48 protein-coding genes and 1 tRNA gene (2 of these 49 cut by a window edge) are annotated in these 57,671 nt (G+C 51.3%); 36 read left to right on the forward strand and 13 right to left on the reverse strand.

The genetic code is table 11. From position 1 onward, the window contains the following. Positions 1 to 255: the 3' end of a YqgE/AlgH family protein gene (locus tag KHQ09_RS05915; RefSeq protein ID WP_075654488.1), read on the forward strand. The gene continues 327 nt to the left of window position 1, outside the view; the window shows 255 of its 582 coding nt (coding positions 328-582); the start codon falls outside the window, past its left edge; it ends in the stop codon at positions 253 to 255. A gap of 72 nt (positions 256 to 327) precedes the next feature. On the opposite strand, the gene KHQ09_RS05920 is transcribed toward KHQ09_RS05915, so the two are convergent. From KHQ09_RS05920 to thrC, 4 genes are all read right to left on the reverse strand, one after another. Then, complete coding sequence (locus KHQ09_RS05920) at positions 328 to 3,192, reverse strand: EAL domain-containing protein (protein WP_170265213.1); 2,865 nt, start codon at positions 3,190 to 3,192, stop codon at positions 328 to 330. 70 nt (positions 3,193 to 3,262) lie between these two features. Next, positions 3,263 to 3,874, reverse strand: coding sequence for a GNAT family N-acetyltransferase (locus KHQ09_RS05925; protein ID WP_213596992.1), 612 nt, complete (start codon positions 3,872 to 3,874; stop codon positions 3,263 to 3,265). A gap of 136 nt (positions 3,875 to 4,010) precedes the next feature. Continuing rightward, complete coding sequence (locus KHQ09_RS05930) at positions 4,011 to 5,309, reverse strand: M16 family metallopeptidase (protein ID WP_022711667.1); 1,299 nt, start codon at positions 5,307 to 5,309, stop codon at positions 4,011 to 4,013. Positions 5,310 to 5,508: 199 nt separating this feature from the next. Further along, the gene (thrC, locus tag KHQ09_RS05935) at positions 5,509 to 6,906 is read right to left on the reverse strand and encodes a threonine synthase (RefSeq protein ID WP_213596994.1); all 1,398 of its coding nucleotides are present in this window, start codon (positions 6,904 to 6,906) and stop codon (positions 5,509 to 5,511) included. 456 nt (positions 6,907 to 7,362) lie between these two features. On the opposite strand from thrC, the gene KHQ09_RS05940 reads away from it, so the two are divergent. Beyond that, positions 7,363 to 7,938, forward strand: coding sequence for a hypothetical protein (locus KHQ09_RS05940; RefSeq protein ID WP_075654801.1), 576 nt, complete (start codon positions 7,363 to 7,365; stop codon positions 7,936 to 7,938). 393 nt (positions 7,939 to 8,331) lie between these two features. Continuing rightward, entirely contained in the window at positions 8,332 to 8,514 is a 183-nt protein-coding gene (locus KHQ09_RS05945; RefSeq protein ID WP_075654492.1) for a hypothetical protein, read from the forward strand. 66 nt (positions 8,515 to 8,580) lie between these two features. On the opposite strand, the gene KHQ09_RS05950 is transcribed toward KHQ09_RS05945, so the two are convergent. After that, a complete protein-coding gene (locus KHQ09_RS05950; RefSeq protein WP_075654493.1) occupies positions 8,581 to 9,270 on the reverse strand; it encodes an HAD family hydrolase in 690 nt (229 codons plus the stop codon). A 496-nt stretch (positions 9,271 to 9,766) separates the two neighbouring features. Here KHQ09_RS05950 and KHQ09_RS05955 point away from each other — a divergent pair, with 496 nt between their 5' ends. After that, complete coding sequence (locus KHQ09_RS05955) at positions 9,767 to 10,900, forward strand: site-specific DNA-methyltransferase (protein ID WP_022711662.1); 1,134 nt, start codon at positions 9,767 to 9,769, stop codon at positions 10,898 to 10,900. Between the two features lie 163 nt (positions 10,901 to 11,063). Here the strand turns inward: KHQ09_RS05955 and KHQ09_RS05960 are convergent, their stop codons facing one another. Together KHQ09_RS05960 and mutY are read right to left on the reverse strand one after the other, a co-directional pair. Then, positions 11,064 to 11,681, reverse strand: a complete 618-nt coding sequence (locus tag KHQ09_RS05960; protein ID WP_213596996.1) for a class I SAM-dependent DNA methyltransferase — start codon at positions 11,679 to 11,681, stop codon at positions 11,064 to 11,066. 17 nt (positions 11,682 to 11,698) lie between these two features. Further along, positions 11,699 to 12,805, reverse strand: coding sequence for an A/G-specific adenine glycosylase (gene mutY / locus KHQ09_RS05965; RefSeq protein WP_213599836.1), 1,107 nt, complete (start codon positions 12,803 to 12,805; stop codon positions 11,699 to 11,701). Positions 12,806 to 13,026: 221 nt separating this feature from the next. On the opposite strand from mutY, the gene KHQ09_RS05970 reads away from it, so the two are divergent. From KHQ09_RS05970 to KHQ09_RS05995, 6 genes are all read left to right on the forward strand, one after another. Continuing rightward, positions 13,027 to 13,794, forward strand: coding sequence for a glycosyltransferase family 25 protein (locus tag KHQ09_RS05970; protein WP_213596998.1), 768 nt, complete (start codon positions 13,027 to 13,029; stop codon positions 13,792 to 13,794). 1 nt (position 13,795) lies between these two features. Continuing rightward, positions 13,796 to 15,085, forward strand: coding sequence for an O-antigen ligase family protein (locus KHQ09_RS05975; RefSeq protein WP_238481571.1), 1,290 nt, complete (start codon positions 13,796 to 13,798; stop codon positions 15,083 to 15,085). 9 nt (positions 15,086 to 15,094) lie between these two features. Then, the gene (locus KHQ09_RS05980; protein WP_213597000.1) at positions 15,095 to 15,604 is read left to right on the forward strand and encodes a DUF721 domain-containing protein; all 510 of its coding nucleotides are present in this window, start codon (positions 15,095 to 15,097) and stop codon (positions 15,602 to 15,604) included. Positions 15,605 to 15,780: 176 nt separating this feature from the next. Further along, on the forward strand, positions 15,781 to 16,443 hold the full coding sequence (locus KHQ09_RS05985) for a DsbA family protein (RefSeq protein ID WP_116087107.1): 663 nt from the start codon (positions 15,781 to 15,783) through the stop codon (positions 16,441 to 16,443). Between the two features lie 135 nt (positions 16,444 to 16,578). Further along, positions 16,579 to 20,043 carry a chromosome segregation protein SMC gene (smc, locus tag KHQ09_RS05990; protein WP_213597002.1) on the forward strand — a complete coding sequence of 1,155 codons (3,465 nt, stop codon included), beginning with the start codon at positions 16,579 to 16,581 and terminating at the stop codon, positions 20,041 to 20,043. 124 nt (positions 20,044 to 20,167) lie between these two features. After that, a complete protein-coding gene (locus KHQ09_RS05995; protein WP_213597004.1) occupies positions 20,168 to 21,061 on the forward strand; it encodes a cation diffusion facilitator family transporter in 894 nt (297 codons plus the stop codon). A 57-nt stretch (positions 21,062 to 21,118) separates the two neighbouring features. Here KHQ09_RS05995 and KHQ09_RS06000 read toward each other — a convergent pair whose 3' ends face one another. Next, entirely contained in the window at positions 21,119 to 21,466 is a 348-nt protein-coding gene (locus KHQ09_RS06000; RefSeq protein WP_213597006.1) for a VOC family protein, read from the reverse strand. Between the two features lie 348 nt (positions 21,467 to 21,814). Here KHQ09_RS06000 and ppdK point away from each other — a divergent pair, with 348 nt between their 5' ends. Together ppdK and KHQ09_RS06010 are read left to right on the forward strand one after the other, a co-directional pair. After that, positions 21,815 to 24,481, forward strand: a complete 2,667-nt coding sequence (gene ppdK, locus KHQ09_RS06005; protein WP_213597008.1) for a pyruvate, phosphate dikinase — start codon at positions 21,815 to 21,817, stop codon at positions 24,479 to 24,481. Between the two features lie 98 nt (positions 24,482 to 24,579). Continuing rightward, complete coding sequence (locus KHQ09_RS06010) at positions 24,580 to 25,458, forward strand: polysaccharide deacetylase family protein (protein WP_338019230.1); 879 nt, start codon at positions 24,580 to 24,582, stop codon at positions 25,456 to 25,458. Positions 25,459 to 25,480: 22 nt separating this feature from the next. Here KHQ09_RS06010 and KHQ09_RS06015 read toward each other — a convergent pair whose 3' ends face one another. After that, entirely contained in the window at positions 25,481 to 25,861 is a 381-nt protein-coding gene (locus KHQ09_RS06015) for a hypothetical protein (RefSeq protein ID WP_213597012.1), read from the reverse strand. A 391-nt stretch (positions 25,862 to 26,252) separates the two neighbouring features. On the opposite strand from KHQ09_RS06015, the gene KHQ09_RS06020 reads away from it, so the two are divergent. After that, positions 26,253 to 27,101, forward strand: a complete 849-nt coding sequence (locus tag KHQ09_RS06020; RefSeq protein WP_213597014.1) for a DUF1499 domain-containing protein — start codon at positions 26,253 to 26,255, stop codon at positions 27,099 to 27,101. A gap of 2 nt (positions 27,102 to 27,103) precedes the next feature. Here the strand turns inward: KHQ09_RS06020 and KHQ09_RS06025 are convergent, their stop codons facing one another. After that, positions 27,104 to 28,009, reverse strand: a complete 906-nt coding sequence (locus tag KHQ09_RS06025; protein ID WP_213597016.1) for an MBL fold metallo-hydrolase — start codon at positions 28,007 to 28,009, stop codon at positions 27,104 to 27,106. A gap of 186 nt (positions 28,010 to 28,195) precedes the next feature. Here KHQ09_RS06025 and puuE point away from each other — a divergent pair, with 186 nt between their 5' ends. The 8 genes from puuE to KHQ09_RS06065 all read left to right on the forward strand — a co-directional run bounded on the left by puuE (position 28,196) and on the right by KHQ09_RS06065 (position 37,714). Next, complete coding sequence (puuE, locus tag KHQ09_RS06030) at positions 28,196 to 29,113, forward strand: allantoinase PuuE (protein WP_213597018.1); 918 nt, start codon at positions 28,196 to 28,198, stop codon at positions 29,111 to 29,113. Between the two features lies 1 nt (position 29,114). Continuing rightward, positions 29,115 to 29,621 (forward strand): ureidoglycolate lyase, encoded by a 507-nt coding sequence (locus KHQ09_RS06035; RefSeq protein WP_213597020.1) that lies wholly within the window; start codon positions 29,115 to 29,117, stop codon positions 29,619 to 29,621. Positions 29,622 to 29,770: 149 nt separating this feature from the next. After that, positions 29,771 to 31,252 carry a xanthine dehydrogenase small subunit gene (xdhA, locus tag KHQ09_RS06040; protein WP_213597022.1) on the forward strand — a complete coding sequence of 494 codons (1,482 nt, stop codon included), beginning with the start codon at positions 29,771 to 29,773 and terminating at the stop codon, positions 31,250 to 31,252. Further along, positions 31,249 to 33,624 carry a xanthine dehydrogenase molybdopterin binding subunit gene (gene xdhB / locus KHQ09_RS06045; RefSeq protein ID WP_213597029.1) on the forward strand — a complete coding sequence of 792 codons (2,376 nt, stop codon included), beginning with the start codon at positions 31,249 to 31,251 and terminating at the stop codon, positions 33,622 to 33,624. Before xdhA ends, xdhB begins: the two co-directional genes overlap by 4 nt. Position 33,625: 1 nt before the next feature. Beyond that, positions 33,626 to 34,147, forward strand: coding sequence for a 2-oxo-4-hydroxy-4-carboxy-5-ureidoimidazoline decarboxylase (gene uraD / locus KHQ09_RS06050; protein WP_213597031.1), 522 nt, complete (start codon positions 33,626 to 33,628; stop codon positions 34,145 to 34,147). Positions 34,148 to 34,174: 27 nt separating this feature from the next. Further along, complete coding sequence (uraH, locus tag KHQ09_RS06055) at positions 34,175 to 34,531, forward strand: hydroxyisourate hydrolase (protein WP_213597033.1); 357 nt, start codon at positions 34,175 to 34,177, stop codon at positions 34,529 to 34,531. An 81-nt stretch (positions 34,532 to 34,612) separates the two neighbouring features. Then, entirely contained in the window at positions 34,613 to 35,434 is an 822-nt protein-coding gene (locus KHQ09_RS06060; protein ID WP_213597035.1) for a DUF2793 domain-containing protein, read from the forward strand. 414 nt (positions 35,435 to 35,848) lie between these two features. Further along, positions 35,849 to 37,714 (forward strand): polysaccharide biosynthesis protein, encoded by a 1,866-nt coding sequence (locus KHQ09_RS06065; protein ID WP_213597038.1) that lies wholly within the window; start codon positions 35,849 to 35,851, stop codon positions 37,712 to 37,714. Here KHQ09_RS06065 and KHQ09_RS06070 read toward each other — a convergent pair whose 3' ends face one another. After that, positions 37,715 to 38,695, reverse strand: a complete 981-nt coding sequence (locus tag KHQ09_RS06070) for an MraY family glycosyltransferase (RefSeq protein WP_420801469.1) — start codon at positions 38,693 to 38,695, stop codon at positions 37,715 to 37,717. It abuts the gene before it with no gap. A 346-nt stretch (positions 38,696 to 39,041) separates the two neighbouring features. Here KHQ09_RS06070 and KHQ09_RS06075 point away from each other — a divergent pair. The 6 genes from KHQ09_RS06075 (at position 39,042) to KHQ09_RS06100 (ending at position 46,272) form a co-directional block, all read left to right on the forward strand. Beyond that, positions 39,042 to 39,116, forward strand: a tRNA-Gln gene (locus KHQ09_RS06075). 398 nt (positions 39,117 to 39,514) lie between these two features. Further along, positions 39,515 to 40,669 (forward strand): GGDEF domain-containing protein, encoded by a 1,155-nt coding sequence (locus tag KHQ09_RS06080; protein ID WP_213597042.1) that lies wholly within the window; start codon positions 39,515 to 39,517, stop codon positions 40,667 to 40,669. Positions 40,670 to 40,761: 92 nt separating this feature from the next. Then, the gene (locus KHQ09_RS06085) at positions 40,762 to 41,691 is read left to right on the forward strand and encodes a DUF2865 domain-containing protein (RefSeq protein WP_213906854.1); all 930 of its coding nucleotides are present in this window, start codon (positions 40,762 to 40,764) and stop codon (positions 41,689 to 41,691) included. Positions 41,692 to 42,275: 584 nt separating this feature from the next. Continuing rightward, positions 42,276 to 43,283: an ABC transporter substrate-binding protein gene (locus KHQ09_RS06090; protein ID WP_022710073.1), complete on the forward strand. Its 1,008-nt coding sequence runs from the start codon at positions 42,276 to 42,278 to the stop codon at positions 43,281 to 43,283. Positions 43,284 to 43,510: 227 nt separating this feature from the next. Beyond that, a complete protein-coding gene (locus KHQ09_RS06095; RefSeq protein WP_213597046.1) occupies positions 43,511 to 44,581 on the forward strand; it encodes an ABC transporter ATP-binding protein in 1,071 nt (356 codons plus the stop codon). Beyond that, positions 44,578 to 46,272, forward strand: a complete 1,695-nt coding sequence (locus tag KHQ09_RS06100) for an ABC transporter permease subunit (RefSeq protein ID WP_213597048.1) — start codon at positions 44,578 to 44,580, stop codon at positions 46,270 to 46,272. Before KHQ09_RS06095 ends, KHQ09_RS06100 begins: the two co-directional genes overlap by 4 nt. Positions 46,273 to 46,341: 69 nt before the next feature. Here KHQ09_RS06100 and KHQ09_RS06105 read toward each other — a convergent pair whose 3' ends face one another. Next, the gene (locus tag KHQ09_RS06105) at positions 46,342 to 47,529 is read right to left on the reverse strand and encodes a pyridoxal phosphate-dependent aminotransferase (protein WP_213597050.1); all 1,188 of its coding nucleotides are present in this window, start codon (positions 47,527 to 47,529) and stop codon (positions 46,342 to 46,344) included. Positions 47,530 to 47,768: 239 nt separating this feature from the next. Here KHQ09_RS06105 and KHQ09_RS06110 point away from each other — a divergent pair, with 239 nt between their 5' ends. The 8 genes from KHQ09_RS06110 (at position 47,769) to ycaC (ending at position 55,116) form a co-directional block, all read left to right on the forward strand. After that, on the forward strand, positions 47,769 to 48,011 hold the full coding sequence (locus tag KHQ09_RS06110; protein ID WP_022710068.1) for a hypothetical protein: 243 nt from the start codon (positions 47,769 to 47,771) through the stop codon (positions 48,009 to 48,011). 72 nt (positions 48,012 to 48,083) lie between these two features. Then, a complete protein-coding gene (locus KHQ09_RS06115) occupies positions 48,084 to 48,671 on the forward strand; it encodes a hypothetical protein (RefSeq protein ID WP_213597052.1) in 588 nt (195 codons plus the stop codon). A gap of 256 nt (positions 48,672 to 48,927) precedes the next feature. Continuing rightward, on the forward strand, positions 48,928 to 50,226 hold the full coding sequence (locus KHQ09_RS06120; RefSeq protein WP_213597054.1) for an extracellular solute-binding protein: 1,299 nt from the start codon (positions 48,928 to 48,930) through the stop codon (positions 50,224 to 50,226). A gap of 154 nt (positions 50,227 to 50,380) precedes the next feature. After that, positions 50,381 to 51,298, forward strand: a complete 918-nt coding sequence (locus KHQ09_RS06125) for a carbohydrate ABC transporter permease (protein ID WP_420801470.1) — start codon at positions 50,381 to 50,383, stop codon at positions 51,296 to 51,298. A gap of 12 nt (positions 51,299 to 51,310) precedes the next feature. Further along, positions 51,311 to 52,153, forward strand: coding sequence for a sn-glycerol-3-phosphate ABC transporter permease UgpE (ugpE, locus tag KHQ09_RS06130; RefSeq protein WP_213597058.1), 843 nt, complete (start codon positions 51,311 to 51,313; stop codon positions 52,151 to 52,153). A gap of 19 nt (positions 52,154 to 52,172) precedes the next feature. Then, positions 52,173 to 53,276 carry a sn-glycerol-3-phosphate import ATP-binding protein UgpC gene (locus KHQ09_RS06135; protein ID WP_213597060.1) on the forward strand — a complete coding sequence of 368 codons (1,104 nt, stop codon included), beginning with the start codon at positions 52,173 to 52,175 and terminating at the stop codon, positions 53,274 to 53,276. A gap of 26 nt (positions 53,277 to 53,302) precedes the next feature. Next, a complete protein-coding gene (locus KHQ09_RS06140; RefSeq protein ID WP_338019231.1) occupies positions 53,303 to 54,328 on the forward strand; it encodes an endonuclease/exonuclease/phosphatase family protein in 1,026 nt (341 codons plus the stop codon). A 161-nt stretch (positions 54,329 to 54,489) separates the two neighbouring features. Further along, entirely contained in the window at positions 54,490 to 55,116 is a 627-nt protein-coding gene (gene ycaC / locus KHQ09_RS06145) for an isochorismate family cysteine hydrolase YcaC (protein ID WP_213597062.1), read from the forward strand. A gap of 51 nt (positions 55,117 to 55,167) precedes the next feature. Here the strand turns inward: ycaC and rpoN are convergent, their stop codons facing one another. Further along, entirely contained in the window at positions 55,168 to 56,478 is a 1,311-nt protein-coding gene (gene rpoN / locus KHQ09_RS06150; RefSeq protein ID WP_213597064.1) for an RNA polymerase factor sigma-54, read from the reverse strand. Between the two features lie 93 nt (positions 56,479 to 56,571). Here rpoN and KHQ09_RS06155 point away from each other — a divergent pair, with 93 nt between their 5' ends. Further along, positions 56,572 to 57,671, forward strand: the 5' portion of a protein-coding gene (locus KHQ09_RS06155; protein ID WP_238481573.1) for an FGGY-family carbohydrate kinase. Its footprint extends 565 nt past the window's final position; 1,100 of the gene's 1,665 nt are visible here — the first part of the coding sequence; the start codon lies at positions 56,572 to 56,574; its stop codon lies off the right edge, out of view.

Here is a 57,671-nt window from a genome sequence, read left to right on the forward strand (position 1 = left end):
TGTATGACCGCGACTATGGATATTCTCCATGCCATATCGGATGGTATCGGGCCGGATAAAACACTGATGGCGCTTGGCTATGCCGGTTGGGATGCAGGGCAGATTGAACGTGAAATTGCGAGTAATGACTGGCTGATCTGCCCGCCGACCACAGATTTGCTGTTTGATACGGATATTCTCGGCAAATATGATCGCGTCATGGCGCAGATGGGCGTCGATCCTGCACGCCTCGTTGTGCAGGCCGGACATGCTTGAAGCAAAGTCTGATACATAAAAAACACCGCCTCTGCAGGAGAGGCGGTGTTTTTTATTTTTGACGAGTGATGCTTATTCTACTGTCTGACCATTGAGCAGGCGGGCTGCATTTTCAGCAGTCATCGGCTGGCCGAACAGGAAACTCTGAACATATTCACAGCCCATTTCGCGCAATTGCATTGCGTCCTGTTCGCTTTCAACACCTTCTGCAACAACCTTGAGTTCCAGATCCTGTGCCATGCGAATGATGGAGCGCAGCAGCGTCGCTTTCTGCGGCTTGTCACCTTTGACGAATGAGCGATCGATCTTGATCATATCAATCGGGAAGCGTGTCAGATAGGCCAGCGATGAATAGCCGGTGCCGAAATCATCCAGTGACAGGCCGACACCCATGGATTTCAGCTCGTTCAGCATATGCGCTGACTGTTCCGGATTTTCCATCAGCACGGATTCTGTCAGTTCCAGTTTGAGTGTGCCTTTGGTCACATGCGTACGGGACAGGATCGCACGGACATCGCTCAGCAAATCCTGACGGATCAGCTGGGTGCTGGACAGATTGACGGAGACAAACAGGTTCGGACGCGACAGGTTTTCCTGCCAGTTGAACAGGTCATTAGCTGATTGCTGCATGGCGAACAGACCAAGCGGCACGATCAGACCGGAATTTTCTGCAATCGGAATAAATTCAGATGGCGAGATCGGACCACGGCGCGGATGTTCCCAGCGCATCAGGGCTTCAAATCCTGCAATGGTGCCGTCCTGCAAATTCACAATCGGCTGATAGGCAATCGTGATTTCCTTACGTTCAATGGCGCGGCGCAGATCGGATTCCAGCTGCAGCTTGTCGCTGCCGATAGCGCGGAAGGATGGGCGGAATGGCTCAATACGGTCGCCGCCAAAACGCTTGGCCTGATACATGGCCAGTTCCGCATCTTTGATCATATCTTCCGCATTGGCAGCATTGGCTGTCCATGTCAGAAGACCAACGGAAGCGGTCAGCACAATCTCACGCTTGGCATAGGAAATCGGCGCGCGGATGGCCTGACGCAGCGCTTCCGCAAAGGCCGCAACCTTTGCCGGATCAGATTCAGACGCGAGGATCAGGCCGAACTGGTCGGATGACAGTCTTGAAAGCGTATCCTGCGGCTTCATCAGACGAAACAGGCGGCGCGAGATCGTCAGCAGGATTGTATCACCGGCTGACATGCCGAGGCTGTCATTGACCTGCTTGAACCGGTCAATATCAATGACGAAAACAGTCGGTTTGAGCCTGCTCTCATTATAGGACATGCTCATGACATTGGCGAGGCGGTCGAGGAACAGCTCACGGTTCGGCAGACCGGTAAGATTGTCATGCACGGCATCATGCAGCAGGCGTTCTTCGGCCTTTTTCTGCTCGGTCACATTATGCAGGGTGCCGACGCAGCGCACAATTTCACCATCCGAGCCGATAACCGGACGCGCGCGCAGATGATACCAGTGATAGTGACCGTCATTGGCACGCAGGCGGAAAGTCTGATGAATACGACCGCGACGGTTTTCCAGAATTGCATCCAGCGTGGTGCGGAAACGGTCGCGGTCATCACCATGCATCACCGGCAGCCAGTTGCGCACAGGGCCGAGAAGACTGGCCGCAGCCGTGCCGAGATAGGTGGAAATATCAGGCGTTGTCACCACGCGGTCGCGCGGCACATCCCAGTCCCAGACAATATCGCCGGAACCGATAACTGCCAGCGCCTGCCGTTCCATATCGGAGAACAGGCCGACACGCAGCACGCCGCCCGCAAAAGCATGTTGCATCACAGTGAAACCGATCAGCAATACGATCAGCACAAGACCACCACCAAGTGCGGGTTGCACGATATCATTGTCCAGACGGCCGGAAACGGCCAGCCATGCACCGGTCATCCATATGGCAATCAGCAGCCATGTGGGGATCAGCATAATCGCGCGATCATAGCTGCGCAAAGCCAGAATGCCGATAATGACGATGCCGCAGATAACAGTCAGCGCAAAAGAGATACGGGCAATACCGGCAGCAATCGGCGGATCAAAAATCGCCACGCCGCTCAGCATCATCAGGCCGAGAACCCATGCCACAGCGCCATAGGAAAAATGGTCGTGCCAGCGGTTGAGATTGAGATAGGTGAACAGGAAAATCAGGAAACTGGCAGCCAGTGCCACTTCCGTGCCCGCCCGCCACATCTGCTCATTGCCGGGGGTGATAGCGATCAGCTTGTTCCAGAAGCCGAAATCCACACAGATATAGGCCAGAACCGCCCATGCCAGTGCCGCAGCAGCAGGGAACAGCGATGTTCCGCGCACAACAAAAAGAATGGTCAGAAACAGCGCCAGCAGGCCGGAAATACCGAGCAGAATACCGCGATAGAGCGTGTAGGAGTTGATTGTGTCTTTATAGGCATCCGGCTCCCACAGATAAAGCTGCGGCAGGTTAGGGGAAGCCATCTCCGCAACCAGTGTAATCACCGAACCCGGATTGATGGTAATCAGAAACACATCCGCATCAGGGCTGACCTGACGGTCAAGGGCAAAACCCTCACTCGGTGTGATGGAGGAAATGCGCTGCGAACCCAGATCCGGCCAGACAAAACCTGATTTCACAAGGCGGTAATGCGGGGCAACAATCAGACGGTCAATCTGCTCATCAGTCGGATTGGCAATAGCAAAAGCTGCCCAGTTGCCGCTGGAGCGTTTGTCCTTGTCGGCCTGCACTTCAATGCGGCGCACAATGCCGTCGGCACCGGGAGCCGTGGATACCTGCACAGTATCACCCTGATTATGCATGATTTGCACAGCGCGGGTAAGGTCGAGAGCTGTATCTTCTTTGGAAATTTTGATCGGCTCAACTGCGGATGCAGGAACCGTGATCTGCAATAATGCTGCGATAAAGGCAAACACACAGAAAAACGTTTTCAATCGGTTCTGAAAGTTTTCTGTCACTATCTTTACCTTTTTGTCTTGGTATCAGGTGCTTTGCGCTTAACGGTCAGACGGCTGTTGTTTTAACAGAAAGACCTCTGCGTTGCTCTTCTCCCTCAATCAGGCTGTAGAGCAGATGATCCTGCCACATGCCGTTAATCTTGAGATAGGAGCGCAATGTGCCTTCCAGTAAAAATCCGGCTTTTTCAAGAAGCCTGACCGAACGCAGATTAGACGGAATACAGGCAGCTTCAAGTCTGTGCAACCGCAGTTCACTGAATGCGAAGGGGATAACCAGTTTCAAAGCGTCGAACATATAGCCTTGGCCTGCATGAGGTGCGCCGCACCAGTATCCGATCTGTCCGGATTGGGCGACACCGCGCCGGATATTACCGAGGGTGATTCCCCCCAGTAAAACATTGTCGGACCTGCGGAATAAAAACAGTGACCATGCATTTCCGCTGCGTGCCTCTTCGCTGTAATGGCGCAGCCGCAGCCGGAAACTCGATTTTTCCAACTCGTCATCCCGCCATACCGGCTCCCATGGGGTCAGAAAAGCACGGCTTTTTTCGCGCAGATTTGCCCATTGGCGGTAATCAGACCATTGCGGCTCACGTAAAAACAGACGCTCCCCCTTCAGATACACAGATGGTGTTTTGCTGAAGGGAAAGCTGATCATGATACCCTGCCTGTCTGGAGAGCCACAGATAGATTTAGAGCGATTGCATTCAGATTGGACCATAACGCCCGCTCTAAATTCTTTGTTTGGTCGCATTATCACGACGTCAGGTGACATCACCAGACTGTGAAATGCTTTAGACTGCCAGTGCCGGACGCTTATTCGCTGCGAAACCGCGCAATGTGCCATGAATATCGTCATAGCCCATCATCTGGCTGACAGGGCCGACGGCGGCAATGGTCGGTTTGCTGTCGAGGAACATGCGACCGGAAAGATCTGTCAGACGTTCCGGCGTAATCAGGCTCAGACGTTCCAGCAGTTCTTCATTCGGTACCGGACGACCATAGAGCAGCATCTGGCGGGCAATCTGACCGGCACGGCTTGCGGCACTTTCCTGCGACATCAGCAGACCGGCGCGATATTGCGCACGGGCACGGTCAACTTCCTGAATATTGATATTACTCGATGCTTCATAAAGCTCGTTGAGAACAACCGGCACCAGTTCCTCAAGGTTTTCACGTCCGGTTGCCGCATGAATGCCGAACAGACCGGTATCGGAAAAGCCCCAATGGAAGGCATAGACAGAATAGCACAGGCCGCGCTTTTCACGCACCTGCTGGAACAGGCGGGAGGACATGCCGCCGCCGAGAACAGTTGCCAGAAGCTGTGAGGCATAGAAATCGCGTACATGGTAAGCGCGGCCTTCAAAGCCGATCAGCACCTGAGCATCCATCAGGTCACGTTCTTCGCGGTAGTCACCGCCGACATAGGACGCTTTCACCGGCGCTGCAGCCTGTGTCGTTGCACGGAAACCGCCGAGACGGCTTTCCACTTCCCGCACAAACGAGGCATGGTCAACAGCACCGGCAGCGACAACAACCATACGGTCGGCGCTATATTGTTCATTGATATAATTACGCAGATCACCCGGTGTGAAGGACTGCACCGTTTCCGGTGTACCGAGAATGGAGCGTCCGATCTGCTGGTTCAGATAGGATGTTTCAGAAAACCGATCGAAAACAATGTCATCGGGCGTATCATAGGCCGCGCCGATTTCCTGCATGATGACGTTTTTCTCGCGTTCCAGCTCATCTTCATCGAATTTTGAGCTGGTGAGAATGTCGGCCAGAATATCAATCGCCAGCGGCAGGTCATTGCGCAGCACACGGGCATAATAAGAGGTGGTCTCAACGCTGGTTGCGGCATTGATCTCACCGCCGACATTTTCAATATCGGCTGCAATCTGCCATGCGCTACGGTTTTCTGTGCCTTTGAAGGCCATATGCTCGAGAAAATGCGCAATGCCGTGGCGGTTATGCGCTTCATTGCGGGAGCCTGCCTTGACCCAGATACCCAATGCCACGCTTTCAATCAGCGGCATGGTTTCGGTGGCAATTGTCAGTCCGTTGGACAGAACGCTAACTTCTACACCCATTCTAGGCATACTCCCCTGAGTATTTTAACCGTCAGCTTCTTTGAGTCTGACGGGCATGGCAATGCGACAAAGAAAGAACGTGACCGTTCCGGAAGAGCTCGTCTGCCCCTGTTGTTTTATCAGGTGACATATAGGGGCAGAGCGAAATCTATGCAAATTTGCTGCTATAATACAACATATGGCTGCAGCAGAACTGTGATTATTTTGCTGCACGCGAGTGGCTGCGGATATGATCTTCCACCACTTTCAGGTCATTTTGAAGACGCGTAAAATGTTCTTTACGCTCCATCAGATCGCTGAGCCATGCAGGCAGAGCCGGAGAAACACCGCAGGCATCTTTCACAGCATCCGGGAATTTGGCCGGATGGGCGGTTGCCAGCACCACCATCGGCGAGGCTGTATCTGCGTGTTCACGAGCAACTTTAACGCCGATAGCCGAATGCGGGTCAAGCAGATAGCTGTCCTGTTTCAGCACGGAGTCAATGGTTGCAGCGGTTTCTGCAACGGTTGAACGACCGGCAGCAAATTGCTCACGGATGGTTTTGAGCGGGGCATCGGCAATGGTGAATTCACCGGACTGGCCGAGACTGCGCATCAGGCCGCGAATAGCTGCTGCATCACGATCATAGGATTCAAACAGCAGACGCTCGAAATTCGAGGAAATCTGGATATCCATGGACGGAGAAGAGGTCTGTTCCACGCCGCGCATTGCATAGGAGCCGGTGGCAACAGTGCGTGACAGAATATCATTGTCATTGGTGGCAATGATCAGACGGTCAATCGGCAGTCCCATTTTTTTGGCGACAAAGCCCGCAAAAATATCGCCGAAATTGCCGGTCGGTACAGTGAAGGACACTTTGCGATCCGGTGCGCCGAGGCTGATAGCCGATGTGAAATAATAGACGATCTGCGGCATGATACGTGCCCAGTTGATCGAATTCACACCGGAGAGCGAAAGCGTGTCACGGAAGTTCAGATCATTGAACATGCCTTTGACGAGGTTCTGACAGTCGTCAAAATTACCGTCGATCGACAGAGCATGAACATTGCTGGCTGCAGATGAGGTCATCTGGCGCTGCTGTACCGGAGACACACGGCCATGCGGGAACAGGATGAAAATATCGGTATTGTCGCGACCGGCAAAAGCTTCAATCGCCGCGCCGCCGGTATCGCCGGAAGTTGCGCCGACAATGGTTGCGCGCTGTCCGCGCTGTGCCAGCGTATAATCCATCATGCGTGACAGCAGCTGCATTGCCACATCTTTAAAGGCGAGAGTCGGGCCGTGGAAAAGCTCCAGCACAAATTCATTCGCACCAGTTTGCACCAGCGGGCAGACGGCATCATGGCGGAATGAGCCATAAGATTCGCGCACCATTTTTTCAAATTCGGCGTCCGGAATCTCACCATTCACAAAAGGAGTGAGGACTGCGAGGGCGATTTCCACATAGGATTTGCCGCGCAGCTTGCGGATGTCATCTGAGGAAAATTGCGGATAGGTTTCCGGCAGATAGAGACCGCCGTCCCGCGCCAAACCCGCCAAAAGTGCATCAGAAAAGCCCAAAACCGGCGCTTCGCCACGGGTGCTGATATATTTCATAAGATTTCAGGCCTCATTCAGTCAATGCAATTCTGTGCCGGTTTTGAGCCGGTTTCGGTCAAGTTTGCGGTGTTTTCCTGTCATATCTCTTGTGGCTGACGCAAGCATCGGTGGATAGAGCTTGCCCTGTTCACAAAAAACGTGAAAATATTATCTCATAATGCATGTTAAGCGCCTTGCGTCCATATGGATCTGTCAAAGACGCAGCAGGATTTGGGTATAAAGCGCATTCCAAAAAGTGTGAAACGGTTTTTGGATAAAATGCGCGATAGACAAAGATGGCGCATTCCAAAAAGTGTGAAACGGTTTTTGGGTAAAATGCGCGATGGTGAAGAATTTACGCATCAGACGAAGAGTGGAGCTTTTCGTGAGATGCGGGAAACAAGACAACAGAACAGTTACGGCGCCTTGCCGGAGCGGTTCGCAAACAGGTTCAATATTCAGGAAGACCGGTTTATGCAGAAATCTACTTTCGGACGTTTAAATCCTCTTTCATTGCGGTTTACCCGTTTGGGTGGAGCTGCATTGCTTGGTTTGTTGGTTGCCGGTTGCTCAACCAGCGGCAGCCAGCAGGGCGCTGTTTCCACAACCGGTGAGCAGCGTGTGACACAGGCGGATTTGCAGGCTTATTGCCCGCGCATCAGCCTGCGTGAGGGAACGTCATTCTTCAGCACCTATGAAAAGGGCGGAAACGGTGACAGCAGCCGTGTGGTTTATCAGGCTTCGATCAGCGATGTGACCCGCGATTGCCGTCGGGATAATGGTACGCTGACAATTACTGTTGCAGCCGCAGGCCGCGTTGTACCTGGGCCGAAATTCCGCAACGGCACAATCAATATGCCGATCCGCGTTGTGGTGATGGAAGGCGATAAAGTGATCTCCACAAAACTGCATAAACAGGCAGTTGCGATGAATAATTCCCAGTCGGCAACACAGTTCCTGTTTGCGGGAACGCCGGTGAGCGTGCCTGAAGCATCGTCACGTCAGGTGCAGATCTTTATTGGTTTTGATGAAGGCCCGAACAAGGGTTAATCTGAAGTCACGACAGTTAAAAATGCCGCATTCCCGATACGGAATGCGGCATTTTTTGTTGCACCGCAGCACAATGCAGGACGGTAATATCGTTAAAACCAGCAAGCAGATGCTGTATTCTGTCTGGTATTTGCCAAGTGTCTAAAATTAGTGCATAAATTATTTACTATAGGTTCATATTGCCGTGGGTTTTGCAGGTCGGAAAATCTGAAAGCTTCTTACGGTAAATAAAACTTTTATCTGAAAAATATTATTTAATATCAATTATTTGCGAATTTTTTGTCAGTGATTTGTCCGGTTTTCGGATGTGCTTACGGGAAAATACCGCCTGTTCATCGTTAAAGCGATGAAAGAATGAAACTATTTGTAATCTCTAACGTTTAGACTGCTGGCATGATGACAGTATATGAACTCATTCAGGAACCAACCGATACCTGGGCCATTTTTGAAATGGATTCCGGTGAACCGGTTATGATTGAAGGCCGTCCGATGATTGGTCTCAGCGAGACAGAAGCACAGCAGATTTATGCTGCACTGACTGCTCCCGTGAAAGACGCGAAGAAATCAGCGGCCTGATCATCACGATATAAAAAAGGGCGTGCTTGCGGCACGCCCTTTTTATTACATTTCTCAGGGAGGCTATCAGAAGCCTTCATCCCATTCTGCCATGGCTTCAATCACGGCAGGCAGATCGCGGTGACGGTTGATAACTGTTTCCGCACCGGCTTCAGTCAGCTTGTCTGCATGACCCGGATAGGTGTGAGCACCGCCGGTAAAGCCGATGACCCGCATGCCCGCAGCGCGTGCCGCATGGATGCCATGGCTTGAATCTTCAATGACAAAACACTGTTTCGGATCAGCATTAAACTGCTGTGCCGCGTAGGTATAAACATTCGGCGCAGGCTTCGGCTCTTTATTGCCAACCTCACGCGACGCATAAATATGCGGGGCAAATGCATCATACAGCGTTGAACGCTTGAGCATCAGTTCCAGAGAGTCCGAATTGGAGTTGGAGCAGATAGCTTTCGGATATTGAAGCTGGCTGACCACATCCTCAATACCGTCTACAGTGAGCAGTTCCTTGGTAATCCGCTCTTTCATGATTTTGCGTGATTTTTCAATCAGCGAGGCGGAGATCGGAATGGAAGATTCCCGTTCAATTTCCATCAGAATGCTTGGCCATGTCAGACCGGCAAAACGCTCGGCAATTTCTTCCGGTGAAATCGGATATCCGGCATCGGTGAGAAGCTCGGATTCGACCTGTGCGGCAATATACTCGGAATCGACCAGAACACCGTCACAGTCGAAGAGGATCAGCTGGGGTTTTGACATGAAAAATCCGTAAATGTTCAGAAGCTGCAAAAGCCGGAACAGGGTTCTGCAACAAAGGGGAGGGAGGACGAGCACTGTTTATACTAAAAGCATTTCCAGCAAAAGTGGGAACCGGTTTTGCGTAGGATAATGCGTATAAGTGAAAAATTAGAGCAGTCCAACAATTCAGCCTTAACTGGGCTGCTCTAAAACGATTGAGGGTCAAAATGATAAAAGAAATTGCCGGCTCTTCTGTGTTTTATCGGCAAGGCAAATCAGCGGGCAAAATCGGGTGATTTGCGGCGTCTGATTTTAAGTTTTGGAACTGCAATTTCGCCAAATGTTAAAAATTATTAAGCATTTACAGTGGTTTGTGAGCGCTATTTTGTGTTGATTTTAAAGAAATTTGACGATTTTCGCACTTCATAACGGTTTTTAACAATTCGATTAACTCCATGTTTACCCTGTTCGGTAACCATAAGGACAGTAAAGCGTTCCTATGTTTAGCGAGTATCACATGTCCGTTGTTCGTCTTGTGAAAGATCTGCCAGAAGCTGCACCGCGCTCGGTCTGGCTCGATACAATTCTTAAGGGTGACTGCGTAGCTGCGCTCGATCGTTTGCCGGATCATTCGGTGGATGTGATCTTTGCTGATCCCCCTTACAATCTTCAGCTTGAAGGTGCTCTGCACCGTCCGGATCAGACCAAGGTCAATGCAGTTGATGACCATTGGGATCAGTTCGACAGTTTTCAGGCTTATGATGCCTTTACCCGTGCATGGCTGTTGGCCTGCCGCCGTGTGCTGAAGCCAAACGGCACCATCTGGGTTATCGGCTCATACCACAATATTTTCCGCGTCGGTGCATCGCTGCAGGATCTGGGCTTCTGGATGCTCAACGATATTATCTGGCGCAAAACCAATCCGATGCCGAATTTCCGCGGCCGTCGTTTCCAGAATGCGCATGAAACGCTGATCTGGGCATCCCGCGATCAGAAGAGCAAAGGCTATACGTTTAACTACGAAGCCATGAAAGCCGCCAATGATGATGTGCAAATGCGCTCTGACTGGCTGTTTCCGATTTGCACCGGCGGTGAGCGTCTGAAAGACGATAATGGCGATAAGGTTCATCCGACCCAGAAGCCGGAAGCATTGCTTGCCCGTATTCTGATGTCTTCATCGAAGCCTGGTGATGTGATCCTCGATCCGTTCTTTGGTTCCGGCACCACCGGTGCGGTTGCCAAGCGTCTCGGCCGTCATTTTGTCGGGATCGAACGTGAACAGTCTTATATCGATGCAGCAACCAAGCGTATCGAAGCTGTTGAGCCTCTGGGCAAAACCGAGCTGAAAGTCATGACCGGCAAGCGTGCTGAACCACGTGTAGCCTTTGTCAGCGTGATTGAAGCTGGTCTGCTGCGTCCGGGCACAGTTCTGTGTGATGCCAAACGTCGTCATGCAGCGATTGTTCGTGCAGACGGTACTCTGTCTGCCAACGGCGATGCCGGTTCTATTCACCGTATGGGTGCCAAGGTACAGGGCTTTGATGCCTGCAATGGCTGGACATTCTGGCATTATGAAGAAAATGGCGTGTTGAAGCCGATTGATGCGCTGCGCGCTGAGATCCGTGTGAATATGGCTCAAGCCGGTTCATAAAACGAACGGCTGAATACCAGCACTTGATACTGGTATTTTCTACAGCATTTTGCGCTGGTTTGATGTGTTAAGCACAGGCCACGCATAATTATCGGACTGACCTCCAGAGATGTCTGAGTCTTAAAGCGCCGGTGTTGAGCCGGCGCTTTTTTTGTGGACTGCTTCAGGAAGTTTTACGGCAGAGCCAGACAGTAAGATGACCGCAATGCGGGTCATTTTCCACATATTGCACAACATCAAAACCGCTCTCGGATAAAAGACTGCGGTATTCCTTCGGCGCGAGGCTGGAGTGATAAAGCGGTTGCCCTTCAAAAGTGCCCATTGCTTCGCCATTTGAAGTGCCGCTGGTAAATATCAGCACTGCATTCTCTGCAGCGAGTGTTGCAAAGCGGGGAAACATCCGGCGCTGATCATCACGCTGCAGATGAAAGAAACTGTTCCATGCGAGTATGCCGTCAAATTTCTGCGGGAGAGATAGCTCACGCATATCTGCGACCAGCCATTGCTGTTGAGGGAAACGGGTGCGGCAGATGTCTATCAGGCTGGCAGAACTGTCGATGCCGGTCAGCTGAAAGCCTGAGCGGATCAGGTGACCGGCCATAGGCTCGCCCGCTCCGCAACCAATATCCAGAACAGAGCCTTGATGGGGTAACAGACCGGTAAAGCGTGCCAGCCATTCCGCTTCCATCAGACCTTTGGCAGCATTGCTGCGCCGGATGTCATCCCATTTCTGCGCATGCGTTTCATATAGCGGAATAATGTTATCTGCGTCTTTGGACATAGCATTTTTCCGTTTGTTTATTTGAAAGTGTCAGGTAGGGCGGCGCTGATGGCTTTCTTCATCACTGTCGGCAGCGCTTCTTTTCCGAGGTTGTTCTGGGCAACCCACCAGCCATTATTGCTTGGCGGCATGGTTGAAATATCCGTTTTATAAACGCTGAGGCGCAATTCAAAATGCGTAAAAATATGAGTGATGGTGCCGCTAGGCTGCCAGTTTGCAGCAATTGGTGCCGGATCAGCACTGGTCAATTGTGCAATATGCTCAGGAGAGGTGGCTTCATCTGCCGCGATCCATTCGCTGTTCGGTACTTCACTCATACCGGCAAGCAGACCCTTGTCAGGGCGCTTTCGCAGGTAGACATCGCCTTGCGGTGAGAGAATGATAAAAGCCGCACCATAGCGGACAGGGCGTGCCTTTTTCGGTGCTTTGACAGGATAAAGCTCCGGCTCACCTTCCAATAAGGCTGTACAATTATCATTGAGCGGGCAGAGAATACAGGCCGGTTTCTTAGGCGTGCAGATTGTAGCGCCGAGATCCATCATCGCCTGCGCAAAATCACCGGGGCGGGTTTGCGGAGTGAGTTGCTCTGTAAATTTGCGAATTTCAGTCTTGGCTTGAGGCAACATGGTTTTGATCGCAAACAGGCGGCTCACTACGCGCTCGACATTACCATCTACAACCGCAGCCGGAATATTGAAGGCAATGGCAGCAATGGCGGCCGATGTGTAGTCGCCGATACCCGGCAATTGTTTGAGACCTTCCACACTCGCCGGAAACTGCCCTTTATGCTGAGAGGCTACCATATCAGCGCATTTTTTTAAGTTACGGGCGCGGGAATAATAACCAAGTCCCGCCCAGCCACGCAGCACATCATCTTCGGTGGCATCGGCAAGTGCCTGCACATCCGGCCACAGACTGGTAAATTTGAGGAAATAAGCTTTTACCGCTTCAACCGTCGTTTGTTGCAGCATGACTTCCGACAACCAGATGCGGTAAGGATCTGGACGCACACCTTGTTTGTGCTCAACGGGCGTTACGCGCCATGGCAAAATACGGTGATGACGATCATACCATGCCAGCAGCTTTTGCGCAGGAGCATCATCTCCCGACACGGCAGGAAACATCGTCGGACTGTTGTCGGCGGAGACTTGGAGGCGCTTTTTCGTCATATTTTGTCAATAAATGATCTGCTTTCGGAATGCACCGGAAATTATTTTTAGCTTGTGCTTACAATGTGAAATCGTTTTCATTATGCAGCGGATAGTTTGACTGTCGTCATATTGCTGAGTACCACAATTTTATAAACCTCATTTTGTTGATGGAATAATATCCGAAAGGCTTGATATTGCAGAACAAACAAAGCTTTCCGGTCTATGTTCTTAATCTTGACCGCTCAAAAGACCGTTGGGATTCGCTGCTTGCACATGCGCAGGAAACCGGCATTGCGCTTCAGCGCGTGCCGGCAATTGACGGTAAATTGCTCGCAGAAACGGATAAACGCCATTTTGATGATGCGGCTTTCCGACGCGATCACGGGAAGATTGCCTCCTCTGCGGAAATCGGCTGCTATTTCAGTCACATGAAGGCTCTGGAAATGATTGCGGCAGGCGATGCGCCAGCCGGTGTGATTATTGAAGATGATATCCGGTTTTCTGAAGAATTTGTTCCGGTTGTTGAAGCTGCAGCAGATTTGCAGGGCTGGGATGTCATCAAGCTGATCCATAACCGTCTTGTAGGGTTTCGTCCGGTAGAAAACCTTACAGAAGATGTGGCGATCGGTCGTGTTACCCACGGACCGCTTGGTAATGCCGGAGCCTATATTGTTTCAAAAGAGGGGGCGGTGAAAGTGCTTAAGGCACTGCAAGTGATGCATCTTCCTTATGATGTGGCACTGGAGCGCGGCTGGGCGGGGTCGTATAATTTCTTCACCGCCAGCAGGGCTGTGGTGAGCAATGCCAATGAAAGCGCTTCAACAATATCCGAGGATATCAAAACCTATTCGCGGGCAAAATTACCGACCCATAAACGGATCGGTACATTATTCTTTCGTATGAAAGACTATTTGCAAAGACTGTTTTACAGTTTCCAAAAAACAAATATCCGGCAACGGTGATATGCGAATTCTGCAAAAAAACTTTCTGATACGTCGTCGTATTGATCTCTGGATTTTATGTCTGGCAGCAATGGCTATGCCGGTCCGCTATGCTTTCGGGCCGATAGTTTTGTTTGCGTATAGTTGTATCGGCTTTTATCTGGCGCTGTACAAACACCGCTGGCACCGGATGTATGGTGCGTATTTTTATGTCTTAATATCCGCCTATATGATCTGGAGCCTCGGCCTGATGGCATGGCGCGGTGAACTCAGTATTGCAAACCGTCAGGTGGGGTATGTGCTGCTGTTATGGATCTATTCTTTTGCCGGATTGGGGATGGTTCTCATTCGTGACCCGCTAAGAATCCTCGCATTCGGCTCCCGCATCGGCATCATTTTTTGTGCCGTAGTGGTTGCAGGAGAGGCATTATTATGGGGTGGCCGCATCGGTGTTGGCGGTAATCCTGCAGTATTTGCCTATGCGGCAGCAATTGCAGCGGTTGCAGCAACATTGCCGATTAAAAATGCTCCGCGTCTTTTGCCGAACGGGCCGTGGTATCTGGTCATTGGTACGGGGATCGTATTCGCCTCCGAAACCCGCGCGGTTATGATCACGCTGGCTCTGCTGGCAATATTTGAAATCATTGTGCTGATCGGCCGAATTGCCAGCCATAAGGTGAAAATCGGCAGTTCACTCATTCTTGCTGCCTGTCTGACTGCTGTCTTTACCGTTGGGCCTGTTGCCGGAGTTCTGTCACAACGCTTCGCCGGTATGGTGCATTATTATGAAACCGGCGACAGCAGCCAGTGGGCGGATAAATCCTCCGCAGATACGCGTGAGCAGATGTGGCGCGGTGCAGTGAAAGTGGTTGCGGAACATCCTTTGATCGGTGTCGGCTCGGAACAAAAAATGACTGCAGTGCGGGAGGCTCTGGGCGATCAGGCAACTTTGCTCGACGGTTATATCCATGTTCATAATTCAGTGTTTGATGAGTTGCTGGTCAATGGTGCCATCGGTTTTCTGTTGCTGCTGGCAGCGGCTATATCCGGCTTCATTTTCTTCTGGCGCAATAATTCAGACTGCACGGTCCGGCGGGTGCTGATTTATTTTACAATCAGCTGGGGCAGCTATGCTATGCTGCATAATCCGCTGCTGCATGAGACCAGTATTGCTGTGACAATGTTCTTTTTCAGTGTGGTTTATGCAGGAACAAGCCGTAATATATTGCGGCGTAACAGTGAAGCCCGCAATGCTCTGGCATTTTATAACAGAGAAAAATCATCGCCCGTCGCGGCAATAAAACCGGCATAAAGGACAGAGATGAGCAGAGAGGAAAAATCGGGTTTTAAACCGCTGGCAGATACGGCCGGTAGTGTGCTCGATCCTGTCTTGCGCAAACGCGCCGGTATTAATTTGTCGCTGATACAGGCATGGGAAGATGTGGTCGGGCCGCAGATCGGTGCACAATCGCGCCCGTTGCGTATTCTCTGGCCGCGACGTGCCCATGAGGATGATCCGTTTCAGCCGGCAACGCTGATCATCGGCTGCGAAGGCATGGCGGCGATGCGTATTCAGCATTCCACGGGTGAGATCATCAACCGCGTGAATTCCTTTTTAGGTTTCGCTGCCATTGCCCGTATTCGCATTGAGCAAAAATCTGTTGCCCTTGTTGCGCAACGCAAAGTCAAACCGCTGATGCCGGTTGGCGCACCTGCCGAGAAAAAACTGGCGCAGGCAACAGTCGGTATTGAGGATGAGGCTTTACGTGCCTCACTGATGCAGCTCGGCCGTAATATTCTGGCAGAAAAAGCCAATAAAAAGCCACGCTGATCCTAGTTTCAAAGGGCATATTACAGAGAATAAACAATGCGAAAACGGCTGAAAATTGCCCGTTAAGTCTCTGGAGACACACTGTTTATTAAAAACTCTTAAGCTGCCTGACAAAATTCCGGCAATTTGCTCTAATATCCGGAAATTATAGCAACGTGAATGAACGGGTGATTCGTATGATGTCTCAACTGAACCGCAGACAGCTTCTTGGAACTGCAGCTCTTGCAACTGCGGCATTGTCCGTATCTGCCGCCGGCAGTGCTCTGGCACAAACAGATGTTCCGAAGTCTGACGGCTCTGTCGATATGAAAAAACTGCTCGAAAAAGGCTCACTTGAAGATAAAGTGCTGGGGCAGGCTGATGCACCGGTAACAATCGTTGAATATGCTTCGATGACATGTTCGCATTGTGCGACTTTTGCTGTGAATACACTTCCTGCAATTGAAGAAAAATACATCAAGACCGGCAAAGCCCGTCTGATTTTCCGCGAATTCCCGTTTGATCCGCGCGCAACTGCCGCCTTCATGCTGGCACGCTGTGCACCGGATGACCGTTATTTCCCGATGGTGGATGTGCTGTTTAAACAGCAGATGCAGTGGGCTGCGGCCGACGATGCACAGGCTGCATTGCTGCAAATCTCCAAACTGGCCGGTTTTACACAGGAGACATTCAATGCCTGCTTGACGAACCAGCAGCTTCTCGATGATGTGAATGCTGTTCGTGAACGTGGCGCTGAGTTCGGTGTGAATGCAACGCCTACATTCTTTATCAATGGTCAGAAATATTCCGGAGCTCTTTCGGTTGAACAGATGTCGGCAGTTATCGACTCTATGCTCTGAACCTGATGCATATTCATGCAGCGGGGGCTTTTTTGCGCCCGCTGCATTTTCATATTTTAAAAAAATAGTGTCTGATTTTATTCCGCTCTTCATTGATTTGTTTTTGCCGCGTCCGGTTGCACGGAGCGTTGGCTGATGCGTTTTACCAAACTGCGCCTTCTCGGATTTAAATCTTTCGTCGAGCCGATGGAATTCGTCATTGAAGGCGGGTTGACCGGTGTCGTCGGGCCGAATGGCTGTGGTAAGTCTAATCTCGTTGAAGCGCTGCGTTGGGTTATGGGGGAAAACTCCTATAAAAATATGCGCGCCTCCGGCATGGACGATGTTGTTTTCTCCGGCTCCGGCACACGTCCTGCACGCAACAGTGCTGAAGTCACCCTCTTTCTCGATAATAGCGACCGCTCTGCACCGCCTTCCTATAATGACGTGGATGAGTTGCAGGTCTCGCGCCGTATCGAGCGTGAATCCGGTTCTGTCTATCGCATCAATGGCAAGGAAGTCCGTGCCAAAGATGTGCAGCTATTGTTTGCCGATCAGTCTACCGGTGCGCGTTCACCGTCTATGGTCGGTCAGGGGCGTATCGGTGAGCTTATTCAGGCCAAACCGCAGGCACGTCGTGCATTGCTGGAAGAAGCTGCCGGTATTTCCGGTCTGCATTCCCGCCGCCATGAAGCTGAATTGCGTTTGCGTGCGGCTGAAACCAATCTTGAGCGTCTGGAAGATGTGGTTGGAGAGCTTGGCACCCAGATTGAAAGCCTGAAACGTCAGTCGCGTCAGGCTAACCGTTTCCGCGCATTGTCCGCAGATATCCGTGCGGCGGAAGCGATCCTGTTGCATTTGCGCTGGTCGCAGGCCAAGCAACATGAAGGCGAGGCGCAGAGTGCTTTGGCAACCGCTACATCGCAAGTTGGTGCTATGGCACAGGCGCAGATGATTGCTGCCAAAGAACAGGCCATTGCCGCTCAGCATTTGCCGGAACTGCGTAATCAGCAGGCATCCGCATCTGCAGCCTTACAGCGTCTGACGATTGCGGTTTCGCAACTGGATGAAGAAGCGACGCGCCTGACACAGCGCCGGTCTGAGCTGTTAAAACGTCTTGAGCAACTGAGTTCTGACATCGCCCGCGAAGAGCAGATGTTGCAGGAACATGCGGCTGTGCTTGAGCGTCTGGACGATGAAGAGCAGGATTTGCGTGAGCAGAATGAGGCTTCCGGCGATCGTGCGATTGAAGCAGAAGAACTGCTGGCCACTGCACAGGAACAACTACAGGCTCATGAGTCTGAACTAGCGCAGATCACTTCTGCAAGAGCAGAAGCAGCGGCAGAGCGCACGCAGTCTGAACGATTGGTTCGCGATATTGTCGAGCGCAGCGAGAAGCTTTCCGCGCAGTTGCGCACAGTTGAGCAGGATATTGCTGCGCTCGAAAATCAGCTGAAATTACTCGCCGGTACAGAGGAAAAAGCCGCCAGAGTAGCACTGGCTGAAGAAGCCGTGCAGGCTGCGGAAGAGCAGGCTCTGGCTTGTGAGGAACTGGTAGAGCAGGCGCGGGAAGCAGAAACCGGCCGCCGCCAGCCATTGGCGCATGCGCGTGAAGAACTGAACCGGATTGAAACCGAAGCCCGCACTCTGGCCAGTATTCTCAATAGCGGTCAATCCTCTACCTATATCGCTGTTGTTGAGCAGATGCAGGTGAAAAAGGGGTATGAAACCGCGCTTGGTGCAGCTTTGGGGGATGATCTCGAAGCGCCGGTTAATCCGCAGGCGCCGGTTTTCTGGACAGATATTGATAGTCAGAAGGCACATGATTTTGGCTCCCTGCCGCAGGGTGCAGTACCGCTAAGCACGGTGGTAGATGCGCCTGCGGCATTGCAGGCACGTCTGTCCCAGATTGGTCTGGTGGATGACAGTGAAGGTGCAAGCCTGCAAGCACAGCTGCAGAGCGGTCAGCGGCTGGTGAGCCGCGAGGGCAGCCTCTGGCGCTGGGATGGTTTTACAGCACGTTCCGATGCACCGACTGCCGCCGCGCAACGGCTGGCACAGAAGAACCGTTTGGCTGAGCTTGAAGCTTCGGCTGTTACTGCGCGCAATCGCGTGGCACAGGCTGAAACGGCCTTACGTCAGGCCGAAACGGCTTTGCGCGAGGCGGTTGAGCGTGAGCGCAGCCTGCGCGATCATTGGCGCTCTGCGCAGCGTGAACTGGCGCAGGCACGCGATGCATTGGCGGAGGCCGAGCGTGCCGCCGGACAATTATCCAGCAAACGTGCGGCACTGGATGAGGCGAAAACCCGTCTCAGCGACAGTCTGGAAGAAAACACCATTCAGCTGGAAGAAGCACAGATCAGGCTTGATGATCTGCCGGATCTGGCCGCATTGAATTTACAGCTTACAACTCTGACAACACAGGTCATGGCTGACCGTGCCGCTATGACAGAAGCCCGCGCCGCGCATGATAATCTGCGCCGTGATGCGGAAAACCGTCTGCGCCGTTTGGAAATGATCGGGCATGAGCGCAAAAGCTGGCAATCGCGGGCGGAAAATGCCCGCCGACAAATTGCTGCGCTGACTGAACGCAAAGCGGAAACCAGTGATGAAGCGGAAGATCTGGCGGAAGCGCCGGCGGATATTGAAGAGCGCCGCCGCGAGCTGCAAAGCGCTGTGACGGATGCCGATGCGCAGCGCAAAGAAACCTCTGACCGCCTGAGCATTGCCGAAACCGAGCAGGCCAAACTGGATAAGCGCGCAACGCTGGCTATTCAGGAACTGGCTTCCTCGCGGGAAGTGCGTGCCCGTGCCGAAGAGCGTCTGGCAGCAGCAGAAGATCGCCGCAAAGATACAGAAGCGCGTATCGCTGAGGTGCTGAATTGTGCGCCGCATGAAGCATTCCGCCATACAGGTCTCAATGCCGGTGATCCGCTGCCGGATATGGATCATACAGACCGTCAGCTGGACCGGTTGAAGATTGAGCGCGAACGTCTCGGTGCAGTGAATTTGCGTGCCGAAGAAGAACAGCGCGAATTGTCCGAACGACAGGACGCGATCATCAATGAGCGTGAAGACGTTATCGAGGCGATCAAGAAACTGCGTCAGGCGATTCAAAGCCTGAACAAAGAAGGCCGTGAGCGCCTTCTGGCGGCATTTGATGTGGTCAATGAGCAGTTCCAGCGTCTGTTCACGCACCTGTTTGGCGGCGGTACGGCGGAGCTGCAACTGATTGAATCGGAAGACCCGCTGGATGCCGGTCTGGAAATTCTCGCCCGTCCTCCGGGTAAGAAGCCGCAGACCATGACATTGCTTTCCGGCGGTGAGCAGGCGCTGACGGCAATGGCGCTGATCTTTGCAGTGTTTCTCACCAATCCGGCACCGATCTGCGTGCTGGACGAGGTGGATGCCCCGCTCGACGACCACAATGTGGAGCGCTATTGCAATCTGATGGATGAGATGGCCGCGTCCACAAAGACGCGTTTTGTTATCATTACCCATAATCCGATTACCATGGCACGCATGGATCGTCTGTTTGGTGTAACCATGGCCGAGCAGGGTGTGAGCCAGCTGGTTTCTGTTGATCTGCAAACCGCTGCTGCCATGCGTGAAGCAGTGTAAAATTATAGTCTTGCTGAGCCTGTTAAATCACTCCGTATTCTTTTGTCCGATGCAAAGTTAAGAATGATTTTCAGGTGTGTTTTATCTGAGTTGCAGACTGACATGCAAAGCTGAAAGGCAGACGATGAGCGGCGATCACAATCATGCGGATGTAAGCACAACACCGGTTTCGAGGCTTTGGCTGGCTTTAGGGCTGACAGGCAGTTTCATGATTGCCGAAATCATCGGCAGTTATGTTACCGGCAGTCTGGCGCTGCTGTCTGATGCCATGCATATGGCGACGGATACTTTCGCTCTGGCACTTGCTCTGATTGCCATTTATCTGGGGCGCCGTGCAGCGGATATTTTCCGCACCTATGGTTATTCCCGCTTTGAAATTCTGGCGGCAGCAATCAATGCCGTTCTGTTGCTGCTCGTCGCATTTTATATTCTCTATGAAGCCTATGAGCGTCTGTTCCAGCCTGCAGAAGTGCAGTCTGTTGGCATGATGATTGTCGCCGTTCTAGGTCTGATCGTGAACTTCATTTCCATGCAGCTTTTAAGCGGCAAAAAAGACGAAAGCCTGAATGTTAAAGGCGCTTATCTTGAAGTCTGGGCGGATATGCTCGGCTCCGTCGGTGTCATTGTCGGCGCGGTGATTATCTATCTGACAGGCTGGCAGTGGGTGGACTCGGTTATTGCCGTGGGTATCGGCTTTATGGTTTTTCCGCGCACATGGGTGCTGCTCAAGGAATGTATCAATATTCTGCTGGAAGGCGTGCCGGTCGGGCTGGATTTGCGCAAGCTGGAACAGTCTGTGCTGGATGTATCCGGTGTTGATGAAATCCATGATCTGCATGTCTGGTCGCTGACCAAAAGCCAGCATTCCCTGACGGCGCATATCGTACTGAAACCTGAGGCAAGTGGTGAAGTCGTGCGCCGTGCAGTCGAGCAGGTGTTGCAGCAGCAATATGATCTGCATCATACAACTTTGCAGATGGAAGCGGAAAACTGCGCCCGTGAGGAAGATATTCACTAATCCGCTACGGCGCTCATTTAAGCGCCGCAGCTGTTATTCATATCTATGAATGCCGGTTTAATTCTCGCTCCACACGGCCAGTTCATTACCGGACGGATCGGTGAAATGGAAGCGGCGGCCGCCGGGGAAACTGAAAACCGGTTTGACGATTTTGCCGCCTGCTTTTTCAACATCAATCAGGGTCTGTTCCAGATTTTCGGAATAGAGCACCGGCAGCGGCTTGGCGTTTTTCGCCTCATCGCCCTGATAAAAGCCGCCGTCCAATCCTTCAGAATGGGCAGCATAATCGGGGCCGTAATCGGTGAAGCTCCAGCCGAAGGCATCGGCGTAAAAGGCTTTGACATCCTTCAGACCGCTCTGGCCGGCAGGCATTTCGATATAGTCGAGTTTTCCGGTTTTACGCATGATGATCCCCGAAACAAGGTTGAGAATGACGTTTTTTAATAGCAGATTCCGCGTTGTTTTGATGTTTCGGAATCAAACTCTCAGCTGATTCCGTTAAGTTGCAGAAATGCAGATGAAAACACTTTTCGTGCTGCCGCAAATTATTCATCTGTTCAGACAATAAACCGGAAACGAATTCCGCAAAATCGATTTAAACAAATATACAGGCGCTGCGTTGCGCTTTGTTACCGTTTTTCTGTATTTTTCAGTAGCCCGCAGCAGTGCTATCGCTTAAGCAGGAAGCGTGTATCCGGTATCGGTTATCATGACTTACATTCAGCCTGAGCCGGACATAACAGGAGGACGGGAATGGTTAAGTGGGTATATCACTTCGGTGACGGCAAAGCCGATGGTGCTGCAAGTGATCGTAATCTTCTGGGCGGTAAAGGTGCAAACCTTGCTGAAATGAGCAGCCTCGGACTGCCGGTGCCTCCGGGCTTTACCATTACCACCGATGTCTGCACCTATTATTACGACCATGACCGGACTTATCCTGAAATCCTGAAAGATCAGGTCAAAGCTGCGCTGGAGAATATTGCTGCGCTGACTGGCCGCCGTCTGGGCGATGTAACCCGCCCGCTGCTGGTTTCCGTGCGCTCCGGTTCCCGTGCATCCATGCCGGGCATGATGGATACGGTGCTCAATCTCGGCCTCAATGATGATACGGTTGCAGCAATCGCAGCCGAGGCCAATGATGAGCGCTTTGCCTATGACAGCTACCGCCGTTTCATCCAGATGTATTCGGATGTGGTGCTGGGCGTTGACCATTCTTTCTTTGAAGAAATTCTCGACGATGCCAAAGCCAATCTTGATCTGGATGTTGATACCGATCTGACTGCAGACGACTGGCGCGGTGTGATTGACCAGTACAAAGCCAAGGTTGAGGAAGAGCTTGGTGAGCCTTTCCCGCAAGACCCTGAAGCGCAGCTTTGGGGTGCTATTTCCGCTGTGTTCTCCTCATGGATGAATGCCCGCGCGATCACCTATCGCCGTCTGCATAATATTCCGGAAAACTGGGGTACTGCCGTTAATGTGCAGGCCATGGTGTTCGGCAATATGGGCGACACATCGGCAACCGGCGTTGCCTTTACCCGTAACCCTTCCACCGGCGAGCGCAAGCTTTATGGCGAATTCCTCGTCAATGCGCAGGGCGAAGATGTGGTGGCCGGTATCCGCACCCCGCAGAATATTACCGAGGAAGCCCGCATTGAAGCCGGTTCCGAGCGTCCGTCGCTTGAGAAAATCATGCCGGAAGCTTTTGCTGAATTCCTGAAAATTGCTGATCGTCTGGAACAGCATTACCGCGATATGCAGGATCTGGAATTCACCATTGAACGCGGCAAGCTCTGGATGCTGCAGACCCGTTCGGGTAAGCGCACGGCTAAAGCCGCGCTGAAAATGGCCGTGGAAATGGTTGAAGAAGGGCTGATCGGTAAAGAAGAAGCCGTCAACCGTATCGATCCGGCATCGCTGGATCAGTTGCTGCATCCGACCATTGATCCGAGAGCCGAACGCCATGTCATCGGTATCGGCCTGCCAGCCTCTCCGGGCGCGGCAACCGGTGAGATCGTGTTCTCTTCGGAAGATGCGGAGCAACTGAAAGCGGAAGGTCGCAAAGCCATTCTGGTGCGTATTGAAACCAGCCCTGAAGATATTCACGGTATGCATGCAGCGGAAGGTATTCTGACATCGCGCGGCGGCATGACCAGCCATGCGGCCGTGGTTGCGCGTGGTATGGGCAAGCCTTGCGTTTCCGGTGCAGGCACATTGCGCATTGATTACCGCAACGGCACCATGCTGACAGCCGGCGGCACCTTCAAAAAAGGCGATATCATCACCATTGACGGCGGCAGCGGACAGGTGCTGAAAGGCACTGTGGCAATGCAACAGCCGGAACTCTCCGGCGATTTCGGCAAGCTGATGGTTTGGGCAGATGAAGCCCGCCGCATGAAAGTGCGCACCAATGCGGAAACACCGGCGGATGCCCGTGCAGCGCGATCCTTCGGTGCGGAAGGGATCGGCTTGTGCCGTACCGAGCATATGTTCTTCGAGGGCCCGCGTATTCTCGCTATGCGTGAGATGATTTTGGCATCGGACGAAAAAGGCCGTCGTGTTGCGCTGGATAAACTCCTGCCGATGCAGCGTGATGATTTCACCGAGCTGTTTGAAATCATGCAGGGGCTGCCGGTCACCATCCGTCTGCTCGATCCGCCATTGCATGAATTCCTGCCAAAGACGGCTGAAGAAATCGCCGAAGTCGCCAATGTTATGGGCGTGGATGTCGACAAGCTGACCGAGCGTGCGGAAAGTCTGCACGAGTTTAACCCGATGCTTGGCCATCGTGGTTGCCGCCTTGCGATCTCCTATCCGGAAATTGCTGAAATGCAGACCCGTGCGATTATTGAAGCGGCGATTGCTGCTGCTAAAGATACCGGCGAAGCGGTTATTCCGGAGATTATGGTGCCGCTGGTCGGGATCAAAGCTGAACTGGATTTTGTGAAAGCGCGCATTGATAAAGTCGCTGCGCAGATCATTGCTGAGAGCGGCGTGCAGGTTGATTACATGGTTGGCACCATGATCGAACTGCCGCGTGCTGCCTTGCGTGCAGGGGAGCTGGCTGAGACAGCTGAATTCTTCTCCTTCGGTACCAATGACCTGACACAGACCACTTTTGGCGTATCGCGTGATGATGCTTCATCCTTCCTCACGCAATATCAGGCGCTGGGCATTATCGAACAGGATCCGTTTGTGACCGTTGATTTCGATGGCGTTGGCGAGCTGGTGCAGATTGCATCGGAACGTGGCCGTAAACAGCGCAGCAATATCAAGCTTGGCGTTTGCGGTGAACATGGCGGTGATCCGGCCTCAATCGGTTTTTATGAAAAGACCGGTTTGGATTATGTGTCCTGTTCGCCGTTCCGTGTACCGATTGCCCGTCTGGCAGCAGCACAAGCAGCAATTGCAGCAGCGAAGTAATTTTGTAAATAATCAAGACGATGCGCCGGATGCTTCATCCGGCGCATTTGTAGTTTATGGTGCTATAAGTTCATCACTGAATCATGAGCCGGTGCGAGATGTCTGTCATTAAATCCTTATTGCTAAGCTTGAGCCTGAGCATTGGTGCAACTGCTGCGTTTGCAGCGGATGAAGCCTTACTCTCGTCCAAAATTTCGCAGCGTCATTTGATTATCGAGCCGCAGCTAAATCTTGCCGGAAAATCAAATCCGATACAGGTCGCACTCACGCTGGATGCATGCTCAGGTGACATCGACCATCGTATTCTCGACGTTCTGGTGCGGGAGAAAATTCCGGCGACCTTGTTTGTGACTGCGCGCTGGCTGCGCCGTAATCAGGCGGCAATTGAAGTTCTGAAAGCGCATCCGGATTTGTTCGCGATTGAAAATCACGGGGCAGAGCATGTGCCTGCAATCACCGTGCTGAAAACCATGTATGGTATTCCGACAGCCGGTACACCTGCTGCAATTGAAGCAGAGGTCAAAGGCGGTGCGGATAAGATTACGGAAATCTTCGGCAAGCAGCCGCAATGGTACCGTGATGCGACAGCGCGTTATTCAACGGATGCCGTGCGCCAGATCGAGGGGATGGGTTATAAGGTTGCCGGTTACTCGCTCAATGGTGATCGCGGCGCATCCCTGCCTGCGGCAACGGTTGCCAAACGTATATCCTATGCCAAAGACGGCGATGTGATTATTTCACATATCAATCAGCCGAAGCGTGTCTCCGGTGCCGGTGTGGCTGAGGGTATTCTGGCGCTGAAGAAGAAAGGCGTGCAGTTTAGACTGCTGAGGGATATGCCTGCACGCGCAGCGCCGAATGTGGTGAGTGAAACTGCGCCGCCGAATGAATCTGTTTCGCAGAAAGAGAATAAAACCCATTCTAAAATAAAGACAAAACCGGCATCGGCAGAGCCTGTTCCGGTCTCCTCGCAATGACATATCAAGTCTTTGAATGATTTCAGAGGTTGTTCTTTAGCTTGCCCATAACGGCAGCGTAATTGCGTCCGAGGCTTTCAAACAGCACATTATTGCCTGAGAGCGGTGCGTGGGACAGAGTAATCCCGTCATTCAGCAAAGTGACGAAAACCACCTGATCCTGCACGGCGGACGGCACAAGAATGGCGCCGATACGTTGTGCATTGGTAGTGTCCAGCGCAGGCATATTAAACAGGACTTCACCGCCGACAATTTCAGCAGCTTTAGCCAAGGACAGATCAAAGCCATCGGTCAGAACATCCTGAGCACCGAGGGCAAATTCAACTTCAACTGCTTCTAAAGACGCGTTCTCCTCAGACGCGGCTATCAGGTTTTCGTTGGTGGAGGAGGGCGTTTGCCTCATAGGGGGAGCGTCTCCGGCTGTATAATTCTTCTTATCCGCAAACTGATTGTGGCAGTTTGTGAATTTGATGCAATCTCATTTTAGTGATTTGTTATAATATCATGATAAATAAAAATATTTCTCTTTTATCTATCGTTAATCACAGATCTTTACCTCTTTTGCTATCTGACGAAATGAACAGTTCTTGCGGGCAGCGATGCGGATCGCGTATTGTTTATGCTCGGCAGAGCCTGAATATTGTGCGAAGCACCTTCGCGGGACTGATTTCTTTACCCGCCTCGATGCGTAAAACAAAGAGACAGAGTGGTTTTACAATTCCGTGTTTACCGGAACCGCTCTCTAACCGGCAGTGCGGCAAGTGATGCTTGAAAATTATTACATCCGGCGCAAAGTGAGACGTCGTTCCTCGCGATCGGCGAAATATGCACCGGCTTGCGCTTTAGCCGGTCTGGGATTGCTCATTGCTGCGGTTACAGCACATCGTTTCGGTTTGATTCAACAGCCGGATCTGGTGTTTATTGTGACACTTGCCGTGTTTTTCGCTCTTCTGGCTTTGTTGCTCTCAGCAAAATCTTTTTATAATTTATGGCGCAGCGGCGATGCCGGAGGGCGGCGTGCCATGCGTGCCTGCTTTATCGCTCTGGTCACATTGATCCCGCCTGCACTTGTGCTGGGGCAGATCAGCGGCACACCGCGTATTCATGATGTTTCCACCGATCTCGAAAACTCCGTGCAGTTCAATACTGTGATGAGCAATGAGCAGGATTTATTGCAGGATTATAAGCCTGATTTCCGCGTGCAGCTGCTTCAAAAACTGGGGCTGGGTGATCTGACTGTGCAAAATAGTCTGGGCACCGATGCGGTGCCGGATATGTTGCAGCAAATCTCTGCCTATCCGGAAGTGAGTGGCAGGCAATATGACAGTGCACAGGATCACGTCTTAAAAGCTGTGCTTAAAGTGCTGAAAGAGCAGGGCTTTGCTGTAACTGCTACTTCCGGTACTGCCGGTGAAGACATGGATGTGAGTGTCGAGGCAACTGCCAAAACCTTCATTCTGGGTTTGCACAGCGATGTGGTCGTGCGGCTCAGAGATGAGGCCGAGCAAACCACGGTCGATATGCGCTCCGTCTCACGTTACGGGCGCTATGATATGGGGTTCAATGCCGGTCTGATCGGTACGTTTTTTAATGCGCTTGATCTGGAAATGCGCAATGCCGTGCCTGATGCGCCGGAGGAGTAAACTCAGGCAGGCCGGTAGAGACTGTCGGGCATCGGGTCGCCGTCCGTTTTGACTAATCCGCGTGAGACCAGATCTTCCAGATGGGCGAAAACCGAAAGCCCTGCAGCGCCATGCAGACGCGGATCAGTATCACGATAAATCGCAGCGACCATCTGCGCGATGGTTTCATCGCCCTGCATTACCCGCTCAAACACGGCCCGTTCACGCATTTTTCGGTGAGCACGAAGTCCGCGTAAAAAACGATGGGGTTTGGCAATCGGTGCGCCATGCCCCGGCAGATAGAGACTGTCTTTGCGTTTGAGCAGTTTTTCAAGAGACTGCATATAGGCGCGCATCGAGCCGTCCGGCGGCGCGACAATGGTGGTCGCCCACGCCATGACATGATCGGCGGAAAATAAGATGCCGCGATCATTGAGTGCGAAACAGGCATGGTTGGCCATATGACCGGGAGTATGGATCACCTCTAATGCCCAGTCAGGATTGGTGAAAATCTCTCCATCCTTGGCGCAAATATCCGGCGTAAAATCTGTGTCTACACTGGCATCCAGCGCATTACTCTCACCGTCAAATAACGGACGGGCGGATTGATGCGAGCCTTGTGCAATAACGATTGCACCGGTTTCACTTTTCAGTCTGGCAGTAAGCGGCGAATGATCGCGATGGGTGTGGCTGACAAAAATATGGCTGACCGGTCTGCCCGCAATGATGCGCAGCAAGGTTTCGAAATGCGCTTCATCTTCAGGCCCCGGATCGATAATACCGAGCTGGGCTTTGCCGATAATATAGCTGTTGGTGCCGTAACCGGTAAAAGCACTGGCATTATTGACGGTTACGCGCAGAATATCCGGCGCAATCTGCACCGCTTCACCATAGGCCGGATCAAATTGCGTATCAAATTTCAGAGACATCAAAGAGACTTTCCGGCAGGCATCACAATAATAACAGGGTGTCTATAAAGGCTTTTCAGTGACTTGTCCCGTTTATCCACTCCATATATTATAATCGACAATTATTGTTAAAATTGTCGACAATTTGACATTGACAAAGTGCCCGATGTTTTATCATTTTGAGCGGACAGAATTGGGGAGCAGAACATGCAAAAATGTGGTGAACGTGAATTTATCGGATATGGCCGTCATACGCCGGATCCGCGCTGGCCGAACGGCGCGCAGATCGCCGTGCAATTCGTGGTCAATTATGAAGAGGGCGGCGAGAGCTGCATTCTCGATGGGGATGCCGGTTCTGAATGCCTGCTGTCCGAGATTGTCGGCGCGCAAAGCTGGCCGAAGCAGCGTAACCAGAATATGGAATCGATCTACGAATATGGTGCCCGTGCCGGTTTCTGGCGGTTGTGGCGCATGTTCACCAAACGCAATATGGATGTGACTGTCTATGGTGTGACCAAAGCCATGGAACGTAATCCGGAAGCCGTTGCGGCGATGAAAGAAGCAGGATGGGAAATCGCCAGTCATGGTCTGCGCTGGCTGGAATATAAAGACTTCACGGAAGAAGAAGAACGCCGCCACATTCAGGAAGCCGTGCGTCTGCATACAGAACTGACCGGCGAGCGCCCTTACGGGATTTATCAGGGCAAACCTTCTGACAATACGCTGCAGCTGGTGATGGAAGAGGGCGGTTTTGTCTATTCCGCCGATTCCTATGCCGATGAACTGCCTTACTGGATCGAAGGGCCAAAAGGGCCGCATCTGATCGTGCCTTATACGCTCGATACCAATGATATGCGCTTTGCCACGCCGCAAGGCTTTAATGCCGGTGATCAGTTTTTCAACTATCTGAAAGACACTTTTGATGTGCTTTACCGCGAAGGCGGGGAAGGCGCGCCGAAGATGATGTCTGTCGGTCTGCATTGTCGCCTTGTCGGCCGTCCGGGTCGTGCGGCGGCGCTGGAGCGTTTTCTGGATTATGTGCAGACGCATGACAAAGTCTGGGTCGCCAAGCGTATTGATATTGCCCGTCATTGGCATGAAAACCACAAACCGGCAGGGCAGTAAAATGGAGCTGATTAATTTACCGGTACGAGCTTTGACGCCGGAAAATTTCGCACCTTTCGGGGATATTATCGAAACCGGCTTGGGTGAAGTTAAGCTCATCAACTGGGACATTACCGAACGCCACCATGCGCTGGCGAAAGCCGATGTTATCGGTGAGGATGCTCATGTTTTGATGAACATCTTCCGCAGCAAGCCTTGGGAGCTGCCGCTGACCATTAAGATGGTTGAACGCCATCCGCTGGGTTCGCAAGCCTTTATGCCGCTGAACGGACGCGATTATCTGGTGGTGGTGGCTGAAGATAATAATGGTGTCCCGCATCAGCCTGTGGCTTTTCTGGCGCGGGGCAATCAGGGGGTGAATTATCACCGCAATGCCTGGCATCATCCGCTGCTGGCACTGGATAAGACTTCAGATTTTTTGGTGGTGGATCGTGGCGGTGCGGGCAATAATCTGGAAGAATATTACTTCCTGGAGCAAAATTTCACGATTTCTGACAGGGAGATTTGACCATCCGGTCAGATGCTCCGAATTCACATAGTTTAAAAGCGGCATGATACAGTTCAGAAATGTCGCTTTAAAACGCAACACAAAGCTAATTTGCCGCATTTGTCACGCCACATCTTGACGAGTATTCAGAGGCGTAACAATCTGGTCTTATGACACAGATGATCCGTTTCTTTCTGAATGGTCACCGGCAGGATGTTCAGATCCGGCCAGATACAACGGTTCTGGAATGGCTGCGCGGGGAGGCGCGGCTCAAGGGAACGAAGGAGGGCTGTGCTGAGGGGGATTGCGGGGCGTGCTCCGTTTTAATCGGCACAGATAAAGACGCAATTGCGCAGGCTGACACTGCGGCGGGTGAACCACAATCGAACAATACCGACGGAGCATTTCGCTACCGCGCTGTTAACAGCTGTATCCTGACAATGGGACAGCTGGACGGTCAGGCATTGGTCACGGTTGAGGGGTTGAAAACTTCACAACTTCATCCCGTGCAGGCAGCAATGGCTGAAAACGGTTCATCGCAATGCGGTTTTTGTACACCCGGTATTGTGATGTCGCTGAGCGGACTGGCTGCGGATTGCGCAAGTACCGGTGCCAAAGCCGACGATCAGCTGATCCATGATACGCTTGCAGGCAATCTCTGTCGCTGCACCGGTTATCGCCCGATTGTTGAAGCTGCTCGCAAAGTGATTGCGGAAGGTGGCGCACCGGTAGCACAGCCGTTTTCCGGTTCCTTGCAGGATATCCGTCCGCAAACAGGTTTCAGCCATGGCGGCTCAACCTATCATCAGCCGCAGACACTGAAAGAACTGCTGAAATTACGTGCGCAATATCCACAGAGCTTGCTGCTGGCCGGTGGCACTGATCTCGGCGTTGCGCTGGCCGATTATCACAGCGACTGGAATGAGGTTATCTCGACAGCGCATGTGCGTGAATTGCGCGATATCCGTGAGGATGAGGCATCTTTCCGGTTTGGCGCTGCGGTGACATGGGCGGAGGTGCTGAAAGCTATCGGCAATCATTATCCGTCACTCACTATATTGCTGCGTCGCTTCGGTTCAGTGCAAATTCGCAATCAGGGCACGATTGGTGGCAATATTGGTACTGCCAGCCCGATCGGGGACGGGCCGCCAGCGCTGATCGGGCTTGGCGCTGAGATTGAATTGGCAGGGATGGAAGGTAGTCGCACGCTGCCGCTGGAAAATTTCTTTCTCGATTACCGCAAGACGGAATTGCGTGAGGGCGAGGTGATTGCCTCAATCACGCTCCCGAAGCTGACTGCGGGGCAGGATTACCGCGTTTATAAAATCTCCAAACGCTACGATCAGGATATTTCTACCGTTTGCGGTGCATTCCGTGTGACGCGGGAAAACGGGATTATAACAGATGCCCGTATCGCTTTTGGCGGTATGGCAGCAATACCAAAACGGGTGAAAAGTGCGGAACAGGCGCTGACCGGCAAGACGCTGGACGGAGTTGCGGTCGCAGCCTGTGCACAGGCTATTGCTACAGAGCTTAGTCCATTAAGTGATTGGCGCGGCAGTGCTGAATATCGTCTGATGGTGGCGCAAAATCTGGTGGAGCGTCTGCGCCATGATCTGGCCGGTGAAGTGGTGGAGGTGATGGCACTATGATCGCACTTAATCAGCCTTTTCCAACGCCGGAAGGTGCTAACAAAGTCGAGCGCAGTATTGTCGGACATGGTGTTGTGCATGATTCCGCCAGCCGTCATGTGGCGGGTGCCGCGACTTATATTGATGACATGCCGGAATTACCGGACACGCTTCATGCGGCTTTTATTTTGTCGCCGGTAGCGCATGGCAGGCTGAAAAGTATGGATGCCAGTGAAGCTCTGGCGCAGGCCGGTGTTATTGGTATATGGGATGTGCATGATATTCCGGGCATTAATGATGTTTCACCGGGATTGCCGGGTGAACCGTTGTTTGCGGAAGAACTGCTCGACCATCAGGGACGCGCTATCGCGGTACTTGCCGCTACCAGTTTTGAAGCTGCATATAAAGCCGCAAAGCTGGTGAAGCTGGATATTGAAGAATTGCCACCGGTGCTGGATGTGGAAGAAGCGCACCGGCAAAAGAGCTATGTGATCCCGCAACAGGTGGTGCAACAGGGCGATGCCAAAACCGCCATTGCTAATGCGGAACATCAGTTTTCCGGCCGTCTTTCAATGGGTGGACAGGATCATTTCTATCTCGAAACCCATATTGCCTATGCTATTCCCGGTGAAAATTGGCCGCATGAAAACGGCGACATGCTGGTGCATTCCTCAACACAGCATCCGAGCGAAGTGCAGCACCATGTGGCTCATGTGCTGGGTCTTCATGCCCATGCGGTGGAATGTCAGGTGCGGCGTATGGGCGGCGGCTTCGGTGGCAAGGAAAGTCAGGCAACGATTATTGCCTGTGCGGCCGCGCTGGTTGCAGCTAAAACCGGACGCCCGTGTAAAATGCGCCTCAAGCGTCGCGATGATATGATTGCCACCGGCAAGCGCCATGATTTTGTAGTGCATTGGCAAGCAGGAACAGACAGTCGCGGGCGTATCAAAGGGCTGGATATCGAGTTTCTCGCCCGCGCCGGTAACCTGCCGGATCTCACAGGGCCGGTGATTGCCCGTGCGCTGACCCATGCAGATAATTCCTACTTCATTGAACATGCGCATTTCATCGGTCATGCCTGCAAAACCAATACTGTTTCCAATACGGCATTTCGCGGCTTTGGCGGACCGCAGGGCATTATCGCGATTGAAACAATCGTCGATACTATTGCCCGTGAACTGAAGCTTGATCCCAATCAACTGCGTGCCATCAATTATTACGGCGACGAGACTGGCGATGAAACGCCCTATGGCCAGAAAGTTGAAGATAACCGGCTGGTGCAGGTAACCGAAACTCTGCTGAACAGCAGCGAATGGGCAAGACGGCGTGCGGAGATTGATGCTTATAATGCTGCCAATCCGCTGATCCGTCGCGGACTGGCGATGATGCCGGTGAAGTTTGGCATTTCCTTCAACCTCACGGCGCTCAATCAGGCCGGTGCTCTGGTGCATGTCTATCAGGATGGTTCGGTGTTTCTGAACCATGGCGGCACGGAGATGGGGCAGGGGCTGTTTGTCAAAGTCGCGCAGGTTGTGGCTGAAGTGTTCCAGATTGATTTAGGTTTGGTGCGCATCTCGGCGACAGCGACCGGTAAAGTGCCGAATACGTCTGCAACGGCTGCCTCAACCGGTTCTGATCTCAACGGTATGGCAGCCTTTAAAGCGGCAACGGCAATCAAAAGCCGCATGACCAAGGTTGCTGCAGAGCATTACAACACAGAAGAGAGCGAGATCATCTTCCGTGGTAATCGTGTCTATGCAGGTAATGAATCCATGTCGTTTGGCGAGCTTGCCAAACTGACATGGTCAAAACGCGTGCAGCTTTCGGAAGCTGCCCATTATGCGACACCGAAAATCCATTGGGACGGTAAGACAATGCGCGGCCGCCCGTTCTTCTATTTCACCTATGGTGCGGCTGTTGCCGAAGTGGCCGTGGATACGCTGACCGGAGAAACGCGCTGCCTGCGCGCTGATATTTTGCAGGATGTCGGCTTTCCGCTTAATCCGGCGATTGATCTCGGCCAGATTGAAGGTGCTTTCGTGCAGGGTATGGGTTGGGTGACTTGCGAAGAACTTTGGTGGGATAAGGCGGGACGGTTACGCACAGCAGGCCCTTCGACCTATAAAATTCCGGGCTCGCGCGATGTGCCTGAAATCTTCAATGTGCGGATATTAGAAAATGCACCGAACCGCGAGGAAACGGTATTCCGTTCCAAAGCCATTGGCGAACCGCCGTTAATGCTTGGCATTTCCGTCTGGCTGGCAATCCGCGATGCCATTGCTTCGATTGCGGATCATCAGGTCTCGCCGGAGCTGGATGCACCGGCCACACCGGAAACTGTGCTGAAATCGATCATGAAACTGCGCCAGCGCCAGAAGCAGAGTGAATCTTGAAATGAATTTACAGGAGTTGAATGATCGGCCTGAGACGGATTTTGTCTCTGCGCTGGGCGGTGTTTTCGAGCATTCTCCTTGGGTGGCAGAAGCCGTGGCGGGAGGCAGGCCGTTTGCTTCTGTTTCTGCTCTGCATCAGGCGATGGTGCAGGCAGTTGAAAAAGCCGGTGTGACCAAACAACTGGCGCTGATCCGTGCGCATCCTGATCTGGCAGGAAAAGCTGCGCGTGCAGGTCATCTCACCGATGCTTCTACAAGTGAGCAGAAGGGGGCGGGACTCGACCGGTTGGATGATGCGGAGTATGAGCGCTTTCATAGCTTAAATGATGCTTATAAGCAGCGCTTTGATTTTCCCTTCATTCTCGCCGTACGCGGTTTTGACGGTAAAGGACATGACAAACATTCCATCCTCGCCAGTTTTGAAACGCGTTTGCAGAATACACCGGAGCAGGAAATTTCTGAGGCACTGCGGCAGATTGCGCGTATCGCAGAACTGCGGCTGGGGGATATGCTCACATCATAGATTACATGCAGCAGAAAAGGTATGGTTATGGCAAAACTCTCAACCCATGTTCTCGATACTGCTCATGGCAAACCGGCTGCCGCAATGCGTCTTGAGCTTTATCGGGTGAAGGGCAGTGGTGAGCTGGAACTGGTTAAGCGAACTGCAACCAATCTTGATGGCCGCACTGATGAGCTTCTGCTCAATGAAGCGGAAATACGTATCGGCACTTATGAAATTCAGTTTCATGTCGCTGAATATTTTGAATCACAAGGCGCGGATCAGGCGAAGCCGCCATTTCTCGATCTGATTCCGATCCGGTTTTCCATTGCCGATGAGAGTGCCAATTATCATGTGCCGCTGCTCGTCAGCCCTTGGGCTTATTCCACTTATCGTGGCAGCTAAAGGCACGACGGGCAAATCTATCCCCGCTCTTTATTCTTTCCGTAGACTTTTCCCGTTCATGAACAACGGGAAAAGCAAGATATGGAAACGACCCCTAATCTGAAAATACCTTATATTCTGCCCAGTCAGGCGCAGAAACATGTCACACATAATGAAGCGCTGCGTTATCTCGATGCGCTTCTGCATCTGTCCGTTTTAAGCCGGCAATATTCTTCAGCGCCTGTCACTGCGCAGGAAGGTGATCGTTATCTGATACCTGCGGGAGCCGCGGATTTATGGAGCGGGCAGGATGGCAATCTTGCAGCCTTCATGGATGGTGAATGGTTCTTCTTCGTGCCTTTGCGCGGCTGGATCATGCATATTGCTGATGAAAATGCACTGTTCATATTTAACGGCAGTCAATGGCGGGCACTGCTGAACCCGCAGCCGATGGTTGGAGTAAATACGGAGGCTGATACCTATAACCGCTTGGCTGTAGCCTCTGACGCCGTTCTGCTGACCCATAGCGGGGCAGGGCATCAGTTGAAAATCAATAAAAACCTGAGTGAGAATACTGCATCCCTGTTATTTCAGAGTAGCTGGACCGGCTATGCTGAAATGGGAATCGCCGGTGAAAATAACTTCAGCATTAAAGTTGCAGATGATAGCGGGCAGTGGCGACAGGCACTGCGGATTGATCGTGCTAGCGGTAATATAGCTATCGGCTCGGTCTGGCCAACAGCGCCGTTGCATGTTGAGGGGCCAATTCGCACCGGAAATTATGAGAGTGGTGCTTTACCGGATGCTGCACAGAGCGGTGCAGGTGCTGTTATTTTTATCAGGACGGGTCAGAGCGGGAAGCTTGCTTTCAGTGATGGTCAGCAGTGGCTTTGGGTAGACGGTAATCAGCCTGTCACTCCATGACCTTGTTAAGATTGCGATAATTTGTTGCACGGCTTTCAAAATAATCGGGGGATTTAGATTGATATGTCGTGCAACAGCAGAGAATCTGATGAATTATAAATGCCGGATAAATTTCTCTTACGGAACCTGAGAAAGCTTGATTGGTAAGGCAGTGGTCTATGGTTCACGTTGAAAAAAACTATGAGAAGCAGTAATTTTTTAATGCGTCCATCGCATAGGCACTTTTGTTCGCAATTCCTGTGAATAGAGATAGATTTGCTGGTTTTGATATAAGTATTTTGTTAGTCAGTATGAGTAAGCTATTTTATTTAAATTTAATACTTGAACAAATTTGTCAAGTTATTCTTTTGCCTGATTATGATTGTGGAAGTAGGATGCAAATTTTGCTGAAGAATAAGGTGAGAGATTAACCGCATGAAAACGGCAGATGTTTCAAGGCGGATTGCGGCACTCCCGCGATCTATAAAGCAACTTATCACGCTTGGCGTGGATATTACCTTGTTGTTGCTTGGCGTCTATGTTGCTTATGTTCTGCGTTATGGCTTTCTGTTTGTGCCAAATACCAAGCAAATATTACTGATGCTGGCGGCACCGCTGGTCGCTGTGCCGGTTTTTATCCGCTATGGTCTTTATCGTTCTGTTATCCGTTATTTGCCGGAAAAGGCAATCTGGTCTATCTTTCAGGCAACTGCCGTCGCGGCTTTGCTATGGGTTGCCATTGCATTCTTGACTGAAATGACCGGCGGAACCGGTGTTCCGCGTTCTGTTCCGCTGATTTACTGGCTGGTGATTACTATTCTGGTCTCCATTTCCCGTTTCGGCGCCAAATGGATTTTGCGGGACAGTACCGGCCCTGTATCACGGGAAGTGGCATTGATTATCGGTACCGGTGAGGCTGCGCAGCAGTTGGCAGCGGCATTGCGTGTGCATCGCGATACTTACGTGGCCGGTTTTATTGATCGTGATCCGTCATTGCTCGGTATGGATATCGCTGGAACCCGTGTTTATGCACCGACATCTATCGCTGATCTGGTTAAGAATTACGGTGTTTGTCAGGTCGTGATCTCCGACCCGTCGATGGGAGAGACGGAGCGGAAAGCCTATGCCAGTATTTTAGGGCGCCTGAAAATCCGTACCAGTATTCTGCCGCCGATTGCAGATCTGTCGCGGGGAAAATATCTGGTTGGTGCGCTGCGTAATATTGAAATTGATGACCTGCTGGGGCGTTCGCCGGTGCCGCCGGATGAGGCAATGCTGCAGTCGATGATTGAGGGGCACTCAATCATGGTGACAGGCGCCGGTGGTTCTATCGGCAGCGAATTGTGTCGCACGATTGTCAACTGGAAACCGCGCAAACTGGTTTTGTTTGAGGTCGGGGAATTTGCGCTTTATCAGCTGGAGCGCAAACTGAAATCTGTCGCGAATTGTGAAATTGTTCCGGTATTGGGTTCGGTAACCCAGCAGGAATTGCTGGAGAATGTTATTCACTCTCACGGGGTTGATACGATCTATCATTGTGCTGCCTATAAGCATGTACCTTTGGTTGAGGTGAACCCGCTTGAAGGCATCCGTAATAATGTTATGGGCACAAAAGCTGTTGCCGATGCTGCGCTGAAGACCGGCATAGAGCGTTTTATTTTGATTTCATCCGATAAAGCTGTTCGCCCGACGAATGTTATGGGTGCAACCAAAAGATGGGCAGAATTTGTTATCCGCCATTATGGAGATCTTGCGCAGCAGAAAGGTTCGGCACAGTCATTTTCGAGCGTTCGGTTTGGTAATGTTCTGGGGTCTAACGGGTCGGTTGTACCGCTGTTTCGTGAGCAGATTGCTGCAGGAGGCCCTGTAACGCTAACTGATGAAAATATGACCCGTTACTTCATGTCGATCCGCGAGGCTGCAGAACTGATTATCCAGTCCGGTGCGGTTATAAAAAGTGGTGAGACGGCTTTGCTGGAAATGGGGAGTCCGGTGAAAATCAGAGATCTGGCTGAGAATATGATCCTGATGGCCGGACTGTCTGTGCGCGATATTAAAAATCCTGACGGGGATATCACAATACGGGTGACTGGTATCCGTGAGGGCGAGAAGCTTTACGAGGAGCTGTTTTATGATCCGGATAAAGCATTACGTACCCGTCACCCAAAAATTCTTTGTGCGGAAAAACGTGGCACAAAAGCTGAAGAAATACCGCAGCGCCTACCGCAGATGCAGCAACTTCTTGATGATAACGATGCTGAAGGTGCTAAAGCGCTGTTGTTTGACTATATCCGCCAGTAATTAAATCCTTTTGCGAAAATAAAGGATCAGCAGCGCTGTTAGCGCTAGGGCGATTATCAGGCCGGATAATTGCCCGATAAACGTGCCTGACCACAGCGTGGCTGCAGTAATAGCTCCCAATATAAGATTGAGCAGTGCAAGGCTGCCGGTAACAAAATAAACGGATTTTCCCGAGCGTTTGGCGATCTGATAGGCATGGGAAGAGTGTGCCTGTAATATATTCTCACCTTTGCGGAGACGCAGGATAATCGTGCTGCCAGCGTCGAGAATATAATAAAGCGGCAGGATGAGAGCGGGAATAATACCTGCTTGTCCGGCAAAGAGCAGAAATACTGCACCGGTAATCAGGCCAAGCGGCAGACTACCGGAATCACCGAGAAAGATTGAGGCTGGCGGGCGGTTAAAAACTGCAAATCCTGCGAGAGCACCACTTATCGCCAGACTAATCGCCGGAATTGCCGGCTCCTGAAGAAATATAGCTGAGAGAATTCCGAGCAGTAATAGTGGAATTCCAATACCGGTGACAGTCAGCCAATCCAGACCGTCCATAAAATTGGCGACATTAATACTTCCAAGGATGGCGATGCTTAAAAGCAGCATCTCAAGCCAATAGGGGAGTAGATCGGGCAAAAGCCGGAAATCAGCACCTAAACTATAAACAGCGAGAATTGCGGCCAGAAGTTGCAGAGGAAGTCTTGCGCGTACAGACAGTTCTTTTCGGTCATCCAGATAGCCGGTAACCCAGACTAACGAAGCAGCAATGACAAGGCTGATACTCATCCGTGCCGGTATCATTTCCCATAGGCCAAAAATAATTAGTGCACATATGAAAACCGGAATGCAGGCCAGTCCGCCGATTTGTCTGGCAGGGATAGAATGGTTGGAGCGCGGATTAAAGCCGGCAGCAAGAAAATTCGCAGGAAGTTTGTCTTTTAAAATCAGGAGCAGGAGCGCGGAGAAAATAAAGCAGAGAGGAAAAATCCACCAATAAACTGACAAGCTGCTGTCTCCTGAAGTGTAAGGTAATCCGGCAAGCGGTTGAATATGATATAATTTAATCTGAAACAGATTGTCTGAACCCTTTAAACTGTATCGGAGCGCAGTCAAACTTACTTAATTACTGTTGTCTTTACGCGTTTATGAGCTGCTTTTCCAGCATGTTGGAGAGCGGAGAACTTGCGAAGCTGAAAACGTAAAACACTTTTTTGAAGTTGGACGGGTTTGCTTTGTTTTAAAATGTAAAAATCTGATTTCAATGCATTGCACAATGGATTTCTTGCGGCTATAAGCCGGATCAACCGCCACGGAATCTCTCCGTGATTTGTATTGGGGCGTAGCCAAGCGGTAAGGCAGCGGTTTTTGGTACCGCCATCCCCTGGTTCGAATCCAGGCGCCCCAGCCAATTTCTCGCATTATGTTCCGACTGTTTAATTTGTTCTGCCGGTGATTTTTGATCTCGCTATGTGTAGTAAACAGGCTGAGTAAATTTAAATTGTTCTCACGATATATTTAACTCAGCTTGCTTGTTTTGTTTGAATTTAAGAATATTAAGCAGCACTGAAACAATCTTGTTCTTTTATCTTTCATTCAAAATGTCGCTTTTTGCATAAAAAAGTGATAGCGGAATATTTTTACGTAATGCTATGGAATATGTGATGCCTGCTAAAACGGCTGCACACTTTATGAATATGTTCGGCTTGCCGAACCGCATACTGACTTCGTCTCCTTAACGGGAAGAAGTCAGAGATACAGTGCATTCCGGGAGTATTTTGTTTATCGACGTGAGGGATTTGATTGTCGATGCTCATTCAATACATGGCAGATATTGAGCCAAATTCACTATTTACAGTAAACGCTATTTCTCTGGCAGCGTTTGCGATTGCATTTTTTTGTATTTGGCTGAAGCAGCGCGACAGAACCTATTGGCTATATTGGGTTGCAGCAAATGCGGTTTTATCCGTCGGCTTCATTATCTTTGTTGTGATTGACCGCTCGCAGATGCTGCAGTTGATTCTCGTCAACGTGGTATTAGCCACGGGGATAGCGCTGCGCTGGCAGGCTATACGCAGTTTTTTCTATCGCAAAAACTATATTGAGATTAATTTCTTAATCATACTGATTGTGCTGCTCCCATATCTGTTCTCTTCCTATCTGACGAACGGGTTTATTTTTGGCTTTGTTAATCTCATATTTTTGGTTGAAATCATTTTGGTTCTCCGCGAATTACTGCGCCCAAATGGTGAGACTCTGCCGTCCCGTTGGGGGTTGGCTATAGCCTATAGTCTTGTTGCTGCGGCATTTATTGCCCGTGTGATACAGGGCTGGGTGACAAGCCCGGCCAATATGAAACTATTGCCGAATGACGGGCTTCTGGCAGTCATTTTGCTCGTTATGTCCATTCATATTGTTGCAAGCGGCGCTTTCGCTATATCAATGGCCTATGAACGGGGGATTTCTGAGTTAAAACAAATGGCTCTGCTTGATCCGCTGACGGGGTTGTATAATCGCAGAGCCTTTGAGCTGACTTTAGCAGAGCGCGATCCTGCGGATGGTTCGCTTGCTTTGATTTTGCTGGATATTGATCATTTTAAGCGCATTAACGACCAGTTTGGCCATGCCGCCGGTGATATTGCCTTGCAGCGCTTTGCCAATATCCTGATGACGATTTTCCGGAAGAAGGATTTTATTGCCCGTATAGGCGGCGAGGAATTTGCGGTTATTCTCCCTGATACGACAATGAATGAAGCCTATGAGTTTGCCGAGCGTGTTCGCAAGACTGCAGAAAATGATGCATTCGAGCATAGTGACGGCATTGTGCGTCTGACAATCAGTGCGGGGGTCTGTCAGGCAGCCGCAGACGTAACCTCTTTTTCCGATATGACCAAAAAAGCAGATATCAGCCTGTATATAGCTAAAAATAATGGTCGTAACCGGGTTGAAATATTTGCTACATGATTCATCGGTAAAGCTTTGTAATTCTTTGCTCAATTCGGCCGTTACATAAACACGCGGAGGGGACTGTGGTTAAGTGGAGGGTGTCAAAGAGGTTGGGTTTTCCGGTGATGCCTGCGCTTATGGCGCGTTGTGTTACGCTTCGCCAGACATTGCTCCTCTTGGTTGTCCTGCTTGTAACGGGTGCAATCTCTCCTGCTCTTGCCGCGACATGTTCGGATAATTCCCTGATCGCTGCCGATATTATTTTAAAACGTCAGCTGACTGCCTTGAAAAATATGGAGCGCGGCCGGAAATGTACGGCAGAAAATGCTCAGGGCGGCTTTTTTAACGCTTGTCGTGATTTGGCTCAGCGGCGTGGTGACATACAAAAACAGTTGCAGAAAAGTGCAGCAGCCTTGGCAAAATGTAGCGGAACATCTCTCACTGCTACATCATCGAAACCAACCGGGCTGAGCAACAAAAGCCAGCTTACCAAAAATACCAATTTGTTTGGCGGTCAGTATTCGGGAACACCTCTACTGTTTTGTGTGCGCTTGTCCGATGGATATTATTTTCCGGCACCACATTCGCAATATGCCCGAAGCGACAAGATAAAAGAGACCTTGGCGCAGTGTCGTTTCATCTGCGAGACCCCCGACGTCAATCTGTATATTTTGAGTGATCCTGCTGCCGAGACTGCGGATATGGTATCCGTTGATAAACGCGAATCCTACGTCAATCTGGGTTCTGCCTATGCCTATCAGGCATCAGAGAATTTTCAGAAATGTAACTGGGCAAAGTATTTTTCCTATATTGAGCAGGTGCGGGCAGGTTCCGCAAAACCGAAGAAAAAAACCATTGCGCCTGTTAAGCCGGTGATGGCGCCGGTTTCTGTTCCGGTCGTTGAAAAAGATATGTCTGACCGTGCTGTACGGATTGTCGGACCTGCCTTCTTGCAGGACGGTAATGATATGCTGGTTAATCTGGGCAGCCGGCGTGAGCAGCCGGAAACAGGCATAGAAGTTTTACACAGCACAGAGTGATCTGATCGCATGGCGTAACTGACCGAATGCGATATTTGTTACCGTGAAAACGACAGCAAATATTGCAGTTTTATTGCCTGTTTGCGGAAATGTTTATTATGACAAAATGCGCTGTTTTTTGCCGCTTACGGACATGCGCATGAGCCAAAGCACAGGCACAGTTTTGAGGTTATCCTGATGGGGGCGGCTTTTGATCCGTCACTCACCCCTGATTTTTATGCAAGATCGTGAATGCAATACGGGTGTGGAAAACACATCTGCAGCCACAGACTTTAGTGTATCCGTCGTTAAATGGTCTCATTCAACGACCGCGATAATATGACCAATCGAGAATTTGGAAGCTGACCTGACAGATGTGTCTTTCTGTGAGGTTGTGCGGAGCATTGTCTGAAGAATGGTCTCATTCTGAGATCATGTTTATGCGACCAATGAAGCCACAGGAATGACTGCAGCGGGAGGGGGCAAGCGCAGCGTGTTCCGGTGTGTTTTCAAAGTTTCGCATTGATATCTGTGGCTATTTCATCATTATGTGCGGGAACTTTTTATAAAAACTCAAACAAAATCCATGGGATGGGGGCTTTGATATGCGCAAGACTTACCTGAAAACTCTGGGTGCGCTGGCTGCGACTCTGATGGCCGGTTCTGCACTGGCAGAGACGCTGACGGTTTATACTGTTTATGAAGAAGATGAGGCCGCAGCTTTCCTCGCCGAGGCGAAAAAAGCTTTGCCTGATCTGGATATTAATATGCTGCGCCTGTCCAATGGCGATCTTGTTGCCCGTATCATCGCCGAACAGGCAAATCCGCAACATGACGTGCTGTGGGGCGTTGCAGTTACCTCGCTGTTCAATCCTGAAATTATTAAAACGCTGGAGCCTTATAAGCCTGCGAATATCGACACCGTGCCTGCGCAGTTCCGTGATAAGGAAGACCGCTGGTTTGCGGTTACCGGTTATATGGCCGCTTTTTGCGTAAACAATGAGCGCCTGAAATCCAAAGGCCTGACAATGCCGAAGTCATGGGCCGATCTGACCGACCCTGCCTTTAAAGGTGAAGTGGTGATGCCGAACCCTGCATCATCCGGCACCGGCTATATCCAGATTGACTCGCTGATCCAGCAGATGGGCGAAGAAAAGGGCTGGGCGTTCCTCGACAGTCTCGACAAGAACGTAGCGCAATATATCAAATCCGGTTCCAAGCCGTGTAACGTCGCTTCAATGGGCGAATATACTGTGGGTGCCTCTTTTGAACTGCGCGCCATCAAGAATATTGCCGAAGGCTATCCGATCACCATGGTGATCCCGTCAGAAGGCGCGGGTAATGAACTGGAAGCTAATGCGCTGGTTTCAACATCCAAGAACAAAGACGCAGCCAAGCGTTTTCTCGACTGGACTGTGAGCAAGCAGGCTGCCGACGAATATTACAAGTGGAAAGCCATTGTAACGATTCCGGGCGGCGCAATGCCGGACAAGTTCAAAGAAGCCGGTCTTCCTGAAGATGTGTCCAAGGTTATGTATGCGGTTGATTTCAAAGCCGCAGCCGATGATCGCACAAAGATCATTGAAACATGGCAGAAGAAATACGAGCGCTAATTGTTAAACAGACCGGACAGCCTTGCATCTGTCCGGTCTTGCTCTTTCGGCTTTCAAAGCGTTGAGCAAGCTGTTTTCTGCGCTGTAAAAAACATACGAAAAACAGAGATTTAAAGCCGCGGCTTGAATCGGTCTGATAAGCATTTGCATGAAATTTCATGCAACGGGGAATACGCAGGGATTTTCAGCTGCGTCCATAAAAACAAAATACCAAAGGAAATATACCAATGGATTTGAACATTCAGAATGTCATTAAAAGCTATGGCGCAGTGAAAGCCCTTGATAATGTTTCTCTGAATATTCCGCATGGTTCTCTGGTATGTTTTCTCGGGCCTTCCGGTTGCGGCAAGACAACGTTGCTGCGTGCCGTTGCGGGGCTGGAAGAAATTGATTCCGGCAGGATTATGCTGGGTGATAATGACCTGTCGCACACACCTGCGCGGTCACGTAATTTCGGTGTTGTGTTTCAGTCTTATTCGCTGTTTCCGCATATGACGGCGGCGCGCAATATTGCCTACGGGCTGGAATGCCGGAGCTGGACAAAAGCACAGATTGCAGCGCGGGTGCGTGAAATGCTGGATCTGGTGCATCTGGCTAATCAGGCCGAGAAACTACCGGCGCAAATGTCCGGCGGTCAGCAACAGCGTATAGCTATTGCCCGTGCATTGGCTCCCAATCCGTCACTCTTGCTGCTTGATGAACCGCTTTCCGCGCTGGATGCGAAGGTGCGCGAGGAATTGCGCAATGAAATTCGCGCGCTGCAAAAACGCGTCGGTATTACTACCATTATGGTCACACATGATCAGGAAGAAGCATTGGCTATGGCCGATGTGATCGTGGTGATGAAAGACGGACATATTGAACAAACCGGTACGCCGCAAACGCTTTATCAGCAGCCTTTAACCAGCTTTGTTGCGGATTTTATCGGCCGCATGAATATTCTGCCGCTGGATAAGACTGCCGGTAATAGCCTGCATTTTGCAGATAAAGTGCTGAAACTGGATGCCGCAGAGATTTCCGGTTCCGCACCGGTCAGTAAAGTCGGTATCCGGCCTGAGGCCGTCAGCCTGCTGCCCGCAACGCAAACCATGCCGGATGATAATCACTTTCCGGCAACCATCCGCAGTCAGATTTATCTGGGGCATATATCGCGGCTGGAAGTGGTGCCGGATAAACGGCCAGACGTTAAAATCAGCGTGGAAATGCACGGCACCGCCAACAGAGCAGGGTACTTGCCGCAAACAGGTGATGCAGTAACGCTGCATCTGCCGGCAGATGCTTTACGGGTGCTGTCATGAGCAGCGCCGAGGCTTCTGTAACAACAACGACCGGCGCCGGTTTAAAGCGCGGTCTGTTTAGCGACAATTTCATTTCATGGGCGATGACGATCGGGATTACAGCTCTGATCCTGATTTTCCTTGTTATGCCGCTTTGGGCCATTCTGGTGCTGGGTTTCAGTACGCCTGAAGGTTTTGGTTTCGGCAATTTTACCCGCACTTTTACAACCGCGCGTTTCTGGACGCTGGTGCTGAACAGTCTTGGTATGGCGCTGACCTGTACCATTATTGTGACCGGCATGGCCTATGCCTATGCCTATACGCTGCAGCGTGCCCATGTACCGTTTAAATCCCTGTTGCGGATGGCAGCGCTTATTCCGCTCTTTGCTCCGTCATTGGTGCAGGCACAGGGGCTGGTGCTGCTGCTCGGTCGTAACGGTATTCTCAACCGCTGGATGGGCATGGATATTGATATCTATGGTTTCTGGGGTGTGGTGATTGCGAATGCGCTTTATGCTTTCCCCTATGCTTTCCTGATCCTCTCGGCAGCGCTGGCTGTCAGCGATGCGCGGCTGCATGAGAGTGCGGAAGTGCTGGGGGCAGGGCCATGGCGTATTTTCCGCACCCAGACTTTGCCTGCCACCCGCTATGGTCTGGCGGCAGCCTGTTTCGTTGTGTTCAATCTGGTGATGACTGACTTCGGTAATCCGATGGTGATCGGCGGCGATTTCAACGTGCTGGCCACAGAAGTCTATAATCAGGTGATAGGGCAGGCGCAGTTTGGTCTTGGCGCGGTGATCGGTATTGTGCTGCTGATGCCTGCCATTGCCGCCAAGATTGTTGAAAAACGCCTGACCAAACAGCAGCAGGCACTGCTCACTTCACAAGCGCGGCCGATGGTTGTGCGCCCGTCAGGTAAACGTGATCTGCTGCTCGGGCTTTATGCCTATTTCACAATGGCGCTGATCCTGAGTGTTATTCTGATTGTGGTGCTGGCAAGCTTCGTCAAGCTCTGGCCATATAATATGAGCTTTACGCTTCAGCATTATCAGTTCGATGTGCAGAATGGCACAGCGCCTTTGTGGAACAGTGTGAAGATCAGTCTGGCAACGGCTGTGCTGGGCGTGGCAATTGCCGGTATGACTGCAATTGCGGTGCAGAAGTTCAAAAATCCGCTCACCGGCCCGCTGGCATTCCTGGCCATCTTGCCGTCAGCCGTTCCGGGTATGGTGCTGGGGCTTGGCTATGTGCTGGCCTTTAATAATCCGTCCAACCCGCTGCACTTCCTCTATGGCAGTTTTGCGCTGATTATCATTCTCAGCGTCTATTATAACCATGCCCACGCATTCCTGATCTCCTCAACCAGTCTGAAACAGATCAGCGGCTCGTTTGATGAAGCATCAACCATGCTCGGCGGCAGCGTGCTGACAACTTTGCGTAAAGTGACACTGCCGCTGCTGTGGCCGACATTGCTGGGCGTGGGTGTTCTGTTCTTTATGCGCACCATGGTATCGCTGTCTGCGGTGATCTTTCTCACCACACCGGCAACGCAGGTCGCTTCGATCTCTGTGCTGCAATTGTCTGATCGCGGGGCGGTCAATCAGGCGGCAGCTTTCTCGGTCTGTATTATGCTGATTGTGATTGCAGCTTTGCTGATCGTGCGCGGTATTCTTTGGGCATTTGGTGCCAAGCATGTGACACTGATCCGCTAAAACCGATATGAAAAACAAAAAAAGCCCGCCTCAGTGATGAGGCGGGCTTTGTATTGGAAGGAGGTGAAATCAGGCTGCTTTTTCCAGTGTGATACGTTGTGCAAGCCGCACCATACCGGCACAGGCTGCATCAATTTGATCATCCGCCACACTGAGGCTCAGACGCAAAAAGCCGACCAGATTGCTGCCGAAGGAATCGCCGGGCATAGTCGCAATCTTTTCTTCTTCCAGCAGGCGCATCGCAAATTCCGCACCGGTCATGCCGGTGGCGCGGATATCTGCCAGAATGAACATGCCTGCCTGCGGGATCTTGCAGGAAATTCCGGCATGACCATCAAGGCGCTCGGAGATCATTTGCGCACGGCGGTAGAAATTCTCAAGCATTTGCTGCGCTGCGGTTGCCGGACGGTTCAGCGCATAGGCAGTCATATCCGCGATGAAAGGCTGCACGCCGAACAGTAAATATTCTGACAATGGCAGCAGGCGATCCGTAAATTCTTCCGGTCCGATGCACCAGCCGCTGCGGAAGCCCGGCGCGGAATGGGATTTGGAAATCGAGGCAACCACAACCGTACGCTCGGCCAGTTCTGGCAGATCAAGCGGAGAGGCAAATTCACCCTCAAAAACCAGCAATTCATAAACCTCATCGGAGATGATCCAGAGATTATGTTTGCGGCAGACTTCGCCGATGGCTGCGATTTCTTCACGGCTCAGCATAGCGCCGGTAGGGTTATGCGGTGAGTTGAGCAACAGTACGCGCGAACGTGGTGTGATTGCTTTTTCCAGATCGGCCGCCTGCAGGCGGAAACCGTTGGTTTCACTGACCGGCACATAGACCGGCGTGGCACCGGTTGCTTTAATCACGCCTTCATAAGTCGCATAGCACGGGTTGGTGGTGATGACTTCGTCACCTTCTTCGGCCAGACCAAGCATGGCAATTGCCAGTGCGCTTTGTGTGCCCGGAAAGCAGAGAATCTGCTGCTGGCTGATCTTGCGGCCGGTACGCTTCGAATATTTGTCAGACAGAGCTGCAAGAATCGACGGCTCCCCACGGCCGCTGGTATAGCGGGTGCGGCCTGCGCGCATGGAGCGGGCAGCCTCATCAATCATCTCGGCAGGTGTCGGAATATCCGGTTCGCCGATGGTCAGCTCGATAATATCTTCGCCTGCGGCTTTCATCTCGCGGGCGCGCATATGGACAGCCCATTTGTGTGAGCCTTTGCTGCTCAAACGCTCGGTAATACGCGCATAATGCATCTTGAGCGCTCCTCCGTATTTTTATTCATGCTTGCTGCATTTTTTAATAATTCATGCGTTGTATCGCATGAACCGAAGTTAAGACCAGTGTTGTTTCTGCATGACATCAGAAAAGCGCATAAATTATGGTGGGAATTATTGTTCAACATTATGATCTATTGAAATCTTCAGGCTTGTCATGCGCGGGCAGAGTTTATAACCATCACGTGTAATTTTGTAATCTGTCCGGTGAAGCTTCTATGACCAATACCAATTTAACGCTTTTTATCTGTGATCTGCTGAGTGCTGCGGGTTCATTCACACTGCTGATCGGTTTGCTGGTCGTATTGTTTTCCACATCTCTGCATGGTGATGCGGGACAAAGCGATGACAAGGGCTTGGTTGTTAAAGCATCCAAACATTTCAGAACCGGCTTGATTCTGGCAATTCTGGGTGCTCTGCTTCTGACTATGTCGGCATCATTCGAGCTAATAATTTACTAATAAGTAAAATGACAGCCGGAGGGGATGTGATCCGGCAGTTTATAATGCGCTTATCCGGAGGGGAGCTTGCCAATGGCAACGGATATTCTTGTCAGTCAGGCTGATGTTTTTTCGCATATGCGCATTATCAATGGCATGGGCATAAGCTTGTGCCTATCGCGCTTGCTGGTCTTCGCGTCCAAATTTATTCAGCACCCTTCGAAGAACAAGATATCCTATATCCACATCGGCTGGATACTGGTTGTATTTTTATGGATTATTCAATTCTGGTGGGATTATCTCATCGAGAGCAACAGCAAAACCTATGATATTGTTACTTATATCTTAGAGCTGTTTTATGTCTTTGGTCTGTTTTTCATCTGCGTTACCCTGACGCCGGATGACATTAAAGAATACGGGGATTACGAGACCTATTTCTTTTCGAGAAAGAAATGGCTTTTTGCTCTCTTTATTTTCATCAACAGTATGCAGTCTTTTGAGCAGATCAGAACATCCTTCATTAAAAACGACACCGATAATATGGTCGTTCTGCCGGTTGTCATGGTGCTGGAAACCATCGTTATTCTGATTGCGATGAATATTAAGCGCAGGCGATTTCAATATGTGATGATTGGCCTGTTATTTTCCACGATCATTCTGGATTTCATTTTCCTGCCGTGAGGTAGGCCTGTTTAGGTTAGAGCGTATCCCGAAAAGTGTGAAACGGTTTTCGGATAAGATACGCGTAAAAACAAAAAGATAGAGCATTTCCAATGATTCAGCCTAAACTGGAAATGCTCTGCTACAGGGCAGGCAGTGGCAGATTTATGCAACTTGCCGGTTTCGGTGTGTTTCATAAATCTGATTCATTCCTGTTAATTCGGTGTCATATCCACCCTCTATTGCGGAACCAGTTTTTCAACAAACGGGATCTGTAATGTTCAGAAAACTTTCTATCGCCGCTTTGACACTCACCGTCTCTGCAACATCGTCAATGGCTGCAACCAATATCAGCTGGTGGCACGGCATGGGTGGCGCGAATGCTGACGTGATCAATGAGATCTCCAAGCGCTTCAATGAATCCCAGCAGTCCTGCGCGCTGACACCGGTTTCCAAAGGCTCTTATGAAGAAGCGCTGGCCTCCGGTATTGCTGCATTCCGCTCCGGCGAACAGCCGAATATTCTTCAGGTTTTTGATGCCGGTGCAGCCACCATCATCAATGCAAAAGGCGCAACTGTTCCTGCTGAAGACCTGATCAACAATGCCGGTTACAAATTCGACCGTGAAGCCTTTATCGAAGGCGTGCGCTATTTCTATGCGGCACCGGATGGCAAATTTGTTGGCATGCCATTCAACTCCTCCGCGCCAATCATGTATATCAATACTGAAGCGCTGAAAAAGGCTGGCGTTGAAGCCCCGAAGACCTGGGAAGAATTTGAAGCCGTTGCACCGAAGCTTAAAGAAGCCGGTTATATTCCGCTCACCGCTTCGCAGCTGACATGGCAGTTCACCGAGAACTTCTTCTCCCGTCAGAACATTCAGTTCGCCACCAATAATAACGGTTATGACAGCGTTCAGGACACAAAACTGAATGTGACTGATCCGAACCTCATCATGATGTTCGAAAAGCTGAAAGACTGGGCTGATAAAGGCTATTTCGGCTTCTACGGTGCAGGCTGGGCAGACAATCAGAAGCCTTTTGATGAAGGTAAAGTTGCTTTCTGGATTGGTTCTTCCGGTTCTTTCGGCGGTCTGCAGAAAACCGCGAAAATGGAATTCTCCGCTGACTTCCTGCCTTACTGGAAAGCCGTTGACGGTGCAGGCACCAACAGCTTTATCGGTGGGGCGGCTCTGTTCGCCATGGCCGGTAAGCCGGACGCAGAAAACAAATGCGTGGCTGACTTCTTCCAGTTCCTGACTTCGCCGGAAGTACAGAAATATTACCATCAGGCAACCGGTTATGTGGCGATCACCAAAGCTGCTTATGAACTGGCAAAATCTGAAGGCTATTACGAAAAGACACCGGTTGCTGAAGTCGGGATCAAGCAGCTGATGCTGCAGTCCGGTGAGTGGTCGAAAGGCTACCGCCTCGGTTTCTATCCGCAGATCCGTACTATCATGGAACGCGAATATAACCGTATTTTCGCTGGTGAAACCTCTGTAAAACAGGCTTTCGAGACAGTTGAAAAAGAAGGAAACGACCTGCTGACCCGTTTCGCAAAGACCGCGAACTAAGGACTGAGAGACGTCTCTCAATGTGATGAACGGGGTCGGAGCAAGTCATGCCTGACCCCGTTTTTAATAGATACTTCTCAAAAAGACGGGGATTTGCCGCGTGGCATATATCCAGACTTCTCAACCATCAAAACTCGCTGCGTTTGTTGCAAAGCTGCCACTGATAGGTGGCACAAAACCGACAGAAGCAGCCAAGCGCGTGCAGTTTAATTCACGCCTGCTGCCTTATCTTCTGCTGGCACCGCAGCTGGCTGTTGTTTTGATTTTCTTTTACTGGCCGTCTGTTCAGGCCATTCAGTCATCCTTCTATATTGAAGACCCGTTCGGTTTCGGTGCGACTTTTGTCGGATTGGAAAACTATACGGATGTGCTGGTCAGTCCTGAATATCGCGGAATTGCCGGTTTTACGGCGATCTTTACGATTATTGTTACAGCCCTGTCGCTGGGCATTGGCATGTTGCTGGCGGTAAAAGCTGATGCGGTTATCCGTGGCAATGCTGCCTATAAAACTGTGTTGATTTCGGTCTATGCCATTGCGCCGCCGGTTGCCGGTCTCATCGGGATGATGATCTTCGACCAACATATCGGCCCGTTTGTGAAAATGGCTGCATGGTTTGGCTGGGATATGAAAGTCGGGCTGAACTATTTCGACACTGCGTTTGCGATGATCGTCGTCTCGGTCTGGAAGCAGATTCCATATAATTTCATTTTCATCTTGTCCGGCTTGCAGGCGGTTCCCGCCTCAGTGCGTGAAGCTGCGGTTATGGATTGCCGCTCCGGTGCCCGTCGTTTCCGCACGGTCATTCTGCCTTTGCTGGCACCGACCGTGTTCTTCCTGCTGATTATCAATATCACTTATTCGCTGTTCGACACTTTCGGTGTGATCGACGTAATGGTGAAGGATAAAGCCGCCAATAATCCGATTACGCTGGTCTATAAAGTGTTCATGGATGGCTTCCGCGGTAATGACATCGGCAGCTCTTCGGCACAATCCGTCATTCTGATGGTGGTGGTATTCACGCTGACCATCGTGCAGTTCCGCTTCGTTGAGCGGCGCATTCATTACAATTAAGTGGGGGACGAGATGCATAAAGTTAAAATTACCGATCATCTGATCCTGCTTGCCGGAGCGCTGTTTCTGATCCTGCCGGTGGTGGTGGCTTTCACCACCTCCAGCCATACGGCGGCGGATATTCACTCCAACGGTCTGTCTCTGAGCTGGGGCGATAATTTCACGGAAACCTATAGCAATGTGCTGACCCGTGAAGGTGGTTTCACCGGACAGATCACCGGATCGCGGATGCTGCTGAACTCGCTGATCCTCGGCCTCGGTTTTGCAGTCGGCAAGATTGTGCTGTCGATGCTGGCAGCCTATGCGATTGTCTATTTCCGCTTCCGCTTTGCCACGCTGGCATTCTGGCTGATTTTCACCACGCTGCTGCTGCCGCTGGAAGTGCGTATCGTGCCTTCCTATCAGGTGGTGTCGTCCTTCGGCATGCTCAACAGCTATTCAGGGCTGATTGTGCCGCTGCTGGCTTCGGCCACGGGGACATTCTATTTCCGGCAGTTCTTTAAATCTGTGCCGGATGAGTTGCTGGAAGCCTCCCGTATTGACGGGGCAGGACCAGTGAAATTCTTCATCGATATTCTGCTGCCACTGTCGCGCACCATGATTGCCGCGATGTTTATCATCATGTTTGTCTATGGCTGGAACCAGTATCTCTGGCCGATGCTGGTGACGACCGATGAGAGCTTCTTCACGCTGATGCGTGGCATCAAACAGATTTTGCAGGTGTGGGTCGGGGCGCAAATTCCGGACTATAATGAGGCTTTTGCTCTTGCCGTGCTGGCCATGGTGCCGCCGGTGCTGGTGGTTGTGGTGTTCCAGCGCTGGTTCATCAAAGGCCTGACCGAGAGCGACAAGTAAGAGATTTTAGGAGCCTTCAATGGCACAGGTTAAAATTGAAAATGTATCGAAAATCTATGCGGGCGGCACCAAAGCCGTCAGCGCGGTGAATATCGATATTAAAGACGGTGAATTTATTGTTCTGGTTGGCCCTTCCGGCTGCGGAAAGTCCACGCTGCTGCGTATGGTGGCAGGACTGGAAACCATCTCGGAAGGTGAGGTGGCAATCGGCAACCGTACCGTGAATGAGGTGGAACCGGCAGATCGTGACATTGCTATGGTGTTCCAGAATTATGCGCTTTATCCGCATATGAGCGTCTATGATAATATGGCCTATGGCTTGCGGAACCGCAAAACGCCAAAGGCCGAGATCGAGGCGCGTGTGGCGGAGGCTGCGCGGATGCTGGAACTGGAACCTTATCTGCAACGCAAGCCGCGTGCGCTTTCCGGTGGTCAGCGCCAGCGCGTGGCTATGGGACGTGCAATTGTGCGCAAGCCTGCGGTGTTCCTGTTTGACGAGCCGCTGTCCAATCTTGATGCCAAATTGCGCGTTTCCATGCGCGGAGAAATCCGGCAGTTGCAGCGTCGTCTTGGTACAACCTCGATTTATGTGACCCATGATCAGCTCGAAGCAATGACATTGGCTGATCGTCTGGTGGTGCTGAATGGTGGTGAGATCGAGCAGATCGGTGCACCGCTGGAGATTTATCACAAGCCTGCATCGACATTTGTCGCCAGTTTTATCGGTTCACCGGCAATGAATCTTGCTGACGGCACTGTGCATCAGGCGCAACTGATGCTGGGCGAGGATATTCTGAAACTCGGCACAGAACCATCTGTGCAGGGCGAGGTAACAATCGGTATCCGTGCGGAAGATTTGAATATCGCTGAAGCGCATGAGCAGGGCTTGCAGTTCCGCACCGATTATGTGGAGGAGCTGGGCGCACAACGCATCGTGCATGGTTATGCGGGCAATCAGAAACTGGTCGCCGCACTGCCGCCGCAGGCTGAAATCCGTGATCAGATGCGTCTGGCGGTATCTCCTGAAAAACTGCACTTTTTTGATAAACAGAGCGGCAAGCGCATTGAATTGTCGCAAACAGCCGCAACCCACGTAAAAGCAGCCCAAGCTGTTTCTGCCTGAAATATTGCACAAGACTGAGAAATGACATGACTGAAGTAATGACTGTTGAAACCATGATCCGCACACAAGTTGCAGTTCTGGATGTGCCATCCCATGAGGAGCGCCAGAGCATCACCCAGCTGGATAAAACCATGGCTGCCCATGATGCCAAGCTGGTTTCCATGGAGTGTATGACCCGTGTGGAAACCGGCGGTCAGGCTGCTTCAACCGCACCGCTGGCGTTTCCGTTCAATGTCACTGCATGGAATCTGGAGCGTTGTCTGTTTCCTGAGGAGAGCGCTGCAAAAATGCTGGCAGAAAAACCGGCCGTGGCACTGCTGACCGAGATGGATAATGGCATGGCGCGCACCGTGCAGAAGAACATGACAGCGGAAGTCGCCCGCCATATGGACATGGAATATGCCTATGGCGTGGAATTCATCGAGCTTGGGCTTGGCTCTGAAATCGAGCATTCGTTCTGTAAAGATGATTTCAACGAAAAAGGTTTCCACGGCAATGCGCTGATGTCTTCCGTGCCTATGCAGCGGATCTTTGTGCAGCGTCTGGCCGGTGAGCGTCTGTGGTTCTTCAATGGTGGCGATCAGCCACGATTAGGGGAGCGCAATGCGATCGGCGCGGTGATTGAAACCGTTGACGGGCCGTTTCTCGCGGTGTCCGTGCATCTGGAAAGCGCCTCTCCGGCAGCCTATCGCGAAAAACAGGTCGCACAGCTGATTGATGCGCTGGAAGCAGAATTTGGCGGCATGCCAATGCTGATCGGCGGCGATCTCAATACCGGCAATCATGCGGAAGGGGATTTCGAGGCGGAAGGTCTGTTCCGCGTCGCTGCCGAGCGCGGTTTCATCCGTCACAGTGGTGCGCTGGATCAGATGACAACCCGTCCGAGCCTGATTACCCGCTGGCCTGACCGTGCCATGAAACTGGACTGGTTCCTGAGCCGTGGTCTGAATATTGCTGAAAGCCGCATCATCTCTTCACTGGATGATAATCAGCGTCCGCTTTCTGATCATGATCTGATTGTTTGCCGTGTTGATGGTTTCAGCGCTGCATAATCAGTTGAATTAAACCGGAGGGAAGCCTGTCTTCCTTCCGGTTTTGTAAAGAGCCTGATTGTCTCTTTTATGGGACGTTGTGGTTCCAAATAACTGTCTTTTGGAGTTTTCGTCTTACGGGTAGGTTCATTTCATCAACTTGAAACCATGGAGTTTTGAAAATGTCCAAGCCTTATAACCGTCTTGATAAAGATAATGCAGCCGTTCTTCTCGTAGATCATCAGACAGGTTTGCTGTCTCTGGTTCGTGATATTGATCCTGATAAATTCAAGAACAATGTGCTGGCACTTGCCGATCTGGCAAAATATTTCAACCTGCCAACCATTCTCACCACATCTTTCGAAGATGGCCCGAACGGCCCGCTCGTACCTGAGCTGAAAGAGCTTTTCCCGAATGCGCCTTATATTGCCCGTCCTGGTCAGATCAACGCTTGGGATAACGAAGATTTCGTGAAAGCCGTTAAGGCAACCGGTAAGAAACAGCTGATTATCGCTGGTGTGGTGACCGAAGTTTGTGTGGCTTTCCCTGCGCTGTCGGCTCTGGCTGAAGATTTCGAAGTGTTCGTGGTGACCGATGCGTCCGGTACATTCAACGAGATCACCCGTCATTCCGCATGGGATCGTATGAGTGCTAACGGTGCACAGCTGATGACATGGTTCGGTCTTGCCTGTGAACTGCACCGCGATTGGCGTAATGATGTGGAAGGTCTGGGTACTCTGTTCGCAAACCACATTCCGGATTGCCGCAACCTGATTAACAGCTACAACACTGTTAAAGCATCAAAATAATCTTCTGAGCCCATAGCTTAAGGATAAGGCCGCGCAATTGATTACGCGGCCTTATCTTTTTTGAGCATGCAGTTTCATTTCCCGCCGCCGTTTTGCGGAGGAGGGAATGCCGAGTTCCTCTCGATATTTGGCAACTGTCCGGCGGGCAATCACAATACCTTCCGCATCAAGTTTTTGCACGATGGCCTCATCAGACAGAATGCTGTCGATGTTTTCCTGCGCAATCAGCGTGCGGATTTTGATGCGCACAGCTTCCGAGGCAATGTCATCGCCGGTTTTGCCCCTGATCGCCGAGTTGAAAAAATAGCGATATTCAAACAGACCTTGCGGGGTCAGCATATATTTCTGATTGGCAACGCGGCTAATGGTGCTTTCATGCATCTCAATCGCATCTGCCACCATTTGCATTGTCAGCGGTTTGAGCGCCACAGCCCCGCTTTTCAGAAAACCTTGCTGATGAGTGATGATCTGCTCACCGACATTGAACACCGTCTGCGCGCGTTGATCGAGAATACGGGTCAGCCAGCTGGCCTTTTGTTTGCAGGCTCGCAGAAACTGTTTTTCCTCTTTGGAAAGACTATTGTCATTGAGTTTACGGCTATAATCCTCATTCATCAGCACACGGGGCAGAGCCTGCGGATTGAGAGTGATGTTCCATTCGCCATTCGGTGTTTTGGCAACCAGTAAATCAGGAATGATGGTTAGCGCAGGTGTGCTGTCGAAGATCAGACCGGGTTTGGGGTTCAAACCACGGAGTTCGCCCAGTAGTTCTGCCAGTTCTTCATCATCCGTATCGCAGAGCTTTTTAAGCGCACTGAAATCACGCTTCGCTACCAGATCAAGATGCTTAAGCAGAATGGCCATTTCTGCAGTCAGGCGATCATCGGCAATGAGTTGCAGACGCAGACATTCCGCCAGATTGCGGGCGAAAAGCCCTGCCGGTTCAAAAGCCTGACATTGGTGCAGAACACGCATAACCTGTTCCGGTGTCACATTCAGGCGCTTGGCGATCTGCACCAAGTCTGCATGAAGATAACCGGATTCATCCAAAGTCTCGGTAAGCAGCTCGGCAATATGCCGTTCGGTTTTATCTCTGATACTCAGATTGATCTGCTCGGCCACATGATCTTGCAGGGAATGTTGCACACTGCCGAAATCTTCAACAGAATATTCTGAAACGCCGGAGGAGGGCAACGCACCGGACGGCGCTCTTTGCAAAAGCGGATTGGCTTCTATTTCACTTTGTACAAAGTCTTCCAGCTCAGCACGGCTCATTTGCAGCACTTTGAGTGATTGCTGCATTTGCGGCGTCATAGTCAGTGATTGGGTCTGCCGCAAAACGGGCTTGGAAGAGAGAGCCATTGATCTGTTTATAGCACCACTTTCAGTGCTATTGATACGTCATGAAATTGTTGTAAGCACGGAATCAAAGTTTTCTTCTGTGCATGAGGATTGATGATGCGCCACTATATTGGAATTGATGTCGGAACCGGCAGCGCCAGAGCAGGGATTTTTGACAGCAAAGGCCAGCTACTGGGCACTGCAGCCTGTGCCATCGAAACCTTTCGCCCGCAGGCGGATTTTGCCCAGCAAAGCTCAGTTCATATCTGGGCATCGATCTGCACAGCTGTGAAAAACGCAATGGCTGAAGCTGCAATCGCTGCCGACAGTGTTGCCGGTATCGGCTTTGATGCCACCTGCTCGCTGGTTATCGCAGATGCGGAAGGCAAGCCGGTCACTGTCAGCCCGAAGGGCGAGCCGGATCAGGATGTGATCCTATGGATGGATCACCGCGCGATTAATGATGCCGAAGAGATCACCGAAATTGGTGGCAAAGTGCTGAATCACGTCGGCGGTCGTATGTCGCCGGAAATGGAACTGCCGAAAATCCGCTGGTTCAAACGTGAACTGCCGCAAAGCTGGGCACAGACAGCCGCTTTCTGGGATTTGCCGGACTGGCTGGTGCATCGCGCGACCGGCACCGATATGCGCTCGCTTTGCTCGCCGGTGTGCAAATGGACTTATCTCGGCGATCGGGGCAAAGCCGGAGAGGGCTGGGACAGCACGTTTCTTGAGAATATCGGCCTTGAAGAACTGGGAGACGACAATTTTGCAGCCATCGGCAATCGTTTTGGTGCTGCCGGTGAGCTGGCCGGAAAATTGTCGGAACAGGCCGCAACGGAACTTGGTCTTAAAGCCGGTATCGCCGTTTCCACCGGTCTGATTGATGCTTATTCCGGTGCACTTGGCACGCTGGCTGTTGCAGACAATGCCGGTGTGAGTGCGACAGAACAGCGTCTGGCGCTGATCGCCGGTACCTCAACCTGCCATATCGCTCTGAGCAAAGAGCCGGTATTTGTCTCCGGTGTTTGGGGGCCTTATTATTCGGCGCTGTTGCCTGATCTCTGGGCGAATGAAGGCGGGCAGTCGGCAGCTGGTGCTTTGATCGATGCGGTGATTGCGCGTCATGCGGTGTCGGTTAAACTGGCAGCAGAAAATCCGGGCAAGCGCATTGCCGATCTGCTGGATGCGCATCTGGCCAAAATGGCTGAAGA

It is taken from the genome of Pseudochrobactrum algeriensis (assembly GCF_018436245.1).
GTDB classification, from domain to species: domain Bacteria; phylum Pseudomonadota; class Alphaproteobacteria; order Rhizobiales; family Rhizobiaceae; genus Pseudochrobactrum; species Pseudochrobactrum saccharolyticum.

Coding starts and splice junctions, on each gene's coding strand:
- rpoN (WP_213597064.1), bottom strand. CDS start 56,478: ATGGCTCTCTCTTCCAAGCCCGTTTTGCGGCAGACCCAATCACTGACT.
- KHQ09_RS05985 (WP_116087107.1), top strand. CDS start 15,781: ATGATGTCTCAACTGAACCGCAGACAGCTTCTTGGAACTGCAGCTCTT.
- xdhA (WP_213597022.1), top strand. CDS start 29,771: ATGACACAGATGATCCGTTTCTTTCTGAATGGTCACCGGCAGGATGTT.
- KHQ09_RS06105 (WP_213597050.1), bottom strand. CDS start 47,529: ATGCATTATGCGCGTATTACCGAGCGTTTGAGCAGCAAAGGCTCACAC.
- uraD (WP_213597031.1), top strand. CDS start 33,626: ATGAATTTACAGGAGTTGAATGATCGGCCTGAGACGGATTTTGTCTCT.
- KHQ09_RS05940 (WP_075654801.1), top strand. CDS start 7,363: ATGCAGAAATCTACTTTCGGACGTTTAAATCCTCTTTCATTGCGGTTT.
- KHQ09_RS06115 (WP_213597052.1), top strand. CDS start 48,084: ATGGCAACGGATATTCTTGTCAGTCAGGCTGATGTTTTTTCGCATATG.
- KHQ09_RS05930 (WP_022711667.1), bottom strand. CDS start 5,309: ATGGGTGTAGAAGTTAGCGTTCTGTCCAACGGACTGACAATTGCCACC.
- KHQ09_RS05950 (WP_075654493.1), bottom strand. CDS start 9,270: ATGTCAAAACCCCAGCTGATCCTCTTCGACTGTGACGGTGTTCTGGTC.
- KHQ09_RS06000 (WP_213597006.1), bottom strand. CDS start 21,466: ATGCGTAAAACCGGAAAACTCGACTATATCGAAATGCCTGCCGGCCAG.
- KHQ09_RS05975 (WP_238481571.1), top strand. CDS start 13,796: ATGCGAATTCTGCAAAAAAACTTTCTGATACGTCGTCGTATTGATCTC.
- mutY (WP_213599836.1), bottom strand. CDS start 12,805: ATGTTTCCTGCCGTGTCGGGAGATGATGCTCCTGCGCAAAAGCTGCTG.
- uraH (WP_213597033.1), top strand. CDS start 34,175: ATGGCAAAACTCTCAACCCATGTTCTCGATACTGCTCATGGCAAACCG.
- xdhB (WP_213597029.1), top strand. CDS start 31,249: ATGATCGCACTTAATCAGCCTTTTCCAACGCCGGAAGGTGCTAACAAA.
- ycaC (WP_213597062.1), top strand. CDS start 54,490: ATGTCCAAGCCTTATAACCGTCTTGATAAAGATAATGCAGCCGTTCTT.
- KHQ09_RS05960 (WP_213596996.1), bottom strand. CDS start 11,681: ATGTCCAAAGACGCAGATAACATTATTCCGCTATATGAAACGCATGCG.
- KHQ09_RS06060 (WP_213597035.1), top strand. CDS start 34,613: ATGGAAACGACCCCTAATCTGAAAATACCTTATATTCTGCCCAGTCAG.
- KHQ09_RS05995 (WP_213597004.1), top strand. CDS start 20,168: ATGAGCGGCGATCACAATCATGCGGATGTAAGCACAACACCGGTTTCG.
- ppdK (WP_213597008.1), top strand. CDS start 21,815: ATGGTTAAGTGGGTATATCACTTCGGTGACGGCAAAGCCGATGGTGCT.
- KHQ09_RS05955 (WP_022711662.1), top strand. CDS start 9,767: ATGTCCGTTGTTCGTCTTGTGAAAGATCTGCCAGAAGCTGCACCGCGC.
- KHQ09_RS06140 (WP_338019231.1), top strand. CDS start 53,303: ATGACTGAAGTAATGACTGTTGAAACCATGATCCGCACACAAGTTGCA.
- KHQ09_RS06120 (WP_213597054.1), top strand. CDS start 48,928: ATGTTCAGAAAACTTTCTATCGCCGCTTTGACACTCACCGTCTCTGCA.
- KHQ09_RS06090 (WP_022710073.1), top strand. CDS start 42,276: ATGCGCAAGACTTACCTGAAAACTCTGGGTGCGCTGGCTGCGACTCTG.
- KHQ09_RS05945 (WP_075654492.1), top strand. CDS start 8,332: ATGATGACAGTATATGAACTCATTCAGGAACCAACCGATACCTGGGCC.
- KHQ09_RS05925 (WP_213596992.1), bottom strand. CDS start 3,874: ATGATCAGCTTTCCCTTCAGCAAAACACCATCTGTGTATCTGAAGGGG.
- ugpE (WP_213597058.1), top strand. CDS start 51,311: ATGCATAAAGTTAAAATTACCGATCATCTGATCCTGCTTGCCGGAGCG.
- puuE (WP_213597018.1), top strand. CDS start 28,196: ATGCAAAAATGTGGTGAACGTGAATTTATCGGATATGGCCGTCATACG.
- KHQ09_RS06035 (WP_213597020.1), top strand. CDS start 29,115: ATGGAGCTGATTAATTTACCGGTACGAGCTTTGACGCCGGAAAATTTC.
- smc (WP_213597002.1), top strand. CDS start 16,579: ATGCGTTTTACCAAACTGCGCCTTCTCGGATTTAAATCTTTCGTCGAG.
- KHQ09_RS06095 (WP_213597046.1), top strand. CDS start 43,511: ATGGATTTGAACATTCAGAATGTCATTAAAAGCTATGGCGCAGTGAAA.
- thrC (WP_213596994.1), bottom strand. CDS start 6,906: ATGAAATATATCAGCACCCGTGGCGAAGCGCCGGTTTTGGGCTTTTCT.
- KHQ09_RS06135 (WP_213597060.1), top strand. CDS start 52,173: ATGGCACAGGTTAAAATTGAAAATGTATCGAAAATCTATGCGGGCGGC.
- KHQ09_RS06100 (WP_213597048.1), top strand. CDS start 44,578: ATGAGCAGCGCCGAGGCTTCTGTAACAACAACGACCGGCGCCGGTTTA.
- KHQ09_RS06080 (WP_213597042.1), top strand. CDS start 39,515: ATGCTCATTCAATACATGGCAGATATTGAGCCAAATTCACTATTTACA.
- KHQ09_RS06065 (WP_213597038.1), top strand. CDS start 35,849: ATGAAAACGGCAGATGTTTCAAGGCGGATTGCGGCACTCCCGCGATCT.
- KHQ09_RS05980 (WP_213597000.1), top strand. CDS start 15,095: ATGAGCAGAGAGGAAAAATCGGGTTTTAAACCGCTGGCAGATACGGCC.
- KHQ09_RS06025 (WP_213597016.1), bottom strand. CDS start 28,009: ATGTCTCTGAAATTTGATACGCAATTTGATCCGGCCTATGGTGAAGCG.
- KHQ09_RS06010 (WP_338019230.1), top strand. CDS start 24,580: ATGTCTGTCATTAAATCCTTATTGCTAAGCTTGAGCCTGAGCATTGGT.
- KHQ09_RS06015 (WP_213597012.1), bottom strand. CDS start 25,861: ATGAGGCAAACGCCCTCCTCCACCAACGAAAACCTGATAGCCGCGTCT.
- KHQ09_RS06110 (WP_022710068.1), top strand. CDS start 47,769: ATGACCAATACCAATTTAACGCTTTTTATCTGTGATCTGCTGAGTGCT.